Raw genomic sequence first — 44,027 nt, 5'->3', positions numbered from 1 at the left:
GCCGCCACCGCCCGCACCCGGGCCCGCGCCACCGGATCCTCGGGCAGCAGCGGCGGCTCGCAGAAGACCTCCTCGAGGTACTCGATGATCGCCGGAGACTGGATCAGCACGCTCCCGTCGTCGAGCGCGAGGCTCGGCACGCGGCCCTGCGGGTTGATCCGCCGGTAGGCCGCGCTGCGGTGCTCGCCGCCGTCGCGCACGAGGTGCACCGGCACCTGATCCGGCGTCACGCCCTTGAGCGCCAGCGCGATGCGCAGGCGGTAGGACGAGGTCGAGCGCCAGTAGCCGTAGAGCTTCATGCGAGTGCTCCGAGGATGACCGCCCGGCACTCGCCGAACCCGACCGTCGCGAAGCCCTCGCAGATGCCGCGGGCCCGCAGGATGATCTCGTCGCCGTCCTCCAGGAAGCGGCGCTCCTCGCCCGAGGCGAGGCGCAGCGGCTCGCGCCCGCCCCGCGTCGCCTCGACCAGGCTGCCGCAGGCGTCGCGGTCCGGACCCGAGATCGTGCCCGTCCCGAGGAGGTCGCCGGGCTGCAGGTTGCAGCCGCCGCTGGTGTGGTGGGCCACCATCTGCGCCATGGTCCAGTACATGTGGCACGCGTTCGAGGCCGAGATCCGGTGCGGGGCGAGGCCGGCCTCCCGCATGCCCGGCGTCACGAGCAGCACCTCGAGCTGGAGGTCGAGGGCGCCGCCGCGCTGGTCGGCGTCGTCGAGGAGGTAGGGCAGGGGAGCGGGATCGCCCGCCGGCCGGGGTGCCTGCGCGATCCGGAACGGGGCGAGGGCCTCCGGCGTGACGATCCAGGGCGAGATGGTCGAGGCGAAGTTCTTGGCCAGGAACGGCCCGAGCGGCTGGTACTCCCAGGCCTGGATGTCCCGGGCCGACCAGTCGTTGAGCAGGCAGTAGCCGGCGATGTGCTCCTTCGCCTCATCGATCGGGATCGGCGTGCCGAGGTCGTTGCCCGGGCCGATCCACACCCCGAGCTCAAGCTCGAGGTCGAGGCGGGCCGAGGGGGCGAAGCTCGGCGCGTCCGCGTCCGGCGCCCTGGACTGGCCGCGGGGCCGGCGCACCGGGGTGCCGGAGGGGCGGATCGAGGAGGCGCGGCCGTGGTAGCCGATCGGCACGTGCTTGTAGTTGGGCAGCAGCGGGTTGTCGGGCCGGAACTGCTTGCCAATATTCTCGGCGTGGTGGATGCCGACGTAGAAGTCGGTGTAGTCGCCGATCGCCGCCGGCAGGTGCAGGGTGCAGGCGGCGGCCTCGTGCAGGAGCGGGGCGACCCGGTCGCGCTCGGCCGAGCCCTCGCGCAGCAGTGCCGACAGGCGCGCCCGCAAGGCGCGGCGCGGCCCTGCCCCGAGGGCGAGGAGCGGGTTGAGGGTCTCCCCGGCGGCCTCGGCGGCGAGGGCCGCCTCACCCTGGAGCAGGCCGGCGGCGAGCAGCGCCGGCAGGTCGAGGATGCGGTCGCCGATGGCGACGCCGGCCCGCCTGGCGCCGTCGGCCGCCGAGAACACCCCGAGCGGCAGGTTCTGGACCGGGAAGTCGGGATGCCCGTCGGCCCCCGGCACCCAGGAGCGTAGGGCCGCGTCGTGCGTGTGGTCGAGCCCCGTCATCAGCGCGCCTCCGGGCGGTTCGGGTCGAAGTGCTTGGCAAGCCGGCGCCCGTAGGTGCCGTAATCCTGCTGCAGGGCCGGCGTCTCGGCGGCGAAGCGGCTGACCTTCTGCGGGAAGCGCGTCTCGAACATGAAGGCCAGCGTGCCCTCGAGCTTGTGCGGCTTCAGCTCCATGGTCGAGGCCTTCTCGAACGCGTCGACGTCCGGCCCGTGCGGCAGCAGGGTGTTGTGCAACGACGCCCCGCCCGGCTGGAAGCCGCCGCCGGTCTTGGCGTCGTAGACGCCGTAGACCAGCCCCATGAACTCGCTCATCACGTTGAGGTGGTACCACGGCGGCCGGAAGGTGTTTTCCGCCACCAGCCAGCGGTCGGAGAAGAGCACGAAGTCGATGTTGGCGGTGCCGGGCGTCTCGGAGGGCGAGGTCAGCACCGTGAAGATCGACGGGTCGGCGTGGTCGAACAGGATCGGGCCGACCGGCGAGAATTTTCTGAGGTCGTACTTGTAGGGCGCGTAGTTGCCGTGCCAGGCGACCACGTCGAGGGGCGAGTGGGCGATGTCGGCGGCCCAGAGATGGCCGCCCCACTTCACCAGCATGGTGCCGGGGGCGTCGCGGTCCTCGTAAGCTGCGACCGGGGTGAGGAAGTCGCGCTGGTTGGCCAGGCAGTTGGCGCCGATGGGCCCGCGCTCCGGCAGGGTGAAGGCGCCGCCGTAGTTCTCGCACAGGTAGCCGCGGGCCGGGCCGTCGAGCAGTTCGACCGCGAACTTCACGCCGCGCGGGATGACGACGATCTCGCCGGGCGTGACGTCGATGATCCCGAACTCGGTGCGGAAGCGCAGCGCGCCCTCCTGGGGCACGACCAGCATCTCGCCGTCGGCGTTGTAGAAGTACTCGTCCTGCATCGAGCGGGTGGCGACGTAGAGGTGCGCGCCCATGCCGGCCTGGCTGCCCGCGTCGCCGGCCGTGGTCATGGTGCGCACGCCCTCGACGAAGGAGAGGGGCTCGGGCGGGATCGGGACGGGATCCCAGCGCAGGGGCGCGGGCGGCATCTCGACCTCGTGGGCCGGGGCGGTGCGCCAGAGGCGGGGATCGACCTTGCGGAAGGCGCCCCAGTGCATGACGGTGGGTCGGATGCGGTAGAGCCAGGAGCGCTCGTTGGTGGTGCGGGGCGCGGTGAAGGGGGATCCGGAGATCTGCTCGGCGTAGAGGCCGTAGGGACATTGCTGGGGCGAGTTGCGGCCGACCGGCAGCGCACCGGGCAGGGCCTCGCTCTCGAAGCCGTTGCCGAACCCAGACAGGTAGCCGGGATGGATCTGCGTCGCGGCGGGCGCGCCGGCAGGAGCGGGGCGGGTCTGCTGGTTCATGGATGGATCTCCTGTGCCGTGAGGTGATTCAACGTGCGAGCCTGCCGCCGCTCTCGCCCTCGGACCGGAACGCCCCGGCGGCCGGGAGCGGGGCGAGCGGCCCGTCGTCCGCGTACGGGGCCTTGCCCTCGGCGGGCCCCTCCACCTCGCAGGGGAGCAGGGAAGGCCTCGTGGGCGTGGCCTTGGGCATGCGACCTCTTGGACATGGCCTCGGGCATGGGCGTGTCTCTCCCGTGTCGGTGCCGCGCTCGTCCTGCGGGCCGATCGACGCGTGTCGTTCCGTCGATCGGCGCGGGCGATGCGCGGGGTGCCCCTCGCGTCAGGGCTGGGCGGGTTCCGCGCCGTCCAGGCGGAGGGAGCGCCGCGCGAGGGCGATGGCCTGCGCCAGCACCTCAGGATCGCCGACCTCGTGGGCGAGGATCAGCACGAGGCGCGCGTTGAGCGCCGCGCTCTCCTCGTCGCTCAAGGACTGGTGCGCCCGGATCAGGCTCTCGTAGACGTCGTCCGCCCGCCCGGCGAAGCCGTCGCCCTGTCTCGGCAGTGCCGTCATCACGCCGCCTCCTGAACCGCCGTGCCGGACCGGCCGCTCGCGCGGGCGAGCGCCTCGGCGACCTGCTCCGCGTCGACCTCCGCGAAGCGGGCGGCGACGTGCGCGTCGGGCCGGATCAGGTAGGCCGGGCCGGAACCGGGCTGCGCGCCGTAGCGGAGCCCGGCGACGCCCTCGGCGTCGCGCAGCACCTCGGCCCCCGGTACCGTCATCGGCCGCCCGGCGACGACGACGCAGCGCAGCCCGGGCACCAGACCCGGGAGCCGGCCCAGATCGGGCGCCTCAGGCCCGGCGAAGACCAGGAGCGTGAACGGCCCGCCGAGCCGGTCGAGCAGCCAGCCGGCCTGGCCGGCCGCGTCGACGACCGGCGCATCGACGCACGGATCGCCGGGCCTGGGGCCGGCAGCCTGCGGGACCGGATCCGGGGTCTGCAGCGACAGGCCGGCGAGGCTGCACGGCCGCGACAGGCGCCCGGCATTGAGGAGGGCGCGCGCGAAGGGCGCCTCGGCGGCGAGATCCAGCACCCCGTCGCGAAGATGCCGCTCGGCCTTCGTCTTCGGCGTCATGAAGTTGGTGGTGCGGCTCGAGTTCAGGATGTTCTCGTCCGCGCCGCGTCCGCGCTCCTCGTCGTAGGTCGCGATCAGGCTCTCCGGCGCCTCGCCGGCGAGCACCAGCGCCAGCTTCCAGCACAGGTTGTCGGCATCCTGGATGCCGCCGTTGCCGCCCCGCGCCCCGAAGGGGCTGACCACGTGGGCGCTGTCGCCGACGAACACCACGCGGCCGTGCACGAAGCGCTCGAGCCGGGCGCAACGGAACGAGTAGACCGAGCACCATTCGAGGGTGACGGGCGTGTCCTCGCCCACCACCGCACGTACCCGCGGCATCACCCGCTCGGGCGTCCGCTCCAGGTCCGGATCGGCCTCGGGCCCGAGCTGGAAGTCGATGCGGAAGACGTCGTCGGGCTGGCGGTGCAGGAGCGCGCTCTGGCCGGCGTGGAAGGTCGGCTCGAACCAGAACAGGCGCTCGGTCGGGAAATCCGCCTTCATCCTGACGTCGGCGATGAGGAAGCGCTCCTCGAAGCGCTGGCCGGGGAAGGGCAGGCCCATCCGGGTCCGGGTCGGCGAGCGCGCCCCGTCCGCCGCGAGCACCCACTCCGCGTCGAGGACGTAGGCGCCGTCCGGCGTCGCGACGTCGAGGCGGACGCCTTCGGCGCTCTGGGTCAGGCCGGCGACCTCGTGCTTCCAGCGTAAGCTGATCAGGTCGGGAAAATCCGCGGCCCGCGCGATCAGGTATTCCTCGACGTAGTATTGCTGCAGGTTGACGAAGGCCGGCCGGCGGTGCCCGCTCTCGGGCAGCAGGTCGAAGCGGTAGAGTTCCTGGTCGCCGTGGAAGACGCGCCCGACGCTCCAGGTCACGCCCTTCTCGACCATGCGGCTTCCGACGCCGAGCCGGTCCCAGATCTCGAGGGTGCGCTTGGCCCAGCAGATCGCCCGGCTGCCGGTCGCCACGGTGTCGTCGTCGTCGAGCACCACCACCGGCACGCCGCGGGTGGCGAGATCGATGGCGCAGGTGAGGCCGACCGGCCCGGCGCCAATCACCACGACCGGCCGGCGGCGGCCCGCCTCGGGCAGCGGCGTGTGGGCGAAGCGAGGGTGAGAGGTCATGGGCGTTTCCTGAGCGCGAGGCGCGCCCGGTTGCTCCGGGCGTCGTTCGTCGGTGGGGGAGGCCGGGCGTCAGCCTTCCAGCGCCCGCCACATCTCCATGTCGCGCTCGGCGGTCCAGATCCGGGGCGTGTCGATCCCCTTCGCCTCGTCGTAGGCCCGGCTCACGTCGAACGGCATGCAATGCTCGAAGATCACCCAGTGCCCGTATTTGGGTCGCATCTCGCTCATCGCCCGATCGTAGACCGCCTTGAGATCGTGGCCCGCCGCCACGCCGTCGCGGGCGATGGCGTAGAGGTCGCGCAGGAAGGCGCGCGTGCCCTCCAGCCCCTCGCGGATCTGCGCGGGCGTCGTCAGCGCCTCGCCGCGGCCCGGCACCAGCGCGGCGGCACCCAGGGCCTCCAGGCGGTCCAGGGTGGCGGGCCAGTCCTGGAAATGGGCGTCGCCGCAATAGGGCGTGGCGCCGTACTCGACGAGGTCGCCGGAGAACAGCACCCGCTCGCGCGGCAGCCACGCGATGGTGTCGCCCGCGGTGTGGCCGCGCCCGGCATGGACGATCCGCACCTCGCGCGAGCCGAGCCACAGGGTCATCTCGCCGTGGAACGTCAGCGTCGGCCAGGTCAGGCCCGGAATCTCCTCACGCCCGCGAAAGAGCCGCGGGAAGCGCTGGATCTCGGATTCCATGTCCTGCTGCCCGCGCTCGACGATCATCGCGCGGGCGACGTCGCTGGCGATGACGTTGACCCGGTCCGGGTAGCCGGCGACCCCGAGCACCCGCACGGCGTGGTAGTGGGTGAGCAGGACGTGGCGGATCGGCTTGTCGGTCACCTCGCGCACGCGCCGCACCAGGTCGCCGGCCATGCGGGGCGTGGCGCGGGCGTCGATCACCAGCACGGAGTCGTCGCCGACGACCACGCCGGAATTCGGGTCGCCCTCGGCGGTCAGGGCGTAGACGCCGGGCGCGAGCTCGGAGAAGGTCTCCTTCTTCTCGACGAGGTCGCCCTGGCTGGCAAAGCCCTTGCTCATGCAGTTCTCCTCCCTCGTGCGTCCCGGACCGGAGCGGATCATCCACCAGGATCGACCGCGCAGACCAGGCGCTCCGGCATTGCAAAGACGCGACTGCCGTGCTTGTTGCGAGTGCAACCATCTATAACAAGTTGCGAGTGCAACCGTCAAGCGGCACGGGCTGAGAATCCCAGAACCGCTGCACGGCGACCGAGAGGGTGCATGGACCGTCTGGACCTGCTCAGCTTCGTGCCGTTCCGGCTCAACCGCCTCGCGACCGAGTTCAGCAACGCCCTGGCGGCCGATTACGCGCGCTTCGGCATCGACGTCCCGGAATGGCGGGTCATGGCGACCCTGGGCATGCATGACGGGCCGCGCAGCGCTAACTACGTCGTGCGCTGCACCCGCACGCACAAATCCCGCATCAGCCGCGCGGTGGGCCAGCTCACGAAGCTCGGCTTCATCGAGCGGCTCGAGAGCGACGACGACCGCCGCGAGATCATGCTTCAGCTCACGTCGACGGGCAGAAGGGTCTACAAGGAACTCCTGCCGCTCCTCCTCGCGCGCGAGAAGGAGCTTCTGTCCTGCCTTGGTCCCGCGCAAGCGAAGGCGCTCGATGATGTGCTGAACGTCCTCGAAGAGTCGCTGGATCTGATGCGCTGCGAGCGATGATGTGCTCTGGTCTCGGGCGGAAAGCGCATGACGCGGCTGCGTCGAAGCCCGTCTCGGTACGTCGAACGGGTTCCCGCGCGGCTGACCCGCTCGCGACGCGTCAGACAGGATGCGCTGCGAGTGCCTCCAGGTAGCCTTCCGCATCGTCCCACCGCGCGGCCGACAGGCCGACGTAGCCGTCCGGCCGGACGATGACGAGGGGACGGTCGTCCGGCGGCGTGCGCGCCTCGGGTTCCAGCAGCGCAGGGAACCGTACCGCCAGCGCGCTCCCCCGGACCGCGTCGGCGGCGTAGAGCACGAACCGCGGCGCGCGCCCGCTGCCCGCGGGTGGGCCGGCATCGTGCCGCGGGTCCCATCGGTCGCCCGAGCCCGGCCCCCGCGAGAGCGGGCTGTCGCGATAGGCGATCTCGATCTCGCTCATCGTCGTGGCCATCCGGTCGCGCACGGCGTGGAGGCCGAGCAGGAAGCGCAAGGCGAGGTTGCGGGCGGCCTGCGCGGCCGGGTGCGCCAGCGTCGCCATGTCGGTCAGGCGGCCGGCATTGCGCAGCACCAGGTCGCCGACCGCCGTGCGCTCGGGGCTGTAGCTGTCGAGCAGGGCATCGGCCGCCTCCCGGCGCGTCACCATCGCCAGCTTCCAGGCGAGATTGATCGCGTCCTGCATGCCGGTGTTCATGCCCTGGCCGCCGGCCGGGCTGTGGATGTGCGCCGCGTCGCCCGCCAGGAAGATCCGGCCCCGCCGGTACTCCGCGACCTTGCGCTCGTTGATGCGGAAATTCGTCAGCCAGACCGGGTCTGCCGCGCGGAAAGTCCCGCCGGCCCACCGGTCGATCATGGCCTGCACGTCCGCCAGGGTGGGATCGGGACGGGCCGGATCGGTCCTGCCCCGGGTCGCGACGACGCGGGCGCGTCCGCCCGGGATCGGGAAGACCACGAAGGGGCCGTCGCGATGCAGGTAGGTGGCGATCTCGTCGGGCGCCGGCGCCCCGGCGCCCTCCAGGCGCACGTCGGCGAGCAGCCAGTCGTCGCCCTGCGTCGAGCCGCTGAACGCGAAGCCGAGCCCGTGGCGCACCGTGCTGTGGGCGCCGTCGCAGCCGATCAGCCACGGCGTTCGCACCGTCTCCTCGCGTCCGTCGGCGTGCCTCAGCCGCGCCTCGACGCCGTCCGCCGCCTCGAAGGCGCCGACCAGCTCCACCTGCCGCTCGACCTCGGCGCCGAAGCACCGCAGGTGCACGGCGAGGAGGCGCTCGGTCTCGCGCTGCGGGATCATCAGGGCGAAGTTGTAGGCGCTCGCGACGTCGTCGAAGCGGGGGCGGCCCAGCACGGCCCCGCCGCTGCGGATCGAGGCGCCATGGGCGCGCAGCCCCGCCTCCAGGAACCCGCCCGTGCAGCCCATGCGGTCCATGAGCTCGAGGGTGCGCGACCAGACCACCAGGGCCTTGGACGTCTCGGTCGCGCGCGGGCTGCGGTCGATGAGGCGGACGCCGATCCCGTAGCGGGCCAGTTCCGCCGCCAGGGTGAGACCGACGGGACCTGCGCCGACCACGAGGATGTTCGCCATCGCTGCCTCCTGGAACCTTGCCGACATGACGAGCCAGGCCGATGGGCCGAACGCTGGCGCACCGAGACGAGAGGGCTAACATGAAACCTTCGTATGAGCAGGTGCGCGGAAGGTGTGACCACGCTCAAACCACGCGTCGATATCGCGGCCGGGCCGGATCGCTAGATTGATCCTCGTCGCCGGCCCATCGGTCCACGGGCCCGGCTTTTTCTCGAAGCAGCAGCACGACCGATCCGCCTCGCCCGGCGCCCGACCGCCGGAAGCCGCGGGAAGGGGCGAACGGTTCGCCCGTTCCCCGGTGCGGAAATCGGCCGTCCGGCACCCTCGCGTGGAGACGAAACGATGCAACTCACCGGCAACACGATCCTCATCACCGGCGGCACCTCGGGCATCGGCCGCGGCTTCGCCGAGGCCTTTCACCGGCTCGGCAACCAGGTGATCGTCGCGGGCCGCCGCCGGGCGCTCCTCGACGAGGTCACGGCGGCCAATCCGGGGATGAGGGCGGTCGAGCTCGACATCGGCGATCCCGCGGCGATCAAGGCCGTGGCCGCCACGCTCGTGTCCGAGTTCCCGGCGCTCAACGTGCTGTTCAACAACGCCGGCATCATGCCCTTCGACGACGCGTCCGGCGTGATCGACGACACGGTCGCCCAGGCGATCCTGACGACCAACCTGCTCGGGCCGATCCGGATGACCTCCGCCCTGATCGAGCACCTCAAGGCGCGGCCGCGGGCAACGGTCATCAACAACACCTCGGTGCTGGCCTTCCTGCCGCTGGCGAGCACGGCCGTCTACTCGGCCAGCAAGGCGGCCCTGCACGCCTACACGCTCGCCCAGCGCTTCATGCTGCGCAACACCCGGGTCACCGTGCAGGAGATCGCGCCGCCCTGGGTCGACACCGACCTGATCAGGAAGAGCGGCGATCCGCGCGCCATGCCCCTCGACGCCTTCATCGCCGAGACGATGGCCGGGCTCGGCACGGAGGCCGAGGAGGTCGTGGTCGAGGCGGTGCGCTCCGTGCGCGACAACCCGGGCGCGAACGAGCACGCGATGGTCAACGCGTTCAACGCCGCCCTGGTCGCCGACCCGATCCCGGTCTGACGCCACGCGCCCGGGCGGGCCGCGGGGCCCGTCCGCCACCGGCCCGTTACGAGGAGGATGTGGGATGAGCGAGCATTACGACGCCGTGGTGATCGGCAGCGGCGAGGGCGGGAAGTTCCTGGCCTGGGATCTGGCGAAGGCGGGGCAGCGGGTCGCGGTGGTCGAGCGCCGCTGGATCGGCGGGTCCTGCCCCAACACCAACTGCCTGCCGAGCAAGAACGAGATCTGGAGCGCCGAGGTCGCGCATCTGGCGAGGAGCGCCGGCCGCTACGGCGTCGAGACCGGCCCGGTCGCGGTGGACATGCGCCGCGTGGTCGGGCGCAAGCGGGCGATGGTCGCGGGCCTCGTCGAGATGCACCTCGACAAGTACCGGGACAGCGGCGCCGAGCTGGTCATGGGGACGGCGCGGTTCACCGGGCCGAGAACGATCGCGGTCGCGCTGAACGCGGGCGGTTCGCGGACGCTGACGGCCGACCGGATCTTCCTGAACCTCGGCACGCGCCCGGACGTCCCCGAGGTGCCGGGCCTGCGCGAGGCGGACCCGCTCACCAACATCGAGGCGCTCGAGCTCGACGCGCTGCCCGACCACCTCGTCGTCCTCGGCGGCGGCTATGTCGGCCTCGAGCTGGCGCAGGCCTACCGCCGGTTCGGCAGCGCCGTCACGGTGATCGAGCGCGGCCCCCGGATCGCGGGCCGCGAGGACCCGGATGTGGCGGACGAGCTGGCGCGGCTCCTCGCGGCAGAAGGGATCGTGATCCGCACCGGCACGGAGGTGGTGCGGGTGAGCGGCCGCTCGGGCGAGGCCGTCGAGACCGTGGTGCGCTCGGGCGAGGGCGAGGCCGTGGTGGCGGGCAGCCACATCCTGGTCGCGGCGGGGCGCACGCCCAACATCGACGGGATCGGGCTCGACCTCGCCGGCGTGGAGCTGACCGGGCGCGGCACGATCCGGGTCGACGACCGCCTCGCGACGACGGCGCCGGGAATCTGGGCGATCGGCGAGTGCGCCGGCAGCCCGGCCTTCACCCACGCCTCGGCGGACGACTTCCGGGTGATCCGCGACGCGCTCGCCGGCGGCAAGCGCTCCACCGCCGGCCGGCAGATGCCCTACTGCCTGTTCACCGACCCGCCGCTCGCGCGCGTGGGCCTCAGCGAGACGGAGGCGCGGGCGGGCGGCGCGGAGATCCGGGTCGCGAAGCTGCCGATGCGGGCGGTGCTGCGCACCCGGACCACGGGCCTGACGGAGGGCTTCATGAAGGCGGTGATCGGGCCGGACGACCGCATCCTCGGCTTCGCAATGCTCGGCACCGATGCCGGCGAGGTCATGGCCGCCGTGCAGGTGGCGATGCTCGCGGGCCTGCCCTACCAGGCCCTGCGCGACGCGATCCTGGCCCACCCGACGGCGGCGGAGGGGCTGAACAGCCTGTTCGCGGGCGTGCCCGCGCGCTGACCGGCCCTCAGGCGCCGGCGGCGGGCTCCGCCGCCGCCCGGTTCCCGGCGGCCCGGTCGCAGAGCGGCAGCACGACCTCGAGGGTCGCGCCCGCATCCTCGTTGTTGCGGCCGCTGAGCGTGCCGCCATGAGCCTCGACGATGGCCTTGCAGATGGCCAGCCCGATGCCCATCCCGTCGGGCTTCGTGGTGAAGAACGGGTTGACCAGCCCCGGCAGCTGCTCGGGTGCGATGCCGGTGCCGCTGTCGTGCACCGAGAGCCGGACATGCCCCGGCGACGGGGCGGTGAGCGCGACCTTCAGCTCCCGCCGGGCCTCGGGCACGGCGCGCATCGCGTGCAGGCCGTTCGTCACCAGGTTGACGACGACCTGCTGCAGCTCGACCCGGTCGGCGAGGATGCGGGCCTCGTCCACGGCGACGATCGTCCGCAGGGTCGCCGAGGCGGCGAGGATCTTCCGGTCGAGGAGGCCCGCGGCCTCGGCCAGGAGGTGGCGCAGGTCGACGATCTCGGGCTCGCGCCGGTCGCGCCGGAGCTGCTCGCGGGGCCGCTGGACGATCTGGCTCGCCCGCATGCCGTCGCGCACCGCCCGCTCGGCCGGCCGCACGGCCCCGCGGGGCGGTTCGCAGGGCCGGCGGGTCCGATCTTCTGTCCTCACTCCGGGATCAGTGCATCGGCCGGGCCGCCCGCGTGGCTGCCGGCGTAGCGATAGGCCGGATCGACCGGGCGATGCGCCACCGGGGCGGGCGTCCCGCGGGGGATGAGCGCGCCGGCGGGTCCGCCGGCATGCTGGCCCGAGTACCGGTAGGCGGACGAGGCGTCCTGCGCGGCCGCGCCGCCGGTGGTGGCCGTGAGGAGAAGCAGGCAGAGGAAGTGCCGGTTCGTCATGATCTTGTCTCGTCTCGTCGAAAGGTCGGGGCCGTCACCCCGGGACGAGCGAGATCTATCCCGCACAGGCAAGCGCAACACTCAGCCGCGCGTCTGTCCTCGTCATGATGGCGGCGCTTTCATCATACCGGCGTATAGGTTCGCGGGCTCCCGCACCTGACGATCCCGGCCGCGGCGGCAGACAACGTCCCGCGGTGCCTTGGGCAAACCTCCGTATGATTTCGCCCCGGGACGCCGCCATGCATGGTCCCGCCATGGATGCGGCGCCCGGATCGGGGCCGGCGAAGGAGGCTGGAATGGGACTCATGGTGGCGATTCCGGGTGGTGCCTCGGCCGGCGACGCCCTGCTCCGCGCCGAGGCCGCCCGCAGCGCCATGGCCCGGCTCCTCGCGGTGGCCGGGCACGATCTTAAGCAGCCGCTCCAGGTCGCCCTCATGGCAATCGAGTGCGCCGTCTCCGACGGCGTCGCGCCCCGCGCCGCCGCCCGGCTCGACCTCGCCAGCGACGCCCTGCTGCGGCTCGGCCGCGAACTCGACGACCTGGCCCGCTCGTCGCAGGTCGCCGACGCACCCGTGCGCCTCGTCCCGGTGCCCCTCGGCCCGCTCCTCGCCGCGGTCGCGGCGGAATGGCAGCCTTACGCCGAGGCGGTCGGGGTCCGGCTGCAGGTCCGCCCCTCGGCGCTGTGGGCGAGCAGCGAGCCCGCGATGCTTGCGACGATCCTGCGCAACCTCGTCGGCAACGCCGTGAAGTATGCGGGCCGGGGCGGCCGGGTGGTGGTCGGGTGCCGGCGTCGGCGGGGCCGGATCGCGGTCGAGGTCCACGACGACGGGCCGGGCATCGCGCCGGAGCGTCTCGCCGGCATCTTCGAGGCCTTCGACCGGGCCGGCCGCCGCGACGGGACCGGGCTGGGACTCGGGCTCCACATCGTGCGCCAGACCGCCCAGGCGCTCGGCCATCCGGTCGGCGTGCAATCCCGCTGCGGCCGGGGATCGGTCTTCGGCGTGACCCTGTCGCGGCCCTTCGCGCACGGGCTGGCCGAGGCAGATCATGACCGACAGGCGCCCGCGTCGGCGCGCATCATCTGACGATTCGTCCGCGTCGATCGGCGGACCCGGCCTCGTCACGCGGATCGGCCCGGGCCGTCGTTGACGGAGGATCTGACGGCCGCTACGCTCATGCTTGGGACGCATGGCAGGTACGCTCCGAGCGCGGTCCAGCAAGAGGCCCTCCGGCATCCCGCGCAGACGGGAAGACGAACGTTGCAGGAAACGCCAATCAGCTGAAGCACGCCGCTCGAAGCCAGGCGTGCGCAGCGGGAGGATCACATGAGCCCATGGAAGGCCGTCATCGCCGGCTTGCTCGGCGTGATGAGCGCTGCGGACGCGCAGGCGCAGATCAGGACCAAGATCGGAGTGCTGAACGACCGCTCCGGCGTCTATGCCGACATCACCGGGGAGGGATCGGCGGCGGCCGCCCGGATGGCGGTCGAGGACTTCAAGGCCAGGGAGAAGGGCATCGAGGTCACGGTCGTCGGCGCCGACCACCAGAACAAGCCCGATATCGGCGCGAACGTCGCCCGCTCCTGGTACGACAAGGAGGGCGTCGACGTCATCGTCGACGTGCCGACCTCGTCGGTCGCCCTCGCGGTGAACGAGATCACCCGGGAGAAGAACAAGATCCTGCTGGTCTCCGGCGGCGCCACCTCGGACCTGACCGGCAAGGCGTGCTCGCCCAACACCATCCACTGGACCTTCGACACCTACGCCCTCAGCCGGGGCACCGGGGGCGCGATGGTCCGGGCCGGCGGCGACACCTGGTTCTTCGTCACCGCCGACTACGCCTTCGGCCACGCGCTCGAGCGCGACACCGAGGCGGTGGTGCTCCAGGCCGGCGGCAAGGTCGTCGGCAAGGTGCGCCATCCCTTCCCGGGCCAGGACTTCTCGTCCTTCCTGATCCAGGCTCAAGGCTCCGGCGCCAAGGTCGTCGGGCTCGCCAATGCGGGCGGCGACACCATCAACGCCATCAAGCAGGCCAAGGAGTTCGGCATCACCCAGGGCGGGCAGAAGCTCGCCGGTCTCCTCGTCTTCTCCAGCGACATCCAGGCCATCGGGCTCGACGTGGCGCAGGGCCTGGTCCTCACCGAGGCCTATTACTCCGACCTCAACGACAAGACCCGGGACTTCGCCGAGCGGTTCGCCCGGGCGCACCAGGGCCGCAACCCGACCTCGGTCCAGGCCGGCGTGTACTCGTCCGTGCTGCACTACCTCAAGGCCGTGCACGCGGTCGGCTCCAAGGAGGCGGGGCAGGTCCTGGCGAAGATGAAGCAGATGCCGACCAACGATCCCGTCTTCGGGCCCGGCAGCATCCGCGAGGACGGCCGCAAGATGCACACGATGTACCTGTTCCAGGTGAAGTCGCCGGCGGAGTCGAAGGGCCGGAACGACATCTACAAGCTGATCTCCGCGATCCCGCCGGAGCAGGCCTTCCGGCCCCTCGCCGAGAGCAATTGCCGCCTCGTCGCCAGGTCGCAGTAGCGCGGCCCGCCCCGTCGGTCCGGGAACGCCGCCGGCGGGGTGCTCGGCTCCGGACCCGGGCGGAGTTGCGCCGCGCAATTCTGCTCGGGTTTCCGTTTCTGTGTCATTCTCGTCGCCGAACCGGTGGCCGCTTCGGCCACGGCCGGTCCGGCCGGCGGAACGATGCCTGGAAAAGGCACGCCATGACGAAGGCCCAGGGAGGATGCGCCATGAACTCGGGTGAGATGGGATCGGACGGGACGCCCGCCGGGCACGAGGCCGCGCGGGCCCGGCGCGACACGATCTCCGACGCCCTGCGCCGTACGGCGCGGCGACACCGCGATCGCACCGCCCTCTCGTTCGCCGACCGGCGCTGGAGCTTCGCCGCCCTGGATCGCGCCGTCGACCGGGTCGCCCGCGGCCTGCTCGACGCGGGGCTGGCCCGGGGCGACCGGCTGGGTGCGCTCGGGCGCAACTCGGACGCGTACCTGATCCTGTGGCTCGCCTGCGCCCGGGCCGGAATCATCCACGTCCCGGTCAACTACGCCCTGACCGGGCGCGAGCTGCGCTACGTCGTCGAGCAGTCGGGCGCGCGGGCGCTGATCGTCGATCCGGCCCTCGCGGGGAACGCCCGCGAGGCCCTGGACGAGGGGAGGGGGCCGTGGTTTGGGACGCTGTTCGGCGGCAGCGGCCTCGACGTGCTGACCCTGGCGGGCGCGGACGGCGACGTCGCGCCGGTCGACGTGCCGGTCGCGGACGACGACGTGGTGCAGCTCCTCTACACCTCGGGCACGACCGCGGCGCCCAAGGGCGCCATGATGACGAGCCGGGGGCTCCTGGCCGAGTATCTCAGCTGCATCGTCGCGCTCGATTTCGGCCCCGGGGACCGGGCGCTCGCCGCGCTGCCGCTCTATCACACGGCGCAGATGCACGCCTTCACCATGCCCCAGCTGCTCGCCGGTGCCGAGACGGTGCTGATCGAGGCGCCGGTCCCCGAGACCTGCTTGCGGCTGATCGAGGAGCACCGCCTCACCTCATTCTTCGCCCCGCCGACGGTGTGGATCAGCCTCCTGCGCTCGCCCGACTTCGCGCGGCGCGACCTCGCCTGCCTGCGCCACGTCTATTACGGCGCCTCGATCATGCCGGTGCCGGTGCTCGAGGAGCTGCGCGCGCGCCTGCCCGGGGCGCAGCCCTACAACTGCTACGGCCAGAGCGAGATCGCGCCGCTCGCCACGGTGCTGCGCCCCGAGGAGCACGACGCCCGCCCGGCCTCCTGCGGCCGCCCGGTGTTCAACGTCGAGACGCGGGTCGTCGACGACGCGATGCGCGACGTCGCCCCGGGCGAGCGGGGCGAGATCGTCCACCGCTCGCCGCAACTGATGGCCGGGTACTGGGACAAGCCGGAGGAGACGGACGAGGCCTTCCGGGGCGGCTGGTTCCACTCCGGCGACGTCGGCGTGATGGACGAGGAGGGCTACATCACCGTCGTCGACCGGGTGAAGGACGTGATCAAGACCGGTGGGACGATCGTGGCGAGCCGCGAGGTCGAGGAGGTGCTGTTCACCCATCCGGCCGTCTCGGAGGTCGCGGTGATCGCCCTGCCGCATCCGCGCTGGATCGAGGCCGTGACCGCGATCGTGGTGCTGCGATCGGGCGAAACCGCCGGGGCCGACGAGCTGATCGCCCATTGCCGCACCGGGCTCGCGCCGTTCAAGGTGCCCAAGCGCATCCTGTTCCAGGAGGACCTGCCCCGCAACACGGCGGGCAAGCTCCTCAAGCGCGAGCTGCGGACGCAGTACGCCGACCTCGCCTGGCCCGCCGAGGAGACTGCCCGCGGCCGATGACGTCACCTCGCCCGCGCGACGGCGCCCGCGAGGGCGTCGCGGCCGCCCCCGGTCGACGCCGGCCGGGGCGAAGGCCGTTCGGCCGGCGTCGTGTTGACCGACAGGGGCCGAGCGGAATTCCAGCGGCCGTTCCGCTCCAGGTGTAGCGGCGCGCCCGCGGCGACTTAGGTAGGAGGGCAACAGGAGAGCGCGACCATGCGAGAGGACGCGGCCGGGCGCACCCTCACGGTCCACGAGCCCCGGGCCGTGCCCTGGCTCAGCCTCGTGCTCGGCTTCGGCCCCATGCTGCCCTTCGTGGCGGGGGCGGCCGCGGCCTGGTGGCTCGCGGGTGATCCCGGCCGGATGGCCTTGACCCTCACGCTCCTGTGGGGCTGCGCGATCCTGCTGTTCCTCTCCGGCGTGCGCCGCGGCGTCAGCTTCCGCACGGAGGGCGGCGCGACGCTCGCGCAGATCGCCACGATGCTCGCGCTCTTCGCCCTCGGCTGGGGCGCGCTGGTGGCGGTCGTGCTGGGGAGCGCCGCGACCGCCACGGTCTGCCTCCTCGTCGGTTTCGGCCTGATCGCGGTGCTCGATCCGATCGCCGCCCGGCGCGGGGAGGCGCCCCTGTCCTTCGCGCGCCTGCGCCCGATCCAGATGCCGGTCGCGCTGGCAAGCCTCGCGGCGCTCCTCGTCCTGCTCTCCCGCGCCTAGCGGCGCTCTTCCCCGACGTCCGGTCGCTGTCGGCGAGGAGGCAGGATCCCCGGTTCGACGAGCGTGATGACTGTCCCTCCGGTCGGGCGCGACGCGGCTCGGCTGGCGGGACGAGCGGCCAGTTCCTGGTCTTCGTGGAGAGGCGACATGACCAACCTCGCGCGCAACAAGGCAACCGTGGTCGCCTTCTACGAGCTGATGTTCAACGCGTGCCGGCCGCGCGAGGCGATCGAGCTTTATGCCGGCGACGACTACATCCAGCACAACCCGCACGTGGCGACCGGCAAGGACGGCTTCATCGCCTATTTCGAGCGCATGGCGCGGGAATGGCCGGGCAAGCGGGTCGAGGTGAAGCGGGTCCTCGCCGAGGGCGACATGGTCGTGCTGCACTGTCTCCAGCACTGGCCGGGCGATCACGACTACGCCGCCATCGACATCTTCCGGCTCGATGAGGACGGCAGGATCGTCGAGCACTGGGACGTGCTGCAGGTCCTGACCGACACCTCCGCCAACCCGAACGGGATGTTCTGATACCAGCGCGCTTTCGCATCGCGGTGCCGATGCGAAAGCGCGCTGGTATCAATCTATGAGACTATTGTCATGCGCGATGACGGCATTCAGGAGCGTCTGCGCGCCGGCCCGGCATTCGTCGAGCGTGGTCGATTCCGCGACGTTGTGGCTGACCCCTCCGAGGCAGGGCACGAAGACCATCGTGGTCGGCGTCACGCGTGCGATGTAGGCCGCGTCGTGCCCGGCGCCGGACACGAGGCGCCGGTGACGGAGGCCGGCCTGCTCCGCGCCGGCTTCCACGCGGGCGATCAGCTCCGGTGCGAACCGGACCGCGGGCGAGTCCCAGACAGGTGTCAGATCCCGCTCCAGACCGTGATGGTCGGCGATCCGCCCGAGCTCCGCTTCGAAGCTCTCGGCCATGCGGGCCAGCGTCGCGTCGTCGGGGTGGCGCAGGTCGACGCTGAGCGAGACCTCGCCCGGGACCACGTTGCGCGAATTCGGTGCGACGTCGATCCGCCCGACCGACGCCACGGCCTCCGGCCCGTGGTCCTGCGCGATCCGCTGAACGGCCAGGACGAGCTCGGAGGCGCCGACGAGGGCATCCCGCCGCAGGCGCATCGGGGTCGCGCCGGTATGCCCGGTGCTTCCCGCGAGGCGAACGTCGTACCAGCGCGCACCCTGGACGCCGGTGACGACGCCGATCGTGCAGTTCTCCGCTTCCAGGATCGGCCCCTGCTCGATGTGGAGTTCGAACATCGCGCCGAGCCGGTGGCCGCCCGCCTTCTCCGTGCCGCGATAGCCGATCCGGTCGAGGGCGTCGTCGAAGCGAATGCCGTCGCGGTCCGTCCGCGACCACGCGTAGTCGGGAGGAAAGACGCCCGCGAACACGCCGGAGCACAGCATCGCCGGAGAGAAGCGGGTGCCCTCCTCGTTCGTCCAGTTCACGATCTCCAGGGGGGCGTTCGTGATGTAGCCGGCCTCGTCGAGGGTCCGCAGGATCTCGATGCCGGCAAGGACGCCGAGAATGCCGTCGAACTTGCCCCCGGTCGGCTGCGTATCGAGGTGGCTGCCGATCGCGATCGGATCCAGGTCGTCGCGCTTTCCGGGGCGGTGCGCGAACATGTTGCCGACCTCGTCGACGGTGACCGTGCAGCCCAGCGCCTCGACGGTGTCGCAGAACCAGTCCCGGACGCGCTTGTCCTCGTCCGTGAGCGTGAGCCGATCGACGCCTCCGCCGTCGCAGGCCCCGAACCGCGCCGTCTCGTGGATGCTGTCCCACAGGCGCCCGGCGTTGATCGTCAGGTTCTGCATTCCGTCCTCGCTCGTGTTGCCGTCTGCGCGCGAACTCGACCGCGCCCGTCAGCCGCTCAGGAGATCGCGGTGAAAGGCGGCGTCGAGCCGGCGCATGAAGTGCTCGGCGCAGCACATGTGCTCGTGCATCACCGCCTCGACCGCCTCGGCATCCTCGGCCCGGAAGGCGGAGACGAGCCGGCGATGGCTGTCGATGTTGTGCGCGCCGAAAGCCTCGTATTCCGTGGCGCTGCCGCTGCGGAACTCGACGAGGTCGCGCAGCAGGCTGTTCAGGAACCGACACATGAAGGCGAGCAGCGCGTTGTCGCTGGCATCGCACAGGATGTCGTGGAACTTCAGCTCCAGGATGCGCCCGCGGGCGAGGTCGCCGGCATCGGCCGCCGCCTGGCAGGCCTCGATGTTGCTCGCCAGCTGCTGCAGGGTGCCGTCGTCGATCCGGCCCACGATGCTGGCGCCGAGCGCGACCTCGAGGCTGCGCCGCACGGCGTAGACCTGGGTGAAGTCGAGCTTCCGGAAGTGCAGGAAGCGCCGCAGCTGCTGGGCCGCGGCGTCGATCGAGATCGGCCGGATCTCGGCGCCTCCGTTCGGGCCGGGCTGCATCGTCACCAGGCCCTGCACCTCCAGGGATTTCAGCGCCTCCCGGATCGTCCCCTTGGCGCAGCCGTAATGCTGCATCAGCGTGCGCTCGTTCGGCAGGCGCTGCCCCGGCTCCATCCGCTCGCGCGCGATGCGCCGGCGCAGGTCCTCGGCGATCTGATCGGAGAGCTTGATCCGCCGCAGCGGTGCCGCCTCCGCGTCGTCGGGGATCACCGCGGCCCCCAGGTCACGTCCCGGTCGAGCGGGTAGGCCGGCCGCGCCAGCTTGGCGAAGGGGAACAGGCGGTAGTCGGAGCTGGTGACGCCGGCGCTGGCGCACTCGACGACCGCCCGGGCGATCGGCTCGAAGACCGGCCGGCAATACATGCGCGACTTGAGGACCAGGAACCGCGCCGCCCGGGGATCGATGCCGTTCTGCGTGAAGATCGCGAGGTCCCAGGGCTCGTGCGGCTCCTCGGTCACCAGCACGCGCGCCCGGCCGGTGTCGAGGACCGCGGCGCGGCCCATCGAGAAGCGCTGCCCCGTATAGGTCGGGCCGGTGACGACGTAGCTGCCGTCGCCGAGCGACGCGACCCGGCCGGTCAGCGCGAGCGGGGCCTGGGCCGGGAAGCCCGGCAGCGCCACCTTGTTGCCCAGCCGGATCTCCGCCGCGGCGCCGGTCCCGGCCGCGAACAGGGCGGCCACGGAATCGGGGTCGCAGATCGGCCCGGCGACGATCCCGTCGAGGCCGGCCTCCAGGCAGGCGGCGAGCACGTCCATCACGTCGCAGGTGCCGCCCGACATGCAGTTGTCGCCGTGGTCGAGGAGCAGGACGGGGCCGATGCCCGGCCCCTCGGCGGCCGCGCGCGCCGCGGCGAGGGATTCCGCCAGCGGCGCCTCGTCGTAGACGAACTCCGCCCGGCGCGACCAGAGCGCAGCGCCGAGCTCCGCCGCCGCGGCGTGCGCCTGCTCGGCGCTCTCGGCCGCGACGACGAAGGACGCGCCGGCCTCGGGCAGGTCGGCGAGGGAGAAGCCCCCGAAGAGCGTGGCCGCGAGGATGCCGGGTCGCGCCTCCATGGCGCGCGTGGCGGCGACGAGGTCGGCCATCGGTCCGGGCACGCGGGTGTCCATCCGCAGGGTGTGGGCGAGCTGGGGCGGGTGGCACCAGGCCTGGTGCGGCGCCAGGCCCTCGTCGAGCATGCGGCCGACGAGGCGGGCGACGTGCGCCCCGGTCTCGGCCATGTCCACGTGCGGGTAGGTCTTGAAGCCGATGATGACATCCGCCGCCGCGACCATGCCGGGCGTGACGTTGGCGTGGAGGTCGAGCGCCACGCCGAGCGGCACGTCCGGTGCGACCGCGCGGATCCGGGCGAGGAGCTCGCCCTCGCCGTCGTCCAGGCTCTCGGTCACCATCGCGCCGTGGAGGTCGAGGAGGATGGCGTCGCACCCCTCCGACACCGCCGCCAGAATCGCGGCGGACAGGGCCTCGAAGGCGTCGTCGGCGACGGGCCCGCTCGGGTTGGCGTGGGCCGAGACCGGAACCGCCACGGTGGCGCCGCGCGCCTGCGCGAAGGCCAGGAAGGCGCCGAGCGCCGTGGCGCTGCCCGTGCCCGCCGCGCGGGCCTCCTCGCCCCAGAGCGGCCGGAAGGCGGCGAGCGGCGTCGCCAGCGGCGAGAAGGTGTTCGTCTCGTGGTTGAGGCGAGCGGTCACGATGCGCATGGCGGCTTCCGGGTGATGGCAGGGCTGAGGGGGCGTCAATGGGCCTTCACGCCGAGGAAGCGGTCGCGCGCCGCCTCGTCGCGCGCGAAGTCCGGCCCGCTGGCGTGATAGGCGATCCGGCCGAGCTCGAGGATGTAGTGCCGGTCGGCGAGGCCGGTGCAGACCGCGAGGTTCTGCTCGACCAGCAGGATCGGCACGCCCGCGTCGCGGATCAGGCGGATCTGGGCGACGATCTCCTCGACGATGACCGGGGCGAGCCCCTCGACCGGCTCGTCGAGCATCAGGAGTTTCGGACCGTTGAGGAGGGCCCGGGCGATCGAGAGCATCTGCTGCTCGCCGCCGGAGAGCTGGGCGCCGCCGTTGCGGCGTCGCTCCTCGAGGCGCGGGAAGATCCGATGGATGTCGGCGAGCGACCAGGGCGAGCCCTTCCGCACCGCGATGCGCAGGTTCTCCTCGACCGTGAGCAGGCCGAAGATGCCGCGGTTCTCCGGCACGAGGCTGAGGCCGGCGCGGGCGATGCGGTGCGGCGCCCAGCCGGCGATCTCCGCCCCCCCGAAGGTCACCCGGCCGCGGCGCGGCGGCAGGAGGCCGCTGGCGCTGCGTAGCGTCGAGGTCTTGCCCGCGCCGTTGCGGCCGAGCAGGCAGACGATCTCGCCCGGGTGCACCTCCAGGCTCACGCCCTGGAGGATGTGGCTCTTGCCGTAGTAGCCGTGGACGTCGTCGAGACGCAAAGCCGCGCCCGCGCTCATCGCAGGTCCCCCGTGATCATGTTGCCGAGATAGGCCCGGCGCACCTCCGGGTCGTCGCGCACCTCCGCCGGGCGGCCCTCGACCAGGACCTCGCCGGCCCGCATCACCGTGACGGTGTCGCTGATGTTCATCACGATGCCCATGTTGTGCTCGATGAACAGCACGGTGTGGTCGCGGCCGAGGTCGCGGATCAGGTCGGTCATCGCCCCGATGTCGTCGGTGCCCATCCCGGAGGTCGGCTCGTCGAGCAGGATCACCCGGGGCCGCGCCGCCATCGCCATGCCGACCTCCAGGCGGCGCTGCTGGCCGTGCGAGAGCTCCCCCGCCGGCCGGCCCGCGACGCCCGCGAGGTCGAGGCGCGCGAGGAGCGCGTCCGCGGTGTCGAGGGCGGCGTCCCGATCCGGCACCCGGCGCCACGGCGCCAGGGCGGCCCAGGGCGTGCGTCCCTGGGCGGCGAGCCGCAGGTTCTCGCGCACGCTCAAGGTGGCGAACAGGCTCGTGACCTGGAACGAGCGGGCGAGGCCGAGCCGCACCCGGTCGTCGTCGCGGGTGCGGGTGATGTCGCGCCCGCCGAGCGTGATGCGCCCGCTCGCCGGGCGGACGCGGCCGGTGAGGGCGTGGAACAGGGTGGTCTTGCCTGCCCCGTTCGGCCCGATGATCGCGTGGACGCTGTTCGCGTGCACCCGCAGGGTCACGTCCTTGAGGGCGACGAAGCTGCCGTAGCGTACGCCGAGACCGTCGGCGGCGAGGGCGGGCTCGGCGGTGTGGGAGGCGGCGGTCACGGGCGGCTCTCCTCCGGAAGGGTGGCGTCCGCGGACGCATCGGCGTCCGGGCGCGGCTCGCGCGCGAGACGCGCGGCGGCCCGTTCGATCAGGCCCCAGAGGCCGCGCTGCATGAACAGGGCGATGGCGACGAGGAGGGCGCCCAGCAGCAGCAGCCAGCGCGGCCAGATCGCCGAGAGCAGATCCCCGGCCACGAGGTAGAAGGCGGCGCCCAGCACCGAGGCGAACAGGTTTCCGGCCCCGCCGATGATCGTCATGATCAGCAGCGTCTCGCTGGTGTGGTACTCGATGTTCGACAGGGGCGCGACGCCGATCAGCATGGCGTGCAGCGCGCCGGCGAGCGCCGTCACCGCGCCCGAGATCGCGAAGGCCGCGACCTTGAAGGCGCGGACGGGGAACCCGATGGCGCTCGCCCTCGCCTCGTTGTCGCGGATCGCCAGCAGGGTGCGGCCGAAGGTCGAGAGCGCCACCCGCTGGAGGGCGGCGAAGAGCGCCAGGAACAGCACGGCGACGAAGGCGTAGTAGGCCCAGGGGTCCGCGAGCGCCTGTCCGCCGAGGCGCGGACGCGGCACGTTGAGCAGGCCGTTGTCGCCCCCCGTCAGGTCGCTGAACGTGTAGGACAGGAAGTAGAACAGCTGCGAGAAGGCGAGCGTCAGCATCACGAAGTAGACGCCCTGCCGGCGGATCGACAGCCAGCCGACCCCGGCCGCCGTCGCCGCCCCCACGAGCGCCACCGCCGGCAGCATCGCGACGGCGGGCCAGCCGGCGCGCAGCAGGAGCAGGCCGGCCGCGTAGCTGCCCAGGCCGAAGAAGATGCCCTGGCCGAACGAGAGCAGTCCCGTGTAGCCGAGGAGCAGGTTGCAGGCGGCCGCGGCCAGGCCGTAGATCAGGATCTCGCTCGCGAGCGTGCCCGAGCGCAGGACGAGCGGCAGGACCAGCGCGGTCGCCGCGGCGAGCCCGAAATGGACGAGGGGGCGTTCGAGGAGGCGGGTCATCTCGATCTCCTCAGGCTCGTCCGAACAGCCCGCGCGGCATCGTCACGATGACCGCCGCCATGCCAAGATAGATCATCAGCCGGGCCCCTTCGGGCCACAGCGTCGCCATCAGGCTCTGGGCGATGCCGACCGCGAGGCCAGCCGCGAGCGCGCCCGCGTAGCTCCCCATGCCGCCGACCACCACGACCACGAAGGCGACGCTGAGCGCCTCGACGCTCATGAACGGGTCGACGCCGCGGATTGGCGCGGCGAGCGCCCCGGCGAGCCCCGCCAGCCCGGCGCCGAGCCCGAACACCGCCGTGTTGATGCGCCGGGTGTCGTAGCCGAGGAGCCCCATCGTCTCCGGGGATTCCGAGCCGGCGCGCACGATCGCACCGAGCCGCGTGCCCTCCAGGAGCCACCACAGCCCGCCCGCGAGCACCGCCGTCAGCGCGATCACGAAGAGCCGGTACTCCGGGTAGATGAAGTCGCCGAGGATCACGACGCCCGAGAGGCTGTCGGGCGGGGCGAGGTTCCCGCCGATCGGCCCCCAGACGATGATCACGATCTCCTGCACGGCCAGCGCGAGGCCGACCGTGGCGAGGATGTGGAAGGTGTGCGCCTGGGCGTAGATCCGGCGCAGCAGCACCGCCTCTGTCAGGGCGGCGAGCGCGCCGACGGCGAGGAAGGCCAGCGGCAGGGCGAGCCAGAAGCTCACCCCGCCCTCGACCATCGTGTAGGCGAGGTAGGCCCCCAGCATGTAGAAGGCGCCGTGCGCGAAGTTCACGAACTGTAGCAGCCCGAAGATGATGCTCAGTCCCACGGCGAGCAGGAAGTAGAGCATCCCCAGGCCGATGCCGTTGAGGATCTGAAACAGGTAAGTCACGCGAGCCTCCGCGCCGCCGGGCCGATCCGTCGTGCGCCTCAGGTCATCTTGCAGCCGGCGGCCTCGGGCGAGAGGAACGATTTTCCGGAGCTGACCACGTCGACGAAATCGTCCTTGTCGGCCATCTGCGCCTTCGGCTTGCCCTTGAGCAGGTAGTAGTTCTTGATGACCTGGTGGTCGGCGGCGCGGACCTCCTCGTCGCCGGTGAGGCCCGCATAGGTCAGGCCCTCGAGGGCCTTGGCCACGGCGGGGCCTTCCGTGGACCCCGCCTTCGCGGCGGCGTCGAGCAGGAGCTTGGTGAGCAGGTAGGAGCCGGCGAACGAGTAGTTCGGGCTGAACTTGCGCGTCTCGCGCACCTTGGCCACCAGGGCCTTGTTCAGCGGCGTGTCCACGCCGTGCCAGTACTGCGCGCCGAAATAGACGCCCTCGCACAGGTCGGCGCCCAGGGCCTCGAACTGCTCCAGGCCGGACGCCCAGGCCAGCACGATGGTCATGCGCTTCTTGAGCCCGAAGCTCACGGCCTGCCGCAGCGTGTCGGAGGATTGTGCGCCGAAGCTCAGGATCAGCAGCACGTCGGGCTTGGCCGCGATGGCGTTCGTCAGGTAGCCGCTGAACTCCTTCTCGGCGAGCGAGTGGTAGCTGTTGCCGACGTGCTCGACGCCCTTCTCCTTGAACACCGCCTTGGCGGCGCCGAGCAGCCCCTCGCCGAAGACGTATTGCGGCGTGATCGTGTACCAGCGCTTGGCGTTCGGCATCTGCTCGATCAGCGGGCGCACGGTCTGGGCGATCGCCCCGTGGGTGGGCACGCTCCAGCGGAAGGTGCCGCGGTTGCACTCCGTGCCGGTGATCTCGTCGGCACCCGCCGTCGTGAAGAACACGCCGCCGCCGTTCGTCACCTCCTTGCCCATCACGAGCGCCTCGGACGAGAGGATGCCGCCGGCGAACAGCCGGGTGCCCTCCGCCATCGCCTCCTGAACCCGCCGGGCCGCCGTGGCGGGCTTGCCCTCCGTGTCGAGGTCGCGCGCGGCGGCCTTCCGGCCGAGCACCGTGCCGGCCTCCTCGGCGGCGAAGGCGGCGCCGAGTGCGGCGAACTTCCCGTTCGCCGCGAAGGCACCCGACATCGGCAGCGGCGCCCCGACGACCAGGGCCGCGTCCGCGGCGCGGGCGCCGCGCAGCACGGCCGGCGTCGCGAGAGAGGCGAGGGCGAGGGATGACGTGGTCAGAAACGAGCGGCGGTCGAGCATGGCACCATCCTCGCGGTCGGTTGAACGATCCTATCTATACGCATCGATAGCGGCATTGGCGTTATATCGCAAACGCAATCTTCTTGTGCTGTAATATTGTGCAGATGCAAAAATATTGTGCGGTGCGGCAGGGGCGGGACGTCGTCATCGCTGCGCGACGTATAATGCTGCTATCAAGTCGTGATGATGCAGCGAGATATTTTGGTGGTCAGGCAAGCGATCAATCTCGCGAATCCATGGGATATTTTAGTGTCGACCGATATTCTGTGAGTATCTCTCAGTCAGCGCATGCCTCGGCTCGGCTGCGGGTGACGCGCCCGGTCCCGCTCGCCCCACGCCGGATCGGCGCCGGGAACCCGCCCGGTCCGTTTCCGGGAGGCCGGCGAGGGCTGCACCCGACGCCATTGTCGAGGCTGGTCCGGCCGGGCATCCTCGCCCGGTGCAGACGCCCGGAGGACTGGATGCCGACCCACGGAGGTTCGCCCATTCGCACGCAGAACTGGACTGTGACGAAGCCGGTCGCGGCGGGGAGGGACGGCATCGTCGTGGCCCAGAACCGCGAGGCCGCCGAGGCCGGGGCGGCGATCCTCGCGGCGGGCGGCAACGCCGCCGATGCGGCCGTCGCCACCGCCTTCGCCCTCGCGGCGGTCGAGCCCTGGAACAGCGGGCTCGGCGGCATCGGCTTCGCGCTCGTGCTGCCGGCCGGCGCGACCCGCGCCAAGGTCGTGGATTTCGGGCCCGTCTCGAGCCGCAACACCCGGGCCGCCGACTACCCGCTCAACGGCCGGGAGAAGCGCGACCTGTTCACCTGGCCGGAGGTCGAGGACGACCGCAACGTCCACGGGCCGCTCTCGTTCTGCATCCCGTCCGCGGTCGCGGGCTACGCGCAGCTGCACGAGGCGTTCGGCACCGGCCGTCCTGTCGCCGACCTCCTGGCGCCCGCGCTGGCGCTGGCGCGCCGCGGCCTCGTCCAGGACTGGTTCACGACCCTGAAGATCGCCTCCTCGGCGGCGGTGCTGCGGCTCTACGCGGAGAGCGCGCGCATCTACCTGCCGGGCGGCCAGCCGCCGGTGCCGCCCTACCAGGGCACGCCCGGCTGCCTGCCGCTCGGCCGCCTGCCCGAGACGCTCGAGAGGCTGGCGGCGGCCGGCCTGCGGGACTTCTACGAGGGCGGGATCGCCCGCGACCTCGTCGCCGACATCGCCGGCCTCGGCGGGGTCGTCGACCGGGAGGACCTGGCCGGCTGCCGGGCGGTGATCCGCGACGCCCCGACGATCGCGTGGCGCGACGACCGGATCGTGCACACCGCCGGCGGGCTGACCGCCGCGCCGACGCTCGCCGCGGTCGTCGCCGGCATGGCGTCGGTGCCCCGCCCCGCCGCCGGCCCGGACGCCGCCTGGTTCGCCGCGCTCTCCCGCGTCATGCGGCAGGCCTATGCCGAGCGCCTCGCCGGCCTCGGCGCGGCCAGCCCTGAGCCGGGCGACACCTGCACCACGCACCTCACCGTCGTCGACCGGGACGGGATGATGGTGTCGATGACGACGACGCTGCTCTCCTCGATGGGCAGCCGGGTCGTGCTGCCCACGACCGGCGTGCTCATGAACAACGGCGTGATGTGGTTCGATCCGCGCCCCGGCAGTGCCAACCCGATCGCCCCCGGCGTGCGCCCGCTCTGCAACATGTGCCCGGTGATCGTCACGCCGCGGGCGGGCGAGGGCCCGCGCCTCGCCGCCGGCGCCTCCGGGGGCCGCCGCATCCTGGCGAGCGTGTACCAGGTCCTCGCCTTCCTGATCGATTTCGGCATGGATCCGCATGCCGCGGCCCACGCGCCCCGCATCGACGTCTCGGGGCCGGACGGCACGAGCGCGGACGCCCGGCTCTCTCCCGAGGTTCTGGACGCGCTCGCCGCCGCAGGGCCGCTCGCGGTGGTGGAGCACGGCGTCCTTCCGATCAACTTCGCCTGCCCGAACTTCGTGCGGGCCGAGGGCGGAGCCGCCGCGGCGTGCAGCGACGTCGCCTCGCCGTGGTCCGCCGCGGTGGCGGTTCCGCGGCCTGGAGCATCCGCCGACGGAGCGCAGGCCGGATCGACGTAGACGGCATTGACGGCCGGCCAGCGGGGCATTAGCGCGCAAAAGAGCAGCAACATTCGGAGGCTCGGCGGCCCGCGCAGGCCGCGGAACTCCGCCCGTTTCCCTTGTCGCGCCGCCGGTCGGTTCTAGCTTGAAACGATAGGCGCGGTCCTCGCAGTGCGTCATTCCAGCAGAGCCGGGTCCGCACGGGGCGCGGCCTGCCTCCGCCGGTTGGTTTTGCCCCTGTCTCGATGCCGCCCGAACTGCTCCTCATCCTAGCGGCGATCCTGCCGTTCCTCGGCAGCGTCGTCGCCATCTGCCTGCCGGGCCATGCGCGCAACGCCGCCGCCGGCGTCGCCGGCCTGGTCACGGTGACGAGCCTCGCCTGCATCGGGCTGCTCTATCCCCTGGCCACCGGCGCCGGTCCGGTGGTCTGGGCCGTCGACTGGCTGCCGGCCCTCGGCGTCCGCCTCGTCCTGCGGCTCGACGGGCTGGCCTGGATCTTCGCGGTCCTCGTGCTCGGGATCGGCGCGCTCGTCGTGCTCTACGCCCGCTACTACATGGACGCCGCCGATCCGGTCCCGCGCCTGTACTGCTATCTCCTCGCCTTCGTGGGCGCGATGCTCGGCATCGTGCTCTCCGGCAACCTGATCCAGCTGGTCGCGTTCTGGGAGTTGACCAGCGTCGTGTCGTTCCTGCTGATCGGCTACTGGTCCGACAACGCCTCGGCCCGGGACGGGGCCCGGATGGCGCTGACCATCACGGCCGCCGGCGGTCTCTGCCTGCTCGTCGGCGCGGTCCTCATCGGGCGCATCGTCGGCAGCTACGAGCTCGACGTGGTCCTGGCCGCCGGCGCGACGATCCGCGCGAGCCCCTACTACCTGCCGGCCCTGGTCCTGATCCTCGCCGGGGCGCTCACCAAGTCGGCGCAGCTGCCGTTCCACATCTGGCTGCCGCGGGCGATGGCGGCGCCGACGCCTGTCAGCGCATACCTGCACTCGGCCACGATGGTGAAGGCCGGCATCTTCCTGATGATCCGGCTCTGGCCGGTCCTGTCGGGGACCGAGAGCTGGTACTGGATCGTCGGCACGGCCGGCATGGCGACCATGCTCGTCGGGGCCTGGAGCGCGATCTTCCAGCACGACCTGAAGGGGCTGCTCGCCTACTCGACCATCAGCCATCTCGGGCTGATCACCCTGCTGCTCGGCCTCGATTCGCCCCTCGCCGTCGTGGCGGCGATCTTCCACACGGTGAACCACGCGACCTTCAAGGCCTCGCTGTTCATGGCCGCCGGCATCATCGACCACGAGACCGGGACGCGGGACATGCGCCGCCTCAGCGGGCTGTGGCGCGCCATGCCCTATACCGGCACGCTCGCGATGGTCGCCGCCGCGGCGATGGCCGGCGTGCCGCTGCTCAACGGCTTCCTGTCCAAGGAGATGTTCCTGGCCGAAGCCGTGGACAACACGGGCGACCACCTGCTCAACCTCGCCCTGCCGGTGCTGGCGACGCTGGCGAGCGCCTTCACGGTGCTCTACTCGCTGCGCTTCATCCGCCAGACCTTCTTCGGGCCGCCCCCGCGCGACCTGCCGCACGCCCCCCACGAGCCGGTCCGCTGGATGCGCATCCCGATCGAGGCGCTGGTGCTGGTCTGCATCGCGATCGGCCTCGTTCCGAATCTCACGATCGGGCCGGCGCTGGCCGGCGCGGCGCGGGCCGTCCTCGGCGACCGGATGCCGGACTACGACCTCGCGATCTGGCACGGCTTCAACGCGCCGCTCGCCATGAGCGTGCTGGCGCTGGCCGGCGGCGTCGCGCTCTACGTCGCGTTCGGACGGCGCATCAACACCAACCCCCGCGGCGGTCCGTGGCTGATGCACCGGCTCGACGGCGGCTGGCTGTTCGAGCGCGGGATGACCGGCCTCGTGACCGGCGCCCGGGCGCTGGAAGCGAAGGCCGGCACGGAGCGCCTGCAGCCGCAGCTGCGCATCCTGTTCCTCACCGCCCTCACGGCCGCCTCGGCAGCGGGCGCCGTGCACGGGCTCGACCTGCTCGCCCCGGGCCGGGCGACCGCCTTCGATCCGGCCTTCGCCCTGATGTGGCTGGTGGGCGCCGCCTGCGCGGTCGGCGCGGCGGAGCGCGCGAAGTACCATCGCCTGTCGGCGACGATCCTCGTCGGCGGCGCCGGGCTCGTCAGCAGCCTCACCTTCCTGTGGCTCTCCGCGCCCGATCTCGCGGTCACGCAGATCCTCGTCGAGATCGTCACCACGGTGCTGCTGCTGCTCGGCCTGCGCTGGCTGCCCAAGCGCGACCGGGCGATCCCCATCCCGGTCTCCGAGCGGGCCCGGGCGCGCCGGCGCCGCATCGTCGACCTCGGCATCGCGGTCGTCGCGGGCTCGAGCCTCGCCGGCATCGCCTACGCGGTCATGACCCGGCCGGCGGTGGACGGGATCGGCCGGTGGTTCGTCGAGGAAGCCTACCCCCAGGCCGGCGGGCGCAACGTCGTCAACGTGCTGCTGGTCGATTTCCGCGCCTTCGACACCCTCGGGGAGATCTGCGTGCTCGGCATCGTCGGCCTGACGGTGTTCGCGCTGCTGCGCCGCTTCCGCCCCGCCCCCGACAGCCTGGAACGGCCGGCCCAGCAGCTGCGCCACGACGCCGAGGACCGCGGTCGCGAGGGCCGCGAGCCGGGTCACACCGCGGCGGACGCGCTGCTGGTGCCCCGCCTCGTCATGACCTGGCTGTTCCCGTTCATCGTCATGCTGGCGCTGCACCTGTTCCTGCGCGGGCACGACCTGCCCGGCGGCGGCTTCGCGGCCGGCATCGCCCTCACGATCGCGTTCATGCTCCAGTACATGGCGTGCGGCGCGCAATGGGTCGAGGAGCGCCTGCGCATCCAGCCGATCGCCTGGATCGGCCTCGGCCTGCTCGTCGCCGTCCTCGCCGGCGCCGGCTCCTGGCTGTTCGGACGCCCGTTCCTGACCGCCTACTTCGCCTACTGGCAGCTGCCGATCCTCGGCAAGGTCCCGGTCGCGAGCGCCCTGGTGTTCGATCTCGGCATCATGGTCCTGGTGGTCGGCGCGAGCGCCCTGATGCTCGTCGCCCTCGCGCACCAGTCCCTGCGCCGCACCCGCGTCGCGGAGGCCGAGGCCGAGCGGGCCGCCGGCAGCAAGGAATCCGCCTGATGGAGCTCGTGCTGTCCGCCGGCATCGGGGTGTTCACCGCCGCGGGCGTGTGGCTGATGCTGCGCCCGCGGACCTTCCAGGTCGTCCTCGGGCTGTCGCTGCTGAGCTACGCCGTCAACCTGTTCATCTTCGCCATGGGTCGCCTGACCGTGGGCGCGCCGCCGGTGCTCGGGGCCGGCACCGACAGCGTCTTCGTCGACGATCCGGTGACGCAGGCCCTCGTGCTGACCGCCCTGGTGATCAGCTTCGCGCTCACCGCCCTGTTCCTGGTGGTCCTGCTCGCCGCCCGCGGCGTCACCGGCAGCGACCACGTCGACGGGCGCGAGCCGCACCAGGGCGAGCCGCACCCGGGAAATCCCCACCCGGGAGCCCCGCACCCATGAGCCCGCCGGTGATGAACGCCTCCGCCGCGAGTGCCTGGGCCGACCACGTCGTCGTGCTGCCGATCGTGCTGCCGATCGCGGTCACGGGGGTGATGTTCCTCCTCGACGAGCGCCGGCACCGGTTCAAGGCGGTCCTGAGCCTTGCCACGGTGGTGGCGCTCATCGGGATCGCCCTGGTTCTCGTCGGGCGGGCCGGGACCGCGCCGGAGGTCTACCGCGTCGGCAACTGGGCGGCGCCCTACGGCATCGTGCTGGTGGCCGACCGGCTCTCGGCGATGATGCTGCTGCTCGCCGGCGTGCTCGGGCTCTGCGCCCTGGTGTTCTCCCTCGCCCGCTGGGGGCGGGCCGGCCCGCGCTTCCACGGCCTGTTCCTGCTCCTGCTCATGGGCGTGAACGGCGCCTTCCTGACCGGCGACCTGTTCAACCTGTTCGTGTTCTTCGAGGTGATGCTGGCCGCCTCCTACGGCCTCGTGCTGCACGGCTCGGGCGAGACGCGGATCCGCGCGGGCCTCGGCTACATCGCGGTCAACCTCGTCGCCTCGCTGTTCTTCCTCGTGGGCGTGAGCCTGATCTACGGCACGATGGGCACCCTCACGATGGCCGACCTCGCCCGCCGGCTCGCGGGCCCCACCCCCGGCGATCTGGCCCTGTTCGAGATCGGCTGCGCGATCCTCGGCGTCGCGTTCCTGATCAAGTGCAGCGCCTGGCCGCTCGGCTTCTGGCTGCCGACGACCTACGCGGCGGCGAGCGCGCCCGCCGCCGCGGTCCTGGCGATCCTCTCGAAGGTCGGCGTCTACGTCGTGCTGCGCCTGAGCCTGCTCCTGTTCGGGGCGGGGCCGTCCGAGGGTTTCGGGCAGGGCGCCATCCTCGCCGCCGGGCTCGCCACGATCGCCTACGGCACGGTCGGCATCCTGGCCGCGCGCGACCTCACGCGGGCGGCCGGCTACGCCGTGATGATCTCCTCCGGCACGGTGCTGGCGGTGCTCGGCACCGGGAGCGACGGGGCGCTCGCCGGCGCCTTGTACTACCTCGTCGGCTCGACGCTCGCGGCCGGCGCGCTGTTCCTGCTGGCCGAGATCCTCCAGCGCGGCCGCGATCCGGTCGAGGCCGCCCAGCCGGTCTTCGCCGACGAGTACCGCGACCCCTTCGACGACGCCGACGCGACCGAGATCGGCCGCGAGATCCCCGCCGGGGTCGCGATCCTGGGCGCCGGCCTCCTCCTCTGCACGCTCGTGCTCGCGGGCGTCCCGCCGCTGCCGGGCTTCGTCGGCAAGCTCGCGATCTTCTCGAGCCTCGCCACCGGCGCCATCACGGCCTCGGGCTGGTGCCTGATCGCCGTCCTCACGCTCTCCAGCCTCGGTACGCTGATGCCGATGGTGCGGCTCGGCATCCTGAACCTGTGGGTCCCGCACGACGGCTCGCCGCCGGTCCTGCGCTTGTCCGAGCTCACGGCCCTCGCCGGGTTGCTCGCGGCCTGCCTGGGCCTCGCCCTGTGGGGCGGCCCCGCGCTGTCCTACGCCGACGCGACGGCGCAGTGGCTCGCGCAGCCGCAGGCCTATGTCGGCGCCGTGCTCGGCGACGCTCCGGGAGCGACCCCGTGAACCGGATCCTGCCCTATCCGGTGCTGTCGGCCGCCCTCGGCGTGACCTGGCTCCTCCTGAACGCGCCGCCGACGCCGGGCAGCATCCTGCTGGCGCTGATGGTCGGTCTCGCTGTGCCCCACGTGATGCGGGCGCTGCGCCCGCGGGCGGTCCGGGTGCGCGCGCCCGGCCTGCTCGCGCGGCTGGCGGTCATCGTCCTCTACGACATGGTCCGTTCCAACATCGACGTCGCCCGGATCATCCTCGGCCTGCGCCGGGGCGAGCGGCGGACGGGCTTCGTCGCGATCCCCCTCGACCTGCGCGAGCCGTTCGGCCTCGCGGTCCTGTCGATCATCCTCACGGCCACGCCCGGCACGCTCTGGGTGCAGTACGATTCCGACACCGGGCGCCTGCTGATGCACGTGCTCGACTACACGGACGGGGACGCCTGGATCCGGCGGGTGAAGGACCGCTACGAGCGGCCATTGATGGAGATCTTCGCATGAGCGCCGCGGCGATTCTCGACTGGGGCCTCGGCCTTGCCCAGGGCGCGCTCGTGCTGGCGATGGCGCTGGCCGCCTGGCGCATGCTGCGCGGCCCGCGGGCGCACGACCGCATCCTCGGCCTCGACACCCTCTACCTCAACGGCATGCTGGCGATCGTGGTCCACGGCATGCGCACCGGCAGCGGCCTCTACTTCGAGGCCGCGCTGATCATCGGCATGATCGGCTTCACCGCCACCGTCGCGCTCGCCAAGTTCCTGATGCAGGGCGAGGTCATCCAGTGACCGGCGCCGACCTGCCCGTCTGGGCCGCCTGGCTCGTCGTCGCGCTCGCCCTGACGGGCGCGGCCTTCTCGCTGACCGGCGCCCTCGGCCTCGTCCGCCTGAGGACCTTCTACGAGCGCGTCCACGCCCCGACCCTCGGTGCGACGCTGGGCACGGCCCTGATCCTGTGCGGCTCGATGCTGCTGCTCTCGCTGCTCGAGGGACGCCTCGTCCTGCGCGACGCGCTGATCGGCGTGTTCCTCACCGTGACCACGCCCGTCACGCTGCTGCTTCTCGCCCGGGCCGCCGCGCACCGTGACCGTCACGAGGGCAATCCCGGCGCTCCACCGAAGCTCTGACGCCTGGCGGGCGGCGGCGGTCCCTGCCAGGGTGCGGCCTCCTGATCCGGACGCCGAACCGCGACGCGAGCCGCCGGGCCGCCATCGGCGGCGCCGAACCTTGCAGGGCCTCGCACCGTCGTCCGGGGGCGGGACGCCTCGACGGGCCGGCTATGGTGCCGCCGAGCGTGCCGGATCCCCGCCGTCGAGCTTGCACAGCTCCCGCCGCAGCACCTTGCCCGAGGGCGTGCGAGGCAGATCGCTCACGAACTGGAAGGCCCGCGGTACCTTGTAGGCGGCGAGGGAGTGCCGGCAGAACGCCTCGAGCTCCTCGATCGTCGCTTCGCCCTCCCGCTTCAGGACCACGTAGGCCTTGGCGATCTCGCCCTTGACGGGGTCGGGCTGCCGTCCGACCGCCGCCGTCGCGACGGCCGGGTGCTCGCACAGGACCCGCTCCAGCTCGGCCGGGTAGACGTTGTAGCCGGAGGACAGGATCATGTCTTTCCGGCGGTCGACCACGAAGATGCAGCCGTCCGCGTCCATGCGGGCGATGTCGCCGGTGCGCAGCCAGCCGTCCCCGGTCAGGGTCTCGGCCGTCGCTGCGGCGTTGTTCCAGTAGCCCTGCATCACGCTGGGCCCCCGCGCCAATAGCTCGCCGGGCTCGTCCGGCGGCACGGTGACGGCATCGTCGTCGAGGGCGCCGATCCGCAGCTGCACGAAGGGAACCGCCACGCCGATCGAGCCGTGCTTGTTCGGCGTGAGCGGGCCGAACGCGGCGCCCACGCCCGACAGCTCCGTCATGCCCCACAGCTCGAGCAGCCGGTGGCCGAGGGCCCGCTCCACCGCCCGCATCTGCTCCGGCGGCATGCCGGCGCCGCCGATCGCGGCGACCCGCAGCGAGCGCCAGGCCTCCGCCGCGAAGCCGGGCGCCGCCGTGACCATCAGGAACATCGCCGGCGCGCCGAAGAAGATCGTGCCGCCGAGCCGTGCGACCGCGTCCTGGACGCGGACGGGGTCGAACCGGCCGAACTGCGCCAGCCGCATCCCGCGCTGGAAGGCGGCGTTCATCATCACGTGGCCGCCGACGTGCGGCAGCGGCATCGCCGAGACCATGACGTCGTTCCGGTCCATCACGAACATCGTGGCGATGGCCGCCGCGTTGTGGAGGATCCCGCGATGGGTCAGCACGGCGCCCTTGGGCAGCCCCGTCGTGCCCGAGGTGTAGCAGATCATCGCCGGCGCCCCGGGATCGCAGGCGTGCGGCTCGAGCATCGCCCCCGCCGCGGTGAGCGGCTCCAGGGCCTCGGCCTCGTGCTCCTCGCCGGGCTCTCGGGCCTCGCCGCCCCAGGCGATGAGCCGCACGCCAGCCTCGCGCAGCCCCGACAGGCCCGGCACCGAGGCGGCGGTGGTGATCACGATCCCGGCACCGCAATCGCGCACCGCGTGGGCCACCTCGGGCGGCGTCAGCATCAGGTTGAGCGGGTTGAGGATGGCGCCGCTGCGGAGCACGGCGTAGTAGGCGACGACCCATTGCCAGGAATTCGGGCCGTGCAGGGTGATCCGGTCGCCGGGCATCACGCCCCGCGCCGCCAGCGCGCCGGCCAGGCGCCCGGCCGCCTGGTCCAGCTCGGCGTAGGTGAGGCTCCGGTCCTCCATCACCAGGGCGGTCCGGTCGGGATGGTGCCGGGCCAGCAGCGGCAGGAGATCGGCGAGGGTCGCGGCGATGGGAAGGGGCTTGGACGTGGTCGTGGTCGCGGACATGGGCGTGTTCCTCCGGGATTGGTCATGCGAACGGGGGCGCCGGGCCGTTCTGCTGGGCCAGTGCGCGGGAGAAGCCGGGTCGGGCCTGGAGCCGGTCCCAGTAGGCCTGGACCGGGGGCGGAAGGGTCTCGGCGAGCCCGACCGCGTGGGCGAGCATCAGGGCGTAGCCGACCGAGACGTCGGCGGCGGTGAAGCGCCCGGCGCAGAGGTGCTCGCGGTCCCAGACGGTGGCGGTCAGCACGCGCAGGCGCGCCGCGAACCAGCGGGCGTAGTCCTCGGCGACCTGCGGCTGGCGCCGCTCGGGCGGCTCCAGGACGCGGTAGCGCAGCACCAGCGTCTGCGGCACGGTGAGCGTCGCCTCGCCGAAATGCAGCCAGTTCAGGTAGGCGCCGTGATCGGGCTCGCCGGGCTCCACCGCGAGGGCCGTCAGGCCGCCGCGGGTCGCCAGGTACTGGCAGATCGCGGCGCTTTCGGTCATCCGCACGGCGCCGTCGACGAGGAGCGGCACCGTCCCGAGGGGGTTGAGCTCCAGGAAGTCCTTGCGATGCACCCGGGGCGGGAAGGGCAGGAGGTGGAGCACGTAAGGGAGGCCCAGCTCCTCGAGCATCCAGAGGACGCGGAACGAGCGGGCGCTCTGGCAATGGTAGAGCGCGATCATGCGGGCTCCCCGGCGAGCCCGGGTCCCGCGAGCCCAAGTCCCGCGAGACCAAGGGCGGCGCGGGCCTCCTCCGGGCTCGCGATCGCGCGTCCGGCCTCGCGGGCGGTGCGGGCGAGGGCCCGCACCAGCGCCCCGTTCGAGTCCGCGCGGCTGCCGTCGGGCAGGTAGAAGGTGTCCTCAAGGCCGGTGCGCAGGTCGCCGCCGAGTTCCGCCGCGCGCTGGTGCAGGGGCCAGACCTCGTCCCGGCCGATGGCCGTGACGCTCCAGCGCGCGCCCTCCGGCAGGAGCCGCAGCAGGATCGGCAGCAGCTCCGGATCGGACGGCATGCCGGATTCGACGCCCATCACCAGGTTGCAGCGGGCCCGGCCCCGGTGCAGCCCGGCCCGGCGATAGAGGTCGACGCAGCGCACGATGCCGGTGTCGAAGCACTCCCATTCGGGCTGCGCCCCGCATTCCGCCATCACGGCGAGGAAGGCCGCGACCTTCTCGGCCGGGTTGTCGAACAGCAGCGGCGGCCAGGCCCAGCCGCCCTCGCGCCGCGCCTTGAGGTAGTTGAGGCTGCCGGCGTTGCAGGCGGCGATCTCCGGCCGCAGGGCGCGCAGGCAGGCGGCCGGGCCCGCGATGTCGGGGCCGACGACGCCCGTCGTCAGGTTGATGACGACGCCCGGACAAGCGGCCCGGATCGCCGCCACCACGGCGCCCGCCACCTCGGGGTCCCACGACGGCAGGTGGCCGCGGCCGGCACCCTGGTCGCGGACGTGGACGTGCATCACCGCGGCGCCCTCGTCGAAGGCGCGCCGGGCCTCCCGGGCCATCTCCTCGGGGGTGACCGGGACCGGGTGCTGGCGCGGGTCGGTCAGCACGCCGGTCAGCGCGCAGGTGATGATCGCTTTGGCCATGTCGCTCACGGGGTGGCCTCCGGGGTGATGGTGACGAGGACCTGCCGGGCGGCGACCGCCGCGCCCGCGCGGGCCGGCACGGCCGAGACGGTGCCGGACAGGGGGGCGGCCACGCGCATCTCCATCTTCATCGCCTCGATGGTGGCGAGGAGCTGGCCGCGCTCGACCCGGTCGCCGGCGGCGACGGACACGGCCGTCAGGGTGCCGTTCATCGGCGCCCGCACGGCGCCGCCCTGCGCCGCGCCCTGCTCCGCGGCCGGCGCGCGGGTCCGGTCGAGGAGCGTGAGGCCGCCGCCGCCGAGGTCGAGATCGAGCCGGTCCCCGGATCTCTCCGCGAAGGCGTGCCGCAGGAGGCCGTCCGCCGCGTAGGACACCCGGCCGCCCGACCACGCGAGCACCGCGATCTCGTGCGGCCTCCCCGGCTGGTCGCCCGGCAGGGTGATCCGCCAGCCCTCGCCGCTGCGGGCGAGGCCGACCCGCACCTCCTCCTCGCCGCGGGCGAGGCACAGGGAGGTCGCTCGCCAGGCCGGCCCGGTCCCGGGTGCGCCGCCGGCCAGGAGCGCCGCGCCGAGCGCCCAGGCCAGGGCCGGCGTGGCGCCGGCCGACATGGTCGCGTCCCGCGCCGCGTTGACGGCGACCGAGTCCGTCGTTGACGCGCCGGCCGCGAAGTCGGGCCAGTCGAGGGCGGCGAGCAGGTAGGCCTTGTTCGTGGTCACGCCGAGCACCACCGTGGCCTCGACGGCCCGCATCAGGCGCCGGCGGGCCTCCTCGCGGTCGCGCCCCCAGGCGATCACCTTGGCGAGCATCGGGTCGTAGTACGGCGTCACCGCCGCCCCCTCGCGCAGGCCGTGATCCACCCGCGCCATCTCCGGCGGCGCCGGGCGCCACAGCCGCACGAGGCCGGTCTGCGGCAGGAAGCCGGCCGCGGGGTCCTCGGCATAGAGGCGGACCTCGATGGCGTGGCCGTCGAGGCGGACCTCGTCCTGCCCGAGGGGCAGGGGCAGCCCCTGCGCCGCGTCGAGCTGCAGGGCGACGAGATCGAGGCCCGTGACCATCTCGGTGACCGGATGCTCGACCTGGAGACGGGTGTTCATCTCGAGGAAGAAGAAGTCCCCCGAGCGGTCGAGCAGGAACTCCACCGTGCCGGCCCCGACATAGCCGATGGCCTGCGCCGCCCGGACGGCCGCGGCCCCCATGCGGGCCCGCAAGGCGGCGTCGACGGCCGGGGAGGGGGCCTCCTCGATGATCTTCTGGTGACGGCGCTGCACCGAGCAGTCCCGCTCGCCGAGATGGATCACGGCGCCGTGGCGGTCGGCGAAGACCTGGATCTCGACGTGCCGCGCCCCGACCACGGCGCGCTCCAGGAGGAGCCGCCCGCTGCCGAAGGCCGCCTGCGCCTCTGCCCGGGCTCCCGCCAGGGCCTCGGGCAGGTCGGAGGCCGCGTGGACGAGGCGCATGCCCCGCCCGCCCCCGCCGGCGGAGGCCTTGACCATGACCGGGTAGCCGATCGCCTCGGCCTCGGCCGCCAGGGTGGCGTCGCGGTCGTCCTCCCCGTCGTAGCCCGGCACGCAGGGGACCCCGGCCTCGCGCATCAGGCGCTTGGCGGAGGCCTTGTCGCCCATCGCCCGGATCGAAGCGGGCGGCGGGCCGATCCAGGTGAGGCCGGCCGCCTCGCAGGCCTCGGCGAACTCGGCGTTCTCCGACAGGAAGCCGTAGCCGGGATGGACCGCATCGGCCCCGGCGCGCACCGCCGCCGCCACGATCGCCTCGGCGCAGAGATAGCTCTCGCGGGCCGGCGCGGGTCCGATCGGGACCGCGATGTCCGCCTCGCGCACGTGGCGGGCATCGGCGTCCGCGGTGCTGTAGACCGCAACGGTGCGGTAGCCCTGGGCCCGGGCGGTCCGGATGATCCGGCAGGCGATCTCGCCCCGGTTGGCGATCAGGAGGGTGGAGAAGGTCATCGTCAGCCTCCGACCCAGGCGGGGTTCCGCCGCGCCGCGAAGGCGGCGACGCCCTCGCGGCCCTCCGGGCCGCGCAGGGCCGCGGCGAAGAGGGCGGCGGCCTCCTCGACGAAGCCGTCCCCGGGCGGCCAGGCCGCGCTCCGCAGCAGGTGCTTCGTCGTGCGCAAGGCGCCAGGGGCGCCGCGCCCGATGCCGGCGAGGATCCCGGCGAGGCGCACCTCGACCTCGCCCGGCGCGCAGGTCATGTCGACGAGGCCGATGGCGAGGCCGGCCTCGGCGTCCAGGCGCTCGCCGAGCAGGGCGAGGCGCCGGGCCCGGGCCGGCCCGAGCCGGGCCACCAGGTAGGGCGCGATCTGGGCCGGCGGAACGCCGAGACCCGCTTCCGGCAGGCCGAACCGCGCCGCGGGGGTGGCGACGACGAGGTCCGCGCAGGCGACGAGACCGAGGCCGCCGCCGAGCGCCGGGCCGTCGACCACCGCGACGACCGGCACCGGGCAGGCGTCGAGCCGCGCGAAGAGCTGCCCGCCCGCCCGGTTGAGCGCGCGCACCGGATCGTCCGGCCCGGGCGGCGCGTCGAGCGCAGGCAACGCGCCCTTCAGGTCGGCGCCGGCGCAGAAGCTGCCGTTCGCGCCCGTCAGCGTGAGCGAGCGCAGGGTCGCGTCGGCCTCGATCCCGGCGAGCAGCCCGTGCAGGGCCTCCACCATCGCGGCCGAGAGGGCGTTGCGGGTCGGGGGATCGTCCAGGGTGGCACGCAGGTGCGGGCCCTGGCGCTCGAGGGTGAGGGTCACGGCCGGGCCACTCCGAAGGTGTTGGGGTTGAGCCGCCGGCTCTCGGCCTCGCGGCAGGTGTCGAGGCAGAAGGCGAGGACCCGGCGGGTGTCGCGGGGATCGATCAGGCCGTCGTCCCACAGCCGGGCCGTGGCGAAGAGCGCGGTGCTCTCCCGGTCGTAGGCGGCGCTCACCGCCGCCCCTTGCGTCGCCAGGCGGGCCGCGTCGGGCTCGCGCCCGCGGGCCCGGGCCGCCTCCTCGCCGACGATCGTCATCACCCGGGCGGCCTGCTCGCCGCCCATCACGGCGGTGCGGCTGTTCGGCCAGGCGAAGATGAAGCGCGGCCCGAAGGCCCGGCCGCACATGCCGTAATGCCCGGCGCCGAACGAGCCGCCGATCTGGATCGTGATCTTCGGCACGGTCGCGTTGGTGACCGCCTGGATCATCTTCGAGCCGTGCTTGACGATGCCGGACGCCTCGGCCTCGGTGCCGACCATGAAGCCGGTGGTGTTCTGCAGGAACACGAGCGGCAGTCCGGCCTGGCAGCAGAGCTGGATGAACTGCGCCGCCTTCGTCGCGCCGGCGGCGTCGATCGGTCCGTTGTTGCCGAGGATCCCGACCCGGTGGCCCGCGACGCTCGCATGGGCGCAGACCGTGTGCGGGCCGTAGAGCGGCTTGAAGTCGAGGACGTCCGAGCCGTCGACCAGGCAGGCCAGCACCTCGCGCACGTCGTAGGGGCGGCGGTGGTCCGGCGGCACCGCGGCGAGGAGCGTCTCGGCGTCGTGCAGCGGCTCAGGCCCGGCGCGGGAGGCCGGGGCCGCCGCCCAGCCGATCGCCGCCACGATCTCCCGGGCGATCCGCAGCGCGTCCCGGTCGTCCTCGGCCAGGTACTCGCCGAGCCCGGTGGTGACGCAGTGCAGCTCGGCGCCGCCGAGCGCCTCGTCGTCCGCGATCTCGCCGGTCGCGGCGCGCAGGAGCGGCGGCCCGGCGAGGAAGACCTTCGAGCGGCCGCGCACCATCACGACGTAGTCGGCAAGCCCGGTCTGGTAGGCGCCCCCCGCCGTGCTCGAGCCGTGCACCACCGAGATCACCGGCACGCCCGCCGCCGAGAGCCGCGCCAGCCCGGCGAAGATGCCGCCGCCGCGCACGAACATCTCGGACTGGAGCAGCAGGTTGGCGCCGGCGCTCTCGACGAGCTGGATCAGCGGCAGCCGGTTCTGGAGCGCGATCTCCTGGGCGCGCAGCTGCTTGTCGACCCCGAGAGGATGGACCGCCCCGCCCTTGATGCCGGAATCGCTCGCCAGCACCACGCAGCGCGCGCCGGACACGAAGCCGATGCCGGCGATGCAGCCGCCGCCGTAGACCTCGTCCTCGCCGTCGTCCTCGTGCAGGCCGAGGCCGCAGAGCGGCGACAGTTCGAGGAAGGGCGCCTCGGCGTCGAGGAGCAGGCCGACCCGCTCCCGCGGCAGGAGCTGGCCGCGCGCCTTGAACCGCGTCTCGGCGCGCGCCGAGGTGGCGGCGACCCGCGCTTCCAGCAGACGGATCCGCTCGATCAGGGCGAGGTGTGCCGCCCGGTTGGCGCAGCCCTCCGGGCTGCCGGGATCCACCCCGGACAGGATCGGCGGCATCGTCTCTCTCCCTGGGTCATCGCATTATGAGCGTCGCTCATTATCTTGACAGCGCGCCGGGTCCTGTCAACTGTCGGGATCATGAATGACGAGATCCCCATTCCGCTCCGGAACCGGCCCCCCGGCCGGCGCCGGGCCCTGGTGCACAACCGCGACCGCGAGGTCGACATCGTCGCGGCCGCGCGCGCCGTGTTCGAGGAGCGGGGCTTCGAGGGCACCTCGGTGGCCGAGATCGCGCGGCGCGCGCGGGTCGCGGAGGGGACGCTCTACCTCTACGCCCCGACGAAGCGGGATCTGCTCGCCCGGGTGATCGGCGAGTGGTACGGCGCGCTGATCGGGGAGATCGAGGCCGCCCTGGCGGAGCTGTCCGGCACCGAGGCGCGCCTGCGCTGGTTCACCGCCCGGCAGTTCCGCCTGTTCGCCGAGGAGGCGGCGATCGGCCGGCTGCTGGTGCGGGAGCTGCGCGCCGCACCCGACTATCCGGCCGGCGACCTCCAGGCCCTCAACCGGCGCTACACGCGCCTGCTGACGGACCTGCTGCGCGAGGGGATTGAGGCCGGCGAGATCGCGCCCGGGCTCGACCTCGGCCTGGCGCGCGACCTGTTCTTCGGCGGCATCGAGCACGCGGGCCTCGGCGGCATGGGCGCGGGGCGCGCCGCCGGACCGGACAAGATCGATCGTTTCTTTGCCCTGTTCTGGACAGCGATCGGCGGGAGGAGAGCATGAGCGACGGACACGGCGGGACGCGCGACCTGCGCGGCGAGACCCTGCGGGGCAAGACCCTGTTCATCACCGGCGCGTCGCGGGGCATCGGGCTCGCGATCGCGCTCAGGGCGGCCCGCGACGGCGCCAACGTCGCGGTCGCGGCGAAGACCGACGCGCCCCATCCCCGGCTGCCCGGCACGATCCACAGCGCGGCCGAGGAGATCCGGCAGGCCGGCGGCGCGGCGCTGCCGCTCGTCGTCGACGTGCGCGACGAGGCGCAGGTGGCCGAGGCCATGGCCCGGACCGCGGAGCGCTTCGGCGGGATCGACATCGTGGTCAACAACGCCAGCGCCATCCAGCTGACCGACACGCCGTCGACCGACATGAGGCGCTTCGACCTTATGCATCAGGTCAACGCGCGCGCGACCTTCCTCGTCAGCAAGCTCGCCCTGCCCCACCTCAAGCGGAGCGCCAATCCCCACATCCTGACGCTGTCCCCGCCGCTCGATCTGCGGCCGGACTGGTTCGCGCCGCACCTCGCCTACACGATGGCGAAGTACGGCATGTCTCTCTGCGTGCTGGGCCTCGCCGCGGAGCTGCGCGGTCGCGGCATCGCGGCGAACGCGCTCTGGCCCCTCACGACGATCGCGACCTCGGCGGTCCGCAACGTGCTCGGCGGCGACGCGATGATGCGGGCCAGCCGCACGCCCGACATCGTGGCCGAGGCCGCCTACCGGATCGTCCTGAAGCCGGCCTCCACCTTCACGGGGCAGTTCCTCATCGATGAGGACGTCCTTCGCGCCGAGGGCGTGAGCGACTTCGCGGCCTACCGCGTCGATCCCGACACGGCCCTGGCGCCGGACCTGTTCGTCGACCCCGCCCTGGTCCGGCGGGCGGAGGCTCCGGAGGCGGTCCCGGCGGATCGGGAGGCGGGCGGCTGAGCCGTCCGGGTTCGCTGAGCTGAGCGCGAGCCCTGGCATCGCCGGGGCACGGCCGCCGAGATGCGCATCCCGGGCGGATCCGCTCGGAGGTGGCCGCGGGACCGTCCGGCGTGAGGCGGGTCTCTTCGGCATCCGGACGCCGGGAGCGGCCGGGTCAGGCCGGCCGCTCCCTCGTGTCAGGTTGCGCCGCCGAGCCTCGGAACCGGCAGACCGACGGCGGCGGTAGGTTGCTGTGGCCAGGCTGAGGCGCGGGTGCGGTCAGCCGCAAACCCGGGCGTAACCGCCGAGTGCCGGACTGAAGACCACGCGGCAGCCGCCGTCATAGGCGCTCAGGATGCCGATGCCCGAGGGATAGCCGAAGCCCAGGCCTCCGAAGCGGTGACGGTAGCCGTGGCGGTAGAAGCGCCCGTAGTCACCAAACCCACGGGACCTGAAACCGCCGTGGTATCTGAAGCCGCCGTGGTGGCCGAACCCGCCGCGTCCGAATCCCCGGGCCTCCGCATGGTCGGTAGTGCAGGCCAGCGTCGTCAGGACGATGCCGGCCGCCATCATCATCTTCGTCGAGATCGTCGTCATGGTGCGTCTCCCTGTTGGGGTGACGCCACTCTGGGTCCGATCCCGCCCTCGGACCGTGACCCAGGTCACACAGGCCTTCGGGGCTCCTCGCATCCCCCGGCTTCCTATGACGGCCGCCGGCCGCGCCCCAACCACACGTCGAGGGTCTGCGCGCGGCCGCGGATGGCCGTCGC

At 72.8% G+C, this 44,027-nt stretch carries 42 protein-coding genes (1 of these 42 only partly in view); 17 read left to right on the top strand and 25 right to left on the bottom strand.

The genetic code is table 11. From position 1 onward, the window contains the following. From VQ02_RS08160 to VQ02_RS08135, 6 genes are all read right to left on the bottom strand, one after another. A partial coding sequence (locus tag VQ02_RS08160; protein ID WP_048443674.1) for a glutathione S-transferase N-terminal domain-containing protein occupies positions 1 to 299 on the bottom strand: 299 nt, incomplete at its 3' end. Next, a complete protein-coding gene (gene fahA, locus VQ02_RS08155; protein ID WP_048443673.1) occupies positions 296 to 1,603 on the bottom strand; it encodes a fumarylacetoacetase in 1,308 nt (435 codons plus the stop codon). The genes VQ02_RS08160 and fahA, both read right to left, overlap by 4 nt. Then, positions 1,603 to 2,964 (bottom strand): homogentisate 1,2-dioxygenase, encoded by a 1,362-nt coding sequence (gene hmgA, locus VQ02_RS08150; protein WP_048443672.1) that lies wholly within the window; start codon positions 2,962 to 2,964, stop codon positions 1,603 to 1,605. Before hmgA ends, fahA begins: the two co-directional genes overlap by 1 nt. A gap of 319 nt (positions 2,965 to 3,283) precedes the next feature. Further along, complete coding sequence (locus VQ02_RS08145) at positions 3,284 to 3,514, bottom strand: DUF2783 domain-containing protein (RefSeq protein WP_048443671.1); 231 nt, start codon at positions 3,512 to 3,514, stop codon at positions 3,284 to 3,286. Beyond that, entirely contained in the window at positions 3,514 to 5,175 is a 1,662-nt protein-coding gene (locus VQ02_RS08140; protein ID WP_048443670.1) for an FAD-dependent oxidoreductase, read from the bottom strand. Before VQ02_RS08140 ends, VQ02_RS08145 begins: the two co-directional genes overlap by 1 nt. Positions 5,176 to 5,244: 69 nt before the next feature. After that, complete coding sequence (locus tag VQ02_RS08135) at positions 5,245 to 6,198, bottom strand: MBL fold metallo-hydrolase (RefSeq protein ID WP_048443669.1); 954 nt, start codon at positions 6,196 to 6,198, stop codon at positions 5,245 to 5,247. 201 nt (positions 6,199 to 6,399) lie between these two features. On the opposite strand from VQ02_RS08135, the gene VQ02_RS08130 reads away from it, so the two are divergent. Continuing rightward, the gene (locus tag VQ02_RS08130; RefSeq protein WP_083469114.1) at positions 6,400 to 6,849 is read left to right on the top strand and encodes a MarR family winged helix-turn-helix transcriptional regulator; all 450 of its coding nucleotides are present in this window, start codon (positions 6,400 to 6,402) and stop codon (positions 6,847 to 6,849) included. A 100-nt stretch (positions 6,850 to 6,949) separates the two neighbouring features. On the opposite strand, the gene VQ02_RS08125 is transcribed toward VQ02_RS08130, so the two are convergent. Beyond that, complete coding sequence (locus VQ02_RS08125) at positions 6,950 to 8,407, bottom strand: FAD-dependent monooxygenase (protein ID WP_048443668.1); 1,458 nt, start codon at positions 8,405 to 8,407, stop codon at positions 6,950 to 6,952. 342 nt (positions 8,408 to 8,749) lie between these two features. Between VQ02_RS08125 and VQ02_RS08120 the strand changes: the two genes are divergently transcribed. Then, positions 8,750 to 9,508 (top strand): SDR family oxidoreductase, encoded by a 759-nt coding sequence (locus tag VQ02_RS08120; protein ID WP_048443667.1) that lies wholly within the window; start codon positions 8,750 to 8,752, stop codon positions 9,506 to 9,508. 64 nt (positions 9,509 to 9,572) lie between these two features. Further along, positions 9,573 to 10,955 (top strand): mercuric reductase, encoded by a 1,383-nt coding sequence (locus tag VQ02_RS08115; protein WP_048443666.1) that lies wholly within the window; start codon positions 9,573 to 9,575, stop codon positions 10,953 to 10,955. A 7-nt stretch (positions 10,956 to 10,962) separates the two neighbouring features. Here VQ02_RS08115 and VQ02_RS08110 read toward each other — a convergent pair whose 3' ends face one another. Together VQ02_RS08110 and VQ02_RS08105 are read right to left on the bottom strand one after the other, a co-directional pair. Beyond that, a complete protein-coding gene (locus VQ02_RS08110; protein ID WP_053080282.1) occupies positions 10,963 to 11,559 on the bottom strand; it encodes a sensor histidine kinase in 597 nt (198 codons plus the stop codon). 47 nt (positions 11,560 to 11,606) lie between these two features. After that, positions 11,607 to 11,840 (bottom strand): hypothetical protein, encoded by a 234-nt coding sequence (locus VQ02_RS08105; protein WP_048443665.1) that lies wholly within the window; start codon positions 11,838 to 11,840, stop codon positions 11,607 to 11,609. A gap of 296 nt (positions 11,841 to 12,136) precedes the next feature. On the opposite strand from VQ02_RS08105, the gene VQ02_RS08100 reads away from it, so the two are divergent. The 5 genes from VQ02_RS08100 (at position 12,137) to VQ02_RS08080 (ending at position 17,418) form a co-directional block, all read left to right on the top strand. Next, the gene (locus VQ02_RS08100) at positions 12,137 to 12,925 is read left to right on the top strand and encodes a sensor histidine kinase (RefSeq protein ID WP_083469113.1); all 789 of its coding nucleotides are present in this window, start codon (positions 12,137 to 12,139) and stop codon (positions 12,923 to 12,925) included. 240 nt (positions 12,926 to 13,165) lie between these two features. Next, complete coding sequence (locus tag VQ02_RS08095; RefSeq protein ID WP_048443664.1) at positions 13,166 to 14,374, top strand: ABC transporter substrate-binding protein; 1,209 nt, start codon at positions 13,166 to 13,168, stop codon at positions 14,372 to 14,374. A 209-nt stretch (positions 14,375 to 14,583) separates the two neighbouring features. Further along, positions 14,584 to 16,197, top strand: coding sequence for an acyl-CoA synthetase (locus tag VQ02_RS08090; protein ID WP_245239660.1), 1,614 nt, complete (start codon positions 14,584 to 14,586; stop codon positions 16,195 to 16,197). 195 nt (positions 16,198 to 16,392) lie between these two features. Then, positions 16,393 to 16,887, top strand: coding sequence for a DUF3429 domain-containing protein (locus tag VQ02_RS08085; protein WP_048443663.1), 495 nt, complete (start codon positions 16,393 to 16,395; stop codon positions 16,885 to 16,887). A 147-nt stretch (positions 16,888 to 17,034) separates the two neighbouring features. Then, positions 17,035 to 17,418: a nuclear transport factor 2 family protein gene (locus VQ02_RS08080; RefSeq protein ID WP_048443662.1), complete on the top strand. Its 384-nt coding sequence runs from the start codon at positions 17,035 to 17,037 to the stop codon at positions 17,416 to 17,418. Between the two features lie 48 nt (positions 17,419 to 17,466). Here VQ02_RS08080 and VQ02_RS08075 read toward each other — a convergent pair whose 3' ends face one another. The 8 genes from VQ02_RS08075 to VQ02_RS08040 are packed head-to-tail and all read right to left on the bottom strand — an operon-like array spanning position 17,467 to position 25,637. Continuing rightward, complete coding sequence (locus VQ02_RS08075) at positions 17,467 to 18,708, bottom strand: M20 family metallo-hydrolase (protein ID WP_048443661.1); 1,242 nt, start codon at positions 18,706 to 18,708, stop codon at positions 17,467 to 17,469. Positions 18,709 to 18,756: 48 nt separating this feature from the next. Next, positions 18,757 to 19,518 (bottom strand): FadR/GntR family transcriptional regulator, encoded by a 762-nt coding sequence (locus VQ02_RS08070; RefSeq protein WP_048443660.1) that lies wholly within the window; start codon positions 19,516 to 19,518, stop codon positions 18,757 to 18,759. Beyond that, entirely contained in the window at positions 19,515 to 21,002 is a 1,488-nt protein-coding gene (locus VQ02_RS08065) for a M81 family metallopeptidase (protein WP_048443659.1), read from the bottom strand. The genes VQ02_RS08070 and VQ02_RS08065 overlap by 4 nt, the downstream gene beginning before the upstream one ends. A gap of 35 nt (positions 21,003 to 21,037) precedes the next feature. Further along, positions 21,038 to 21,751 (bottom strand): ABC transporter ATP-binding protein, encoded by a 714-nt coding sequence (locus VQ02_RS08060; protein WP_048443658.1) that lies wholly within the window; start codon positions 21,749 to 21,751, stop codon positions 21,038 to 21,040. Next, positions 21,748 to 22,533 carry an ABC transporter ATP-binding protein gene (locus VQ02_RS08055; RefSeq protein ID WP_048443657.1) on the bottom strand — a complete coding sequence of 262 codons (786 nt, stop codon included), beginning with the start codon at positions 22,531 to 22,533 and terminating at the stop codon, positions 21,748 to 21,750. The genes VQ02_RS08060 and VQ02_RS08055 overlap by 4 nt, the downstream gene beginning before the upstream one ends. Continuing rightward, on the bottom strand, positions 22,530 to 23,528 hold the full coding sequence (locus VQ02_RS08050) for a branched-chain amino acid ABC transporter permease (RefSeq protein WP_048443656.1): 999 nt from the start codon (positions 23,526 to 23,528) through the stop codon (positions 22,530 to 22,532). The genes VQ02_RS08055 and VQ02_RS08050 overlap by 4 nt, the downstream gene beginning before the upstream one ends. 10 nt (positions 23,529 to 23,538) lie before the next feature. Further along, positions 23,539 to 24,393, bottom strand: coding sequence for a branched-chain amino acid ABC transporter permease (locus tag VQ02_RS08045; protein WP_083469112.1), 855 nt, complete (start codon positions 24,391 to 24,393; stop codon positions 23,539 to 23,541). Between the two features lie 38 nt (positions 24,394 to 24,431). Continuing rightward, entirely contained in the window at positions 24,432 to 25,637 is a 1,206-nt protein-coding gene (locus VQ02_RS08040) for an ABC transporter substrate-binding protein (RefSeq protein ID WP_048443655.1), read from the bottom strand. Between the two features lie 461 nt (positions 25,638 to 26,098). Here VQ02_RS08040 and VQ02_RS08035 point away from each other — a divergent pair, with 461 nt between their 5' ends. The 7 genes from VQ02_RS08035 to mnhG all read left to right on the top strand — a co-directional run bounded on the left by VQ02_RS08035 (position 26,099) and on the right by mnhG (position 33,979). Further along, the gene (locus VQ02_RS08035; RefSeq protein WP_048443654.1) at positions 26,099 to 27,730 is read left to right on the top strand and encodes a gamma-glutamyltransferase; all 1,632 of its coding nucleotides are present in this window, start codon (positions 26,099 to 26,101) and stop codon (positions 27,728 to 27,730) included. 227 nt (positions 27,731 to 27,957) lie between these two features. Further along, positions 27,958 to 30,891, top strand: coding sequence for a monovalent cation/H+ antiporter subunit A (locus tag VQ02_RS08030; protein ID WP_048443653.1), 2,934 nt, complete (start codon positions 27,958 to 27,960; stop codon positions 30,889 to 30,891). After that, on the top strand, positions 30,891 to 31,274 hold the full coding sequence (locus tag VQ02_RS08025) for a Na+/H+ antiporter subunit C (RefSeq protein ID WP_048443652.1): 384 nt from the start codon (positions 30,891 to 30,893) through the stop codon (positions 31,272 to 31,274). The genes VQ02_RS08030 and VQ02_RS08025 overlap by 1 nt, the downstream gene beginning before the upstream one ends. Further along, positions 31,271 to 32,875, top strand: coding sequence for a monovalent cation/H+ antiporter subunit D (locus VQ02_RS08020; protein WP_048443651.1), 1,605 nt, complete (start codon positions 31,271 to 31,273; stop codon positions 32,873 to 32,875). The genes VQ02_RS08025 and VQ02_RS08020 overlap by 4 nt, the downstream gene beginning before the upstream one ends. After that, positions 32,872 to 33,360 carry a Na+/H+ antiporter subunit E gene (locus VQ02_RS08015; protein WP_048443650.1) on the top strand — a complete coding sequence of 163 codons (489 nt, stop codon included), beginning with the start codon at positions 32,872 to 32,874 and terminating at the stop codon, positions 33,358 to 33,360. Before VQ02_RS08020 ends, VQ02_RS08015 begins: the two co-directional genes overlap by 4 nt. Continuing rightward, positions 33,357 to 33,641 carry a K+/H+ antiporter subunit F gene (locus tag VQ02_RS08010; protein WP_048443649.1) on the top strand — a complete coding sequence of 95 codons (285 nt, stop codon included), beginning with the start codon at positions 33,357 to 33,359 and terminating at the stop codon, positions 33,639 to 33,641. The genes VQ02_RS08015 and VQ02_RS08010 overlap by 4 nt, the downstream gene beginning before the upstream one ends. Further along, complete coding sequence (mnhG, locus tag VQ02_RS08005; protein WP_048443648.1) at positions 33,638 to 33,979, top strand: monovalent cation/H(+) antiporter subunit G; 342 nt, start codon at positions 33,638 to 33,640, stop codon at positions 33,977 to 33,979. The genes VQ02_RS08010 and mnhG overlap by 4 nt, the downstream gene beginning before the upstream one ends. A gap of 150 nt (positions 33,980 to 34,129) precedes the next feature. Here mnhG and VQ02_RS08000 read toward each other — a convergent pair whose 3' ends face one another. Genes VQ02_RS08000 through VQ02_RS07975 form a run of 6 tightly spaced genes read right to left on the bottom strand, consistent with a single transcriptional unit; the run spans position 34,130 to position 41,632 of the window. Next, on the bottom strand, positions 34,130 to 35,719 hold the full coding sequence (locus tag VQ02_RS08000) for a class I adenylate-forming enzyme family protein (protein ID WP_048443647.1): 1,590 nt from the start codon (positions 35,717 to 35,719) through the stop codon (positions 34,130 to 34,132). Positions 35,720 to 35,741: 22 nt separating this feature from the next. Next, complete coding sequence (locus VQ02_RS07995) at positions 35,742 to 36,377, bottom strand: glutathione S-transferase family protein (RefSeq protein ID WP_048443646.1); 636 nt, start codon at positions 36,375 to 36,377, stop codon at positions 35,742 to 35,744. Next, positions 36,374 to 37,285, bottom strand: a complete 912-nt coding sequence (locus VQ02_RS07990) for a beta-keto acid cleavage family enzyme (protein WP_209436982.1) — start codon at positions 37,283 to 37,285, stop codon at positions 36,374 to 36,376. Before VQ02_RS07990 ends, VQ02_RS07995 begins: the two co-directional genes overlap by 4 nt. Further along, the gene (locus VQ02_RS07985; RefSeq protein WP_048443645.1) at positions 37,282 to 39,237 is read right to left on the bottom strand and encodes an acetyl/propionyl/methylcrotonyl-CoA carboxylase subunit alpha; all 1,956 of its coding nucleotides are present in this window, start codon (positions 39,235 to 39,237) and stop codon (positions 37,282 to 37,284) included. The genes VQ02_RS07990 and VQ02_RS07985 overlap by 4 nt, the downstream gene beginning before the upstream one ends. 2 nt (positions 39,238 to 39,239) lie before the next feature. Further along, positions 39,240 to 40,025: an enoyl-CoA hydratase/isomerase family protein gene (locus VQ02_RS07980; RefSeq protein WP_048443644.1), complete on the bottom strand. Its 786-nt coding sequence runs from the start codon at positions 40,023 to 40,025 to the stop codon at positions 39,240 to 39,242. Further along, positions 40,022 to 41,632 (bottom strand): acyl-CoA carboxylase subunit beta, encoded by a 1,611-nt coding sequence (locus VQ02_RS07975; protein ID WP_048443643.1) that lies wholly within the window; start codon positions 41,630 to 41,632, stop codon positions 40,022 to 40,024. Before VQ02_RS07975 ends, VQ02_RS07980 begins: the two co-directional genes overlap by 4 nt. Positions 41,633 to 41,713: 81 nt before the next feature. On the opposite strand from VQ02_RS07975, the gene VQ02_RS07970 reads away from it, so the two are divergent. Both VQ02_RS07970 and VQ02_RS07965 read left to right on the top strand, forming a co-directional pair. Then, positions 41,714 to 42,358 carry a TetR/AcrR family transcriptional regulator gene (locus VQ02_RS07970; RefSeq protein WP_053080281.1) on the top strand — a complete coding sequence of 215 codons (645 nt, stop codon included), beginning with the start codon at positions 41,714 to 41,716 and terminating at the stop codon, positions 42,356 to 42,358. Beyond that, positions 42,355 to 43,278, top strand: a complete 924-nt coding sequence (locus VQ02_RS07965) for an SDR family oxidoreductase (protein ID WP_083469111.1) — start codon at positions 42,355 to 42,357, stop codon at positions 43,276 to 43,278. The genes VQ02_RS07970 and VQ02_RS07965 overlap by 4 nt, the downstream gene beginning before the upstream one ends. 258 nt (positions 43,279 to 43,536) lie before the next feature. On the opposite strand, the gene VQ02_RS07960 is transcribed toward VQ02_RS07965, so the two are convergent. Both VQ02_RS07960 and VQ02_RS07955 read right to left on the bottom strand, forming a co-directional pair. Continuing rightward, complete coding sequence (locus tag VQ02_RS07960) at positions 43,537 to 43,854, bottom strand: hypothetical protein (RefSeq protein ID WP_048443642.1); 318 nt, start codon at positions 43,852 to 43,854, stop codon at positions 43,537 to 43,539. Between the two features lie 104 nt (positions 43,855 to 43,958). Further along, on the bottom strand, positions 43,959 to 44,027 hold the final stretch of the coding sequence (locus tag VQ02_RS07955; RefSeq protein ID WP_048443641.1) for a CHASE2 domain-containing protein. The gene runs 1,797 nt beyond the window's last position; the window shows 69 of its 1,866 coding nt (coding positions 1,798-1,866); its start codon lies beyond the right edge, outside the window; its stop codon occupies positions 43,959 to 43,961.

Source organism: Methylobacterium variabile (genome assembly GCF_001043975.1).
Lineage (GTDB): Bacteria > Pseudomonadota > Alphaproteobacteria > Rhizobiales > Beijerinckiaceae > Methylobacterium > Methylobacterium variabile.
The sequence above is the reverse complement of the archived record's forward strand: the minus strand, read 5'-3'. Positions and strand labels throughout refer to the sequence as shown.

Bases quoted from the DNA above. Each gene is read 5' to 3' on its own strand.
- fahA (WP_048443673.1), bottom strand. From the start codon at position 1,603: ATGACGGGGCTCGACCACACGCACGACGCGGCCCTACGCTCCTGGGTG.
- VQ02_RS07985 (WP_048443645.1), bottom strand. From the start codon at position 39,237: ATGACCTTCTCCACCCTCCTGATCGCCAACCGGGGCGAGATCGCCTGC.
- VQ02_RS08080 (WP_048443662.1), top strand. From the start codon at position 17,035: ATGACCAACCTCGCGCGCAACAAGGCAACCGTGGTCGCCTTCTACGAG.
- VQ02_RS08050 (WP_048443656.1), bottom strand. From the start codon at position 23,528: ATGACCCGCCTCCTCGAACGCCCCCTCGTCCATTTCGGGCTCGCCGCG.
- VQ02_RS08095 (WP_048443664.1), top strand. From the start codon at position 13,166: ATGAGCCCATGGAAGGCCGTCATCGCCGGCTTGCTCGGCGTGATGAGC.
- VQ02_RS08060 (WP_048443658.1), bottom strand. From the start codon at position 21,751: ATGAGCGCGGGCGCGGCTTTGCGTCTCGACGACGTCCACGGCTACTAC.
- VQ02_RS07965 (WP_083469111.1), top strand. From the start codon at position 42,355: ATGAGCGACGGACACGGCGGGACGCGCGACCTGCGCGGCGAGACCCTG.
- VQ02_RS08090 (WP_245239660.1), top strand. From the start codon at position 14,584: ATGAACTCGGGTGAGATGGGATCGGACGGGACGCCCGCCGGGCACGAG.
- VQ02_RS07970 (WP_053080281.1), top strand. From the start codon at position 41,714: ATGAATGACGAGATCCCCATTCCGCTCCGGAACCGGCCCCCCGGCCGG.
- VQ02_RS08000 (WP_048443647.1), bottom strand. From the start codon at position 35,719: ATGTCCGCGACCACGACCACGTCCAAGCCCCTTCCCATCGCCGCGACC.
- VQ02_RS08115 (WP_048443666.1), top strand. From the start codon at position 9,573: ATGAGCGAGCATTACGACGCCGTGGTGATCGGCAGCGGCGAGGGCGGG.
- VQ02_RS08075 (WP_048443661.1), bottom strand. From the start codon at position 18,708: ATGCAGAACCTGACGATCAACGCCGGGCGCCTGTGGGACAGCATCCAC.
- VQ02_RS08065 (WP_048443659.1), bottom strand. From the start codon at position 21,002: ATGCGCATCGTGACCGCTCGCCTCAACCACGAGACGAACACCTTCTCG.
- VQ02_RS07975 (WP_048443643.1), bottom strand. From the start codon at position 41,632: ATGCCGCCGATCCTGTCCGGGGTGGATCCCGGCAGCCCGGAGGGCTGC.
- VQ02_RS08020 (WP_048443651.1), top strand. From the start codon at position 31,271: ATGAGCCCGCCGGTGATGAACGCCTCCGCCGCGAGTGCCTGGGCCGAC.
- VQ02_RS08010 (WP_048443649.1), top strand. From the start codon at position 33,357: ATGAGCGCCGCGGCGATTCTCGACTGGGGCCTCGGCCTTGCCCAGGGC.
- VQ02_RS08120 (WP_048443667.1), top strand. From the start codon at position 8,750: ATGCAACTCACCGGCAACACGATCCTCATCACCGGCGGCACCTCGGGC.
- VQ02_RS08125 (WP_048443668.1), bottom strand. From the start codon at position 8,407: ATGGCGAACATCCTCGTGGTCGGCGCAGGTCCCGTCGGTCTCACCCTG.
- VQ02_RS08025 (WP_048443652.1), top strand. From the start codon at position 30,891: ATGGAGCTCGTGCTGTCCGCCGGCATCGGGGTGTTCACCGCCGCGGGC.
- VQ02_RS08035 (WP_048443654.1), top strand. From the start codon at position 26,099: ATGCCGACCCACGGAGGTTCGCCCATTCGCACGCAGAACTGGACTGTG.
- VQ02_RS08030 (WP_048443653.1), top strand. From the start codon at position 27,958: ATGCCGCCCGAACTGCTCCTCATCCTAGCGGCGATCCTGCCGTTCCTC.
- hmgA (WP_048443672.1), bottom strand. From the start codon at position 2,964: ATGAACCAGCAGACCCGCCCCGCTCCTGCCGGCGCGCCCGCCGCGACG.
- VQ02_RS08040 (WP_048443655.1), bottom strand. From the start codon at position 25,637: ATGCTCGACCGCCGCTCGTTTCTGACCACGTCATCCCTCGCCCTCGCC.
- VQ02_RS08100 (WP_083469113.1), top strand. From the start codon at position 12,137: ATGGGACTCATGGTGGCGATTCCGGGTGGTGCCTCGGCCGGCGACGCC.
- VQ02_RS08140 (WP_048443670.1), bottom strand. From the start codon at position 5,175: ATGACCTCTCACCCTCGCTTCGCCCACACGCCGCTGCCCGAGGCGGGC.
- VQ02_RS08130 (WP_083469114.1), top strand. From the start codon at position 6,400: ATGGACCGTCTGGACCTGCTCAGCTTCGTGCCGTTCCGGCTCAACCGC.
- VQ02_RS08085 (WP_048443663.1), top strand. From the start codon at position 16,393: ATGCGAGAGGACGCGGCCGGGCGCACCCTCACGGTCCACGAGCCCCGG.
- VQ02_RS07995 (WP_048443646.1), bottom strand. From the start codon at position 36,377: ATGATCGCGCTCTACCATTGCCAGAGCGCCCGCTCGTTCCGCGTCCTC.
- VQ02_RS08105 (WP_048443665.1), bottom strand. From the start codon at position 11,840: ATGACGAACCGGCACTTCCTCTGCCTGCTTCTCCTCACGGCCACCACC.
- VQ02_RS08145 (WP_048443671.1), bottom strand. From the start codon at position 3,514: ATGACGGCACTGCCGAGACAGGGCGACGGCTTCGCCGGGCGGGCGGAC.
- VQ02_RS08135 (WP_048443669.1), bottom strand. From the start codon at position 6,198: ATGAGCAAGGGCTTTGCCAGCCAGGGCGACCTCGTCGAGAAGAAGGAG.
- VQ02_RS07960 (WP_048443642.1), bottom strand. From the start codon at position 43,854: ATGACGACGATCTCGACGAAGATGATGATGGCGGCCGGCATCGTCCTG.